General features: G+C 34.5%; 41 protein-coding genes. 1 reads left to right on the forward strand and 40 read right to left on the reverse strand.

Features of this window, described 5'->3' with window-relative positions:
* From DER71_RS12525 to DER71_RS08040, 7 genes are all read right to left on the reverse strand, one after another.
* Window positions 1–110: ferredoxin family protein (locus tag DER71_RS12525; RefSeq protein ID WP_199505651.1), on the reverse strand; the 110-nt coding region annotated here is incomplete at its 3' end.
* 27 nt (window positions 111–137) lie between these two features.
* Complete coding sequence (locus tag DER71_RS08015; protein ID WP_114474521.1) at window positions 138–1643, reverse strand: tripartite tricarboxylate transporter permease; 1506 nt, start codon at window positions 1641–1643, stop codon at window positions 138–140.
* Window positions 1644–1667: 24 nt separating this feature from the next.
* Entirely contained in the window at window positions 1668–2102 is a 435-nt protein-coding gene (locus tag DER71_RS08020) for a tripartite tricarboxylate transporter TctB family protein (protein WP_114457326.1), read from the reverse strand.
* 89 nt (window positions 2103–2191) lie between these two features.
* Window positions 2192–3148: a tripartite tricarboxylate transporter substrate binding protein gene (locus DER71_RS08025; protein ID WP_158531804.1), complete on the reverse strand. Its 957-nt coding sequence runs from the start codon at window positions 3146–3148 to the stop codon at window positions 2192–2194.
* A 73-nt stretch (window positions 3149–3221) separates the two neighbouring features.
* Complete coding sequence (locus DER71_RS08030; RefSeq protein ID WP_114457323.1) at window positions 3222–3593, reverse strand: DUF1667 domain-containing protein; 372 nt, start codon at window positions 3591–3593, stop codon at window positions 3222–3224.
* Entirely contained in the window at window positions 3593–4837 is a 1245-nt protein-coding gene (locus DER71_RS08035; protein ID WP_114474523.1) for an NAD(P)/FAD-dependent oxidoreductase, read from the reverse strand. Before DER71_RS08035 ends, DER71_RS08030 begins: the two co-directional genes overlap by 1 nt.
* Before the next feature lies 1 nt (window position 4838).
* Window positions 4839–6302, reverse strand: a complete 1464-nt coding sequence (locus DER71_RS08040; protein ID WP_114474524.1) for an NAD(P)/FAD-dependent oxidoreductase — start codon at window positions 6300–6302, stop codon at window positions 4839–4841.
* A 282-nt stretch (window positions 6303–6584) separates the two neighbouring features.
* Here DER71_RS08040 and DER71_RS08045 point away from each other — a divergent pair, with 282 nt between their 5' ends.
* Window positions 6585–7454, forward strand: a complete 870-nt coding sequence (locus DER71_RS08045; protein WP_114474525.1) for an AraC family transcriptional regulator — start codon at window positions 6585–6587, stop codon at window positions 7452–7454.
* Window positions 7455–7476: 22 nt separating this feature from the next.
* Here DER71_RS08045 and ftsY read toward each other — a convergent pair whose 3' ends face one another.
* The 33 genes from ftsY to DER71_RS08210 all read right to left on the reverse strand — a co-directional run bounded on the left by ftsY (window position 7477) and on the right by DER71_RS08210 (window position 43666).
* Window positions 7477–8397, reverse strand: a complete 921-nt coding sequence (gene ftsY / locus DER71_RS08050) for a signal recognition particle-docking protein FtsY (protein ID WP_114457319.1) — start codon at window positions 8395–8397, stop codon at window positions 7477–7479.
* Window positions 8394–12008, reverse strand: a complete 3615-nt coding sequence (gene smc, locus DER71_RS08055) for a chromosome segregation protein SMC (protein WP_114474526.1) — start codon at window positions 12006–12008, stop codon at window positions 8394–8396. Before smc ends, ftsY begins: the two co-directional genes overlap by 4 nt.
* Before the next feature lie 64 nt (window positions 12009–12072).
* Window positions 12073–12333 (reverse strand): stage V sporulation protein S, encoded by a 261-nt coding sequence (locus DER71_RS08060; protein WP_114457317.1) that lies wholly within the window; start codon window positions 12331–12333, stop codon window positions 12073–12075.
* Window positions 12334–12454: 121 nt separating this feature from the next.
* Window positions 12455–13171 (reverse strand): pseudouridine synthase, encoded by a 717-nt coding sequence (locus DER71_RS08065; RefSeq protein WP_147267745.1) that lies wholly within the window; start codon window positions 13169–13171, stop codon window positions 12455–12457.
* A gap of 2 nt (window positions 13172–13173) precedes the next feature.
* Entirely contained in the window at window positions 13174–13818 is a 645-nt protein-coding gene (gene scpB / locus DER71_RS08070) for an SMC-Scp complex subunit ScpB (protein WP_114457315.1), read from the reverse strand.
* Between the two features lie 24 nt (window positions 13819–13842).
* Window positions 13843–14568, reverse strand: coding sequence for a ScpA family protein (locus tag DER71_RS08075; RefSeq protein WP_114457314.1), 726 nt, complete (start codon window positions 14566–14568; stop codon window positions 13843–13845).
* A 69-nt stretch (window positions 14569–14637) separates the two neighbouring features.
* Window positions 14638–15288 (reverse strand): site-2 protease family protein, encoded by a 651-nt coding sequence (locus tag DER71_RS08080; protein ID WP_369834888.1) that lies wholly within the window; start codon window positions 15286–15288, stop codon window positions 14638–14640.
* A gap of 4 nt (window positions 15289–15292) precedes the next feature.
* Window positions 15293–16870, reverse strand: a complete 1578-nt coding sequence (locus DER71_RS08085; RefSeq protein ID WP_114457312.1) for a CCA tRNA nucleotidyltransferase — start codon at window positions 16868–16870, stop codon at window positions 15293–15295.
* Between the two features lie 197 nt (window positions 16871–17067).
* Window positions 17068–18393 carry a nicotinate phosphoribosyltransferase gene (locus DER71_RS08090; protein ID WP_114474527.1) on the reverse strand — a complete coding sequence of 442 codons (1326 nt, stop codon included), beginning with the start codon at window positions 18391–18393 and terminating at the stop codon, window positions 17068–17070.
* Between the two features lie 29 nt (window positions 18394–18422).
* Window positions 18423–19727, reverse strand: coding sequence for a pyrimidine-nucleoside phosphorylase (locus DER71_RS08095; RefSeq protein WP_114457310.1), 1305 nt, complete (start codon window positions 19725–19727; stop codon window positions 18423–18425).
* A gap of 14 nt (window positions 19728–19741) precedes the next feature.
* Entirely contained in the window at window positions 19742–20554 is an 813-nt protein-coding gene (locus DER71_RS08100) for a purine-nucleoside phosphorylase (RefSeq protein ID WP_114457309.1), read from the reverse strand.
* A gap of 16 nt (window positions 20555–20570) precedes the next feature.
* Complete coding sequence (locus DER71_RS08105; protein WP_114457308.1) at window positions 20571–21674, reverse strand: aminopeptidase; 1104 nt, start codon at window positions 21672–21674, stop codon at window positions 20571–20573.
* Window positions 21675–21722: 48 nt separating this feature from the next.
* Entirely contained in the window at window positions 21723–22907 is a 1185-nt protein-coding gene (locus tag DER71_RS08110; protein ID WP_114457307.1) for an endonuclease Q family protein, read from the reverse strand.
* Complete coding sequence (locus DER71_RS08115) at window positions 22900–23439, reverse strand: NUDIX hydrolase (protein ID WP_114457306.1); 540 nt, start codon at window positions 23437–23439, stop codon at window positions 22900–22902. Before DER71_RS08115 ends, DER71_RS08110 begins: the two co-directional genes overlap by 8 nt.
* Window positions 23440–23630: 191 nt before the next feature.
* The gene (locus DER71_RS08120) at window positions 23631–24164 is read right to left on the reverse strand and encodes a 2-oxoacid:acceptor oxidoreductase family protein (RefSeq protein ID WP_114457305.1); all 534 of its coding nucleotides are present in this window, start codon (window positions 24162–24164) and stop codon (window positions 23631–23633) included.
* Between the two features lies 1 nt (window position 24165).
* Entirely contained in the window at window positions 24166–24912 is a 747-nt protein-coding gene (locus tag DER71_RS08125) for a thiamine pyrophosphate-dependent enzyme (RefSeq protein WP_114457304.1), read from the reverse strand.
* Entirely contained in the window at window positions 24912–25976 is a 1065-nt protein-coding gene (locus DER71_RS08130; protein ID WP_114457303.1) for a 3-methyl-2-oxobutanoate dehydrogenase subunit VorB, read from the reverse strand. Before DER71_RS08130 ends, DER71_RS08125 begins: the two co-directional genes overlap by 1 nt.
* A gap of 29 nt (window positions 25977–26005) precedes the next feature.
* The gene (locus DER71_RS08135; protein ID WP_233486950.1) at window positions 26006–26224 is read right to left on the reverse strand and encodes a 4Fe-4S binding protein; all 219 of its coding nucleotides are present in this window, start codon (window positions 26222–26224) and stop codon (window positions 26006–26008) included.
* 21 nt (window positions 26225–26245) lie between these two features.
* Window positions 26246–27316: a butyrate kinase gene (gene buk / locus DER71_RS08140; protein ID WP_114457302.1), complete on the reverse strand. Its 1071-nt coding sequence runs from the start codon at window positions 27314–27316 to the stop codon at window positions 26246–26248.
* A gap of 4 nt (window positions 27317–27320) precedes the next feature.
* Window positions 27321–28385, reverse strand: a complete 1065-nt coding sequence (locus DER71_RS08145) for a Glu/Leu/Phe/Val dehydrogenase (protein WP_114457301.1) — start codon at window positions 28383–28385, stop codon at window positions 27321–27323.
* A 67-nt stretch (window positions 28386–28452) separates the two neighbouring features.
* Window positions 28453–29364, reverse strand: coding sequence for a bifunctional enoyl-CoA hydratase/phosphate acetyltransferase (locus DER71_RS08150; protein ID WP_114457300.1), 912 nt, complete (start codon window positions 29362–29364; stop codon window positions 28453–28455).
* 281 nt (window positions 29365–29645) lie between these two features.
* The gene (locus DER71_RS08155; protein ID WP_114457299.1) at window positions 29646–31397 is read right to left on the reverse strand and encodes a sigma-54-dependent Fis family transcriptional regulator; all 1752 of its coding nucleotides are present in this window, start codon (window positions 31395–31397) and stop codon (window positions 29646–29648) included.
* A 137-nt stretch (window positions 31398–31534) separates the two neighbouring features.
* Window positions 31535–32344 carry a sporulation transcription factor Spo0A gene (gene spo0A, locus DER71_RS08160; protein ID WP_114457298.1) on the reverse strand — a complete coding sequence of 270 codons (810 nt, stop codon included), beginning with the start codon at window positions 32342–32344 and terminating at the stop codon, window positions 31535–31537.
* Between the two features lie 54 nt (window positions 32345–32398).
* Window positions 32399–34111: a DNA repair protein RecN gene (gene recN / locus DER71_RS08165; protein ID WP_114457297.1), complete on the reverse strand. Its 1713-nt coding sequence runs from the start codon at window positions 34109–34111 to the stop codon at window positions 32399–32401.
* A gap of 20 nt (window positions 34112–34131) precedes the next feature.
* Window positions 34132–34986: an NAD(+)/NADH kinase gene (locus tag DER71_RS08170; protein WP_114457296.1), complete on the reverse strand. Its 855-nt coding sequence runs from the start codon at window positions 34984–34986 to the stop codon at window positions 34132–34134.
* A 4-nt stretch (window positions 34987–34990) separates the two neighbouring features.
* A complete protein-coding gene (locus tag DER71_RS08175; RefSeq protein ID WP_114457295.1) occupies window positions 34991–35893 on the reverse strand; it encodes a TlyA family RNA methyltransferase in 903 nt (300 codons plus the stop codon).
* Window positions 35872–37785, reverse strand: a complete 1914-nt coding sequence (dxs, locus tag DER71_RS08180; protein WP_114457294.1) for a 1-deoxy-D-xylulose-5-phosphate synthase — start codon at window positions 37783–37785, stop codon at window positions 35872–35874. The genes DER71_RS08175 and dxs overlap by 22 nt, the downstream gene beginning before the upstream one ends.
* Window positions 37786–37804: 19 nt before the next feature.
* Window positions 37805–38350 (reverse strand): hypothetical protein, encoded by a 546-nt coding sequence (locus DER71_RS08185; RefSeq protein ID WP_114457293.1) that lies wholly within the window; start codon window positions 38348–38350, stop codon window positions 37805–37807.
* Between the two features lie 697 nt (window positions 38351–39047).
* Complete coding sequence (locus tag DER71_RS08190) at window positions 39048–39932, reverse strand: polyprenyl synthetase family protein (protein ID WP_114457292.1); 885 nt, start codon at window positions 39930–39932, stop codon at window positions 39048–39050.
* Entirely contained in the window at window positions 39929–40183 is a 255-nt protein-coding gene (xseB, locus tag DER71_RS08195) for an exodeoxyribonuclease VII small subunit (RefSeq protein ID WP_114457291.1), read from the reverse strand. Before xseB ends, DER71_RS08190 begins: the two co-directional genes overlap by 4 nt.
* Window positions 40176–41408: an exodeoxyribonuclease VII large subunit gene (gene xseA, locus DER71_RS08200; RefSeq protein WP_114457290.1), complete on the reverse strand. Its 1233-nt coding sequence runs from the start codon at window positions 41406–41408 to the stop codon at window positions 40176–40178. Before xseA ends, xseB begins: the two co-directional genes overlap by 8 nt.
* Window positions 41409–41423: 15 nt before the next feature.
* Window positions 41424–42836 (reverse strand): NADPH-dependent glutamate synthase, encoded by a 1413-nt coding sequence (gene gltA, locus DER71_RS08205; RefSeq protein WP_199505532.1) that lies wholly within the window; start codon window positions 42834–42836, stop codon window positions 41424–41426.
* Window positions 42836–43666 carry a sulfide/dihydroorotate dehydrogenase-like FAD/NAD-binding protein gene (locus DER71_RS08210; protein WP_114457288.1) on the reverse strand — a complete coding sequence of 277 codons (831 nt, stop codon included), beginning with the start codon at window positions 43664–43666 and terminating at the stop codon, window positions 42836–42838. Before DER71_RS08210 ends, gltA begins: the two co-directional genes overlap by 1 nt.
* Between the last annotated feature and the right edge of the window lie 237 nt (window positions 43667–43903).

Below are 43903 nucleotides of genomic sequence, written 5' to 3' on the forward strand. Positions count from 1 at the left end.
TCCAGTTCTAATACATCTGTCGGGCAAAAGTCCACACATATGCCGCAGCTTTTGCACCATGCCTGATTGATCTCAATCTTTGCTTTGTTTTTGCTAATAGTTTCTTCCATAAATCTGATCCTCCTAATTTATAATATCTATTTTTCTGCAGAAGCAGCTTTTCTGTCTCGGTAAAATGTATAAAATGCAAAACCCATAGAACCTGCTATCATAATAATTAATACCCAATTAATCAATCCTTTAAATAGAACAATAGGATTTCCTGCACCCATCAGGAGTGCGCGTCTAACATTTGACTCTGCCATAGGTCCAAGTATTAAGGCAAGTACTGCCGGAGCTGAATCTATATTAAGTTTTCTCATTAAATATCCAATCAGACCAAAAGCCAGCATTAAACCAGAATCAAATAAACTGTTTTGAATTGCATAAGAACCTACAATACTCAGTACTATAATAATCGGTCCTAAAATCGCTGTAGGTATTTTAACAACATTTACAAATAAATTTGCTCCATAATATCCAAGTACAAGCATAATAAAATTACCGATTAAAATTGCTCCCATAAAAGAATAAACAATATCTGCATTCTGGGCAAATAACCTTGGCCCTGGATTTAATCCCTGAATTAAAAGCCCACCAATCAAAACTGCAGTTACTCCATTACCAGGAACACCTAAAGTTAAAAGTGGTATTAGGGATCCCCCAGTTACACCATTATTGGCTGCTTCAGAAGCAGCAATCCCTTCACTGTAACCTGTACCATATTTTTCAGGATGTTTGGACCATCTTTTGCCTTCATTATATCCAACATAAGAAGCTATATTTGCTCCGGCGCCTGGAATAATACCTATTAATGTTCCAAGAATACCTGATCTTAAATATGTAGGCCAGATTTCTTTTATTTCTGCAAAAATTTCTTTTGGCGAAATAAGTTTATCTCTTTTCATAACACTTATACCTTTATTTAATTCTCCACTTTCTAAAGTCTCTAGAACCTGTGGAATAGAATATAATCCTATTAATAATACTATAACCTGAACACCACTCTGTAAGTTAACATTTCCAAATGTAAATCTAGAAGTACCTACCAGTGGATCCATTCCAATTACACCTACAAAAAGGCCGAGCGCTGCTGAAATAAAACCTTTAATGGGATTATCTGCAGAAAGAGTTACGATTATGGATAAACCAAATAAAGCGACCCAAAAATATTCGGATGGACCAAATTCTAAAGCAATTTTTGCAAGTGGCGGTGAAATAAACAATAAGGCAAGAGCACTAATCACACCACCAGTAACAGAAGAAGTTATAGAAATTTTTAAAGCCTTATCTGCTTCACCGTTTATAGTCATTGGATAGCCATCAAGTGTTGTAGCAACAGAAGCAGGTGTTCCAGGTACTCGTATTAATATTGCAGATATTGAGCCTCCATAAATTGCTCCAATATATATACTTCCAAGTAAAATAAGTCCATAGGCAGGCTCCATAGCAAAAGTTATAGGAATCAGTAAAGCAACTCCCATAGTAGCTGATAAACCAGGCATAGCACCAATTGTTATACCTCCAGCAACACCAAAAATCATTAAAAAGATACCATAAAAATTAAAAATTGTTGAAAAAGCCGCAAGTAATGAACCCCACATAAATTTTTACCTCCTCAATTTATTTTAAGATAAAATTCCCATCGGTAATGGTACATTTAAAAAAGATCTAAATACTAGATATAAAAATGCACTAAAAAGGAGGGGATAGAGAAATAAAATCTTTTTATTTTTATAACCAAGAATAAGTGATAATGAAAATAAAAATAATGGTGTTACAATAAAATATCCAGCTATATCAATCAATACAAAATACATTATGGTAATTCCAATAATAATTCCTATTCTCTTTATATTAATATTTTCTTTTTTTTCTTCTTTATAAAAATCAAATTGAGCTGCTAAAAATAGTGCAACTGAAAGGACCATGCTCCCCATAAAAATCGCTTTAGGAAATGTACTTGCCCCTCCCATTTCATATTCCCCAGCTTTTATATACCCGGCAATACTTAAAATAAAAATTACAGTGGCAGTAATTTTATCTTTTACAGACATTTTCATTGTTTTTTCCTCCCTCTTTAAATTAATTTTTTATTAAGAGGGAGAAGCATATGCTTCTCCCTCTGCTTCAAATATTATTTATTTCTTTATTACCACTGGAATTTTTTGTGTAATTCTTTAATACTACTATTATATTGATCAACAAGTTTTTGTGCATCGTCTAATATCTGAATATCAAGAGGCTGTTTAGCTTTTGTAGCCTTTTCTACAAATTCCGGATTCTCAGCTGCTTTTTCAGCTGCATCTGCAAGAATATGAACTATTTCATCTGGAGTACCTGGTACACATGAGATACCACGGCTGGAACCAGAAACTACATTATAACCCAATTCTTTAAATGTAGGAGCATCTGGAAGATCAGGATATCTTTTTTCAGACATAACTGCTAAAATGCGCATTTGTCCTGATTCAACAAACTGTACTGCTTCACTTGCATTGATAGCTGAAGCCATAATATGACCACCAAGTAGAGCTGTTCTGTTGGGAGCAGCACCTGTAAATGGTACTGGAGTAAATTTTACGCCAGTTCTGTCCTGCAGCATCAATGTTGCTATATGATCATCTGAACCAATACCGGCATTACCAATTGTTACTGAACCAGGATTTTCTTCAGCAAATTTAAGAAATGATTCCAGATCTGGAAATCTATCATCATCTGCTTTAACAACGATTACACCAGGATCTGTTACTAAGTTAATGAGAGGTATAAAATCATCTACTTTATAATTAGTTTCTCTCATAAGTGGATTAGACACAAGATGAGGTAAATTAGTAAATCCAATTGAATATCCATCTGGTTTCTGGTTATAGAGCCATGTAATACCAACTTCAGCATTGGAACCAGGTTTATTTAAAATTGCTATACTTGTGCCAAGTTCTTCTTCTAGATAAGGGGCAAAAAGTCTTGCTATTACATCTGTTCCACCACCTGCGGAAAATGGGACCATTAAAGTAATTGGTTTACTAGGATAATCGGCCGCCATTATACTGCTGCTCATACTCATAACTAAAATCACCATTAAAATTACTACTGCTGTTCTTCTCATAAAAATTTTCCTCCTTTTAATTTTAAATAAATTGAATTTTAAAAACTGAAAAAGCATTTCACCTCCTCATAAGTTAGTTTTTTATTTTAACTTCTCTTGTAGCAACAATACTGCAGTCTAATCCAGCAGGAGAATCTAAAATAATATCTCCTACTGAAACAGGGGCATTTACTCTCAAGTCATCAATTACATTCATTATATCCATTACTTTTTCTAACGGAACTGGTTTATCAGTCTTTACACTTACAAGAGAAGTATCCCCACCTTCAACCATCACTGAAGAAGTCAGTGTCCGCATTGGATTTTTAATTTCCTGTTTTGCATAATCATTACCCTTTGGACATAATGCACCTTCAATTTCTATTATTTCATCATCCAGATATTTTACTTTTATATTACATCCATTTGGACATAATATACAGGAAATATCTTTTTCTTCTGTCATTATTCAGCCACCACCTTTATCGTTGATTTTTCCAGTGGTTTAAATTTTTCACTGCTGACTTTTATCTTTATCATTTCCGATGGATTTACTTTTTCAAAATTCTCTTCATGAAGAATCTTTCCATCGGCTGCAATTTTTATAGTTTTATCATTATCCGGTTTTCGAACCCGCATAGAAAATATCTGATCTTTTTCTTTAGAAATAACCTGTGGTATTACATATCCTATTCCACTTCCGGCTTCCACAAAAATATTATCTTTGTTCAATTTGTGGCCTTTTTTAATATATTCAGATGCTGCTTTACCAGCTTTTTCTGCTTCATCAGAAACAAAGTCCACCAGATCATGTATGTGAAGAACATTTCCACAGGCAAAGATACCGTCAACATTTGTCTCCAGATTATCTTTAACCACTGCCCCACCTGTTGTATCATCCAGCTGAACTTTTGCTTTTTTGGAAAGTTCATTTTCTGGAATAAGACCAACAGAAAGAATTAATGTATCACATTTTATCTCATATTCTGTACCTGCAATTGGATTAAATGCCTCATCAACTTCTGCAGCAGTAACTGACTTAAGCCTGCCATTACCTTTAACATCTATTACAGTCTGACTGAGTTTAAGGGGAATATTATAATCAATAAGACACTGATTAATATTTCTCCTTAATCCGTTTGAATAAGGCATAATCTCGAGTACTGCTTTAACATCAGCACCTTCCAGTGTCAGCCTTCTTGCCATAATTAAACCAATATCACCTGAACCCAGAATAACAATTTCCTTTCCAACCTGTATATTCTGGAGGTTCATCAAATTCTGTGCCAGTCCTGCTGTATATATACCTGAAGGTCTGTCACCTGGCAGGCTGATCCCGCCAGCTGTTCTTTCTCTGCTTCCCATTGCTAAAATTACAGCTTCTGCTTTTATGTGAAGAATACCTTCACTCTCGTTAAATGCTTTTAATTCTTTTTCATCTGTTAATTCTGTTACAATAGTATTTGTCATAATTTCTAATTCTTTTTCTCTAACTTTATCTATATAGCGGTGTGCATATTCAGGCCCTGTCAGCACTTCCTTAAATTTGTGCAGACCAAAACCATCGTGAATACACTGATTTAAGATTCCACCCGGTCTCTCTTCTCTTTCAATAATTAATATATCTTCAATTCCATCCTCATATGCAGCAAGTGCGGCTGCTAATCCTGCCGGTCCTGCTCCGATAATTACAAGTTCTTTCTTCATCATTTTATTCCCACCCCTTTGCCTGTCCAGCAAACAGATTGGAGTTATTGCCTTCCAGCTTAATATCTTCCAAATCCATATCAAATTCATCCTGCATGATCTTTATTATTCTGGCCATACAGTAGCCTCCCTGACATCTTCCCATAGTAGCTCTGGCTCTGTATTTAACTCCTTTGAGTGTCTGTACTCCAAGCGGATTATTTAAAGCATCTATTATTTCCTGTTTGGTTATATTTTCACACCTGCATACTATTTCTCTGTAATTTGGATTGTCTTCAGCAAGCTCTTTCTGTTTTTCTTCGGGAAGTTCATAAAATTTGGTTATTCCTTTTCTTGTTTTCTTAAAATCTTTATCTTCTCTTAATTTTTCCATTTCATCTATCATCTCTACAACATATTTTGCAATACCCGGTGCAGAAGTAAGTCCCGGTGATTCAATTCCAATCAGGTTAATAAAGTTATCATATTTAGGACTTTTTTCTATCACAAAATCTGTAAACCCACCAACTTCTGGTGGAACAATTTTGCTTCTGATACCGGAATAGCTTCTTATTACCATATCTCTGGTTATTTTAGGAAGAAAATCTCTTGCTTCTTTTAATAATTTATCCATTACTTCTTTTGTAGTTGCTTCATTATCTACACTATCAATATACTCATTGCTTGGTCCTATTAAAATATTTCCCTCTACAGTTGGTGTAAGGTGTATCCCATATCCTCCAGCATTTTCCGGTGGTACAGGATAGACAAGTCTTGACATAAGTGCTGATGCATTTTTGTCCAGCACATAGTATTCACCCCGACAGGGATATATTTTATACCTATCTTCACCGGAAAAAGCCGCTATTTTATCTGAATAAAGTCCAGCAGAATTAATAACATAATCTGCTAAAATCTCACCTCTGTCTGTTTTGACAGAAAATTTGGAATTCTTTTTGCTTATTTTTACAACCTTTGTATTCAGGCTGATCTCCACACCGTTTTGGTGTGCGTTCTCTGCAAAAGCTATTGTAAGTTCATATGGGCTTGTAATCGCACTGTTGGGAGAATACATAGCTGCTTTACCGGATATATTCGGTTCTTTTTCTTCTATAAAATCTTCACCAACTATATACAGTTCTGCTCCATTTTTTCTACCTATGTACTGCAGATTGTACAGTTCAGCAATCTGTTTTTCTTCAACAGCTACTACCAGCTTACCTGTTTTTTCATAAGGAACATCCAGTTCACTGCAGATTTCTTCAAAATGGCTGTTGCCGTACATACATACATCTGCTTTAAGAGAACCAACAGGTGCTGTAAAACCAGAATGTACCACTCCACTGTTGCTGTTGCTTGCCCCCTGACCAACATCATTTTCTTTTTCAATCAGTAATACATCAGCTTTATATCTGCTGAGTTCTCTTGCAATGGCAGTGCCGACCACACCACCTCCTATTATTGCAATATCGTAGTTTTGTTTTTTCAAAACTGGCCCTCCTATTCGTCATTAAATTTTTCAATTAAACTCTTCTAAAAAAATTGTTAGAAATTTTCGGCTTGCAGTACTATAATAAAATAAAATATAAAGATTTGCTTATCTAATATTGTTACATGGCTTTTATTCAACATATATTGTTGTAAACTTTTAACATATGATGTATACTCATATTAGTAGTATATCTAATCAGATTTAATATTAAGTACTAATTAAAATTATTATAGGCTGAAAGATAATTGAAATTATGACAATTTATAGGGAAGGAAAAAATTGAGCAAAAATTTTCAGAAAGAATTTAATGAAAGTCCACTGATGAAAGATTTCAGTATTTCACACAGAAAAACTTCTTCAACAGTAAAATACTACAAACATTACCACAATGCTTACGAAATTTTGATGCAGAACAGTGGTTCAGGCGAGTTTTTTATAAAAGATAATAATTATAATATGACAGCCAAAACCCTCTTCTTAATAGATGAATTTGATATACATAGAACTCTTGTCAAAAAAAATTCATCAAATTATGACCGCTTTGTTATACAGATTAAAGCACCATTTTTGAAAAATAACTGTATATTTGAAAAATATAATTTCCGCTTAACAGACATTTTTAAAAAAGGTATTAAATGTATCAATCTAGATGATATAGAATACAAAAAGATTAAATACCTTACAGAAAAAATAATTATGGAATCAACTAAAAAAAATTACGGATTTGAACCGATTATTCATGCCTATTTACTGCAGATGTTTATCATCATAGACAGAATTCTTGAAAACCAGCCAGAATACAGCAGCAGTAATGACAAAAAGACAGATTCCAACCTGCAGCTGGAGGAAATAATTGATTATATCGATAATAATTACCAAAATAATATAACCCTTCAGCAGATCGCCGAAGAGTTATATATCAGCAAATACTATTTAAGTCATTTTTTTAAAAAAAATACAGGTTTTACAGTTATAGAATTTGTCAACAGCAAAAGAATTATAGAAGCACAGAAAATGCTTATAAAAAGCAGTGACAATATTACAGATATTGCTGTTAATGTCGGTTTTAATTCTTTAACACATTTTGAAAGAATTTTTAAAAAGATAAATGGAATTACTCCCAGTCAGTACCGGGAAATAGAGGGATAATATTCAGCTTATGCAGCTTGACCTATTCAGCAGAAAATAGTGCTTTAATAAATTCTTCAGGATTAAAATCCTGGAGGTCTTCTGCTGCTTCTCCAACTCCGATCAGCTTAATTGGAATATTTAGCTCGTTTTTTACCGCTACAACTATACCACCTTTAGCTGTTCCATCCAGCTTTGTCAGTACAATACCATCAACCTTAACGGCATCATTAAATATTTTTGCCTGTGAAATTGCATTTTGACCAGTGGTAGCATCTAAAACTAATAGTACTTCCACAGATGCATTGTTTTCTGCTGCCTGAGCATCAATAATTCGCTTTACTTTTTTTAATTCTTCCATCAAATTTTTTTGAGTATGCAGCCTGCCGGCAGTATCAATAATCAATAAATCCATTTCTCTGGCTTTTGCTGCCTGAACTGCATCATATGCAACTGCTGCTGCATCTGAACCTTCCTGCTGTGATATTACATTTATACCCAGGCGGTCTCCCCAGATTTGAAGCTGTTCAATTGCTCCTGCTCTAAATGTATCACCGGCAGCAAGCATTACCCTTTTTCCCTGTTCTTTAAACCTGCCTGCTATTTTAGCAATAGTAGTTGTTTTACCTGCCCCATTTACACCCACTACCATAATTATATTCAGCTTGTCATCAAGTCCAATACCACCTTCTTCATCCTGCAGAAGTTTTTTTAATTCTTTATGGAAGTAATCCATCAATACTTCCGGTTCTTTAATATCTTCATTTTCAACATCTTCTTTTAAATTTTCTATTAATGCAAAAGTGGTTTTAACTCCAACATCAGCCTGAATTAAAACCTCTTCCAATTCTTCAAATAAATCATCATCAATACCACTTCTACCGCTAAAAATACTGCTTACCCTATCCACTAAACCCTTTTGAGTTTTCTTTAAACCGTTTTTTAATCTCTGAAAAAAATTCAATTTTCAATAGCCTCCTTAACAAAATTGTTGCTTATCTGATCTTTGTGATCAAGCTTTAAAGATATTAAGCGGGAAACACCCGATTTTTCCATAGTTACACCATAAAGTGTATCAACCTCTGTCATCATATACCGCCTATGTGTAATAATTATAAATTGAGCTACTTTAGAAAATTTCCTTATAAAACTTGCAAATCTAACTATATTAACATCATCCAGTGGTGCATCAATTTCGTCCAGTACATAAAAAGGACTCGGTTTTACCTGTACAAATGCAAATATCAATGCAATTGCAGTTAAAGCACGTTCCCCTCCGGAGAGAAGTGATAGACTCTTAAGTGATTTACCGGGCGGTTGAGCATGAATCTCAACACCTGAATTCAAAAGATCATCAGGATCGGTCAGTTTAAGCTCAGCCTCTCCTCCCTGGAAAAGAGCTTTAAATACTTTTTCGAATTGAACTTTAACAGCACTAAAAGTTTTAGAGAACATATTATACATTGACTGTTCTATATCAGAAATTACTATTTCGATTGTTTTTCTTGCTGAAATTAGATCTTCCTGCTGTTCATGTAAAAAGTCAAGTCTTTCTTTTAGTTCAGCAAACTCTTCAACAGCTGCTTCATTAACTGGATGCAGCTTTTTTATTTCTTTTTTGTAGTTTTCAATTTCTTTTTCTATCTTATCCTCTTCTGAATCAGGAATATTTGTTAAAAGGGAAGAATCTATTTTCCCTGGGTTAAGCTGGTAATCCTCTCTCAAAATCTGCTCAATATTTTCTAGCTTATTGAGTAATTTATTATAAATGATATCATAATCATGAAATTCATCTCTAATTTCAGTTAGCTGTTTCTGTATATATTCCAGCTTTTTCTCCTTTTTTTCAACTACAGTCTCCAGGTTTTTTATTCGGTCTTCAAGTTCACTTTTTTTGACTGCCAGTTTATCCCTTTTTTCCATGAGCTTATTTTGTGTACTGTGAAGTGATTTTTCTCTCTTTTCAATTTTATTTAAATTTTCGTCTAAATCACAGATTCTCTGCAGATTTTCATCTATAATATTATTGATTTTCTGCAAATTTTCTTTTTTTTCATTAAGGCGTTTTTTAGCATTCTGTTTTTTTTCGGTAATTCTGGCTCCATCAACCTGCAGTTTTCCTATTATATCTTCAAGTTCTGAAATATTTTCTTTTTTACTGCTTTTTTTCTCAGTTAAATTAACAAGTTCTGATTCAAGATCAGCTATTTTTTCTTTAAATTCTATTATCTTTTCTTTGTTTTTTTTAAATAAAACTTTATTTTCAGAAGAGCTGGAAAACAAATCTGCATAATCATTATTTATTTTACTTATTCTATTTTTGAGATTATCAATATTAACAGAAAAGCTTTCTTTAGTGCTTATTAAAGAATTTTTTTCTAATTTTTTTTTCTGAAATTCTTCTTTCTGGTTTTCAAGTATTTGTTCTGATTTTTTGAGTTTTTCGTTTAAATTTTTAGCTTTGTCTACCTGTTTTTTTCCTTTTTTCCTAAGTTTTTCCTTTTCTTCACTCAATTCTTCAATAACTCTGTTTCTTCCCAATAGATTGCGTTTGCTGTTCTTACTGCTTCCACCAGATATAGCTCCACCAGGAAATACAACATCTCCATCCAGAGTTACTATTTTAAAGTTCTTATCAACAATCCTGGCTGCTTTTACAGCACTGTCAATATTATCAGTTACTATAATTCTGCCCAGCAAAAAATTGAAAATATCTATAAATTTCTCCGAAAACTGAACAAGATCAACTGCAGCAGCTATAAATCCTTCAGTATTATTTAACTTATCTAAATAATAATCAGAAATTCTGCTTCCATCAATCATATTCAAAGGCAGAAAAGTTGCTCTTCCACTACCTGTTTTTTTTAAAAATGAAACAGCTTTTTTAGCAGTACCATCATCTTCAACCACTATATTCTGAAGTTTTGCTCCCAGAGCCGTTTCAACAGCAGTTTCATATTTTTTTTCAACATCAAGTATCTCAGCAACAACATCTATTATCCCTGGGAAATCTTCTTTTTTTTCTAAAACATTTTTTACACCATAGTAATACCCTTCGTAACTTTCCTGCATTTCTTCCATCAGCTGCAGGCGGGAGCCCAAGCGCTGGAATTCTTCTTTTGCTGCTTCCAGCTTTTCTTTCTGTTCTTCCAGCTGTTCTCGATAATTATTGATTTCTTTTTTTGATGATTCAATTTTATTTTCAGCTAATTCAATTTCTTGATTAATCTTTTTAATTTGATCTTCCAAACTATTAAATTTATGCATCTGTGTTTCCAGTTCAGAAATAAGTTCTTTCCGGCTGTTATTAATTTCATCCAGCCTTTCACCATTTATATCAAGTCTTTCATTTAGCCTATCATTCCTTGATTTTAGCTGATTTTTTTCTTCTTTTAATCTGGTTATTAAATTTTTGTTTTTTGCTATCTTTTTATCTAAGTTATTTATTTTTTCTTTTTCTAAACTTAATTCTTCTTTAAATTTTTCTAACTTATCCTGCAGAGATTTTTCGTCTAAAGATATGATTTTAAAATTTTTGCTGCTGTCTTCATATATTTTTTCTGCAGCTGATGCATCTTTATTAAGATCATCGATTTTATTCTGTAGTATTTTTTTTTCTTGCAGATAATTTTTTCTTCTCTCTACCAGTATATTAAGTGTATTTTTTATTTCATTAAGTTTATTTTCAGTCTGAAAATATTCATCTGTTGTACTGTCTTTTCTGTTCTTTAATAATTTCAATTTTTCTTTTTTCTCTTTAAGAAAGTTCGATATCTTTTCATAAATATTTTTCTGCTTATTTAGTACTGCCTCTGCTTTATCTCTATTATTTTTAATCTCCAGATAATCTTCGGAAATATTAATCCATCTTTTATTAAGAAGACTTATTTCCAGTTCTGATAAATCTTCCTTTAAAGAAAAATATCTTTTTGCTTTTTGGGAAGCTTTTTTGAGTGGTTCTCTTCTTTTTTCTAATTCATCGATTAAATCTTTAACTCTATTTAAATCATGACTTGTATTTTTAAGTCTTTTTTCCGCTTCTTCTTTTCTCTTTTTATGTTTCATAATACCAGCTGCTTCTTCAAAAAAAAGCCGCATTTTATCAGGCTTGCTGTGTATTATAGAATCGATTTTCCCCTGGCCAATTATAGAATAACCATCACTGCCCAATCCTGTATCCATCAGCAGCATTTCAATATCTTTTAAACGGCAAGCAGCACCGTTAATTAAATAATCACTTCTGCCTTCAGCATCAACTTTTCTGCTGATTGTTACTTCATCACCATCTAAAGACAATATCCCTTCTGAATTATCAAAAAACAGGGTAACACTAGCCTGATGTGAAGCTTTTTTTTCGTCACTGCCAGAAAAAATTATATCTGACATTCTACTGCCGCGGAGAGCTTTGGCACTCTGCTCACCCAAAACCCATCTTATAGCATCAACAATATTACTTTTCCCACTTCCATTTGGGCCAACAATGGCAGTAATATTTTCTTCTATCTCTATATCTGTTTTTTTAGCAAATGATTTAAAGCCGTTCAGGCGTATTTTCCTCAGAAAAATTTTAAACACCTACCTATCTATCAGCATACAATTTAAAAACCTACCCTTACGGATAGGTTTAAAAAAATTAGTTTTAACGAGGTTCTACAATGAATTTGATGGCCGTTCTTTCTTCACCATCAATTTCAATTTCAGTAAAAGCAGGAATCATAATTAAATCCAATCCGTTTGGAGCAACATAACCCCTGGATATTGCTATTGCTTTGATTGTTTGATTAACTGCACCAGCACCTATTGCCTGAACTTCCGCTCTGCTGTTTTCTCTTAAAACTGCTGCCAGAGCTCCAGCTACTGCTTTTGGATCTGATTTTGATGATACTTTTAATTCATCCATAAATAATAGCTCCCCCTTAAGTTAAATAAACTGATTTTTTCGAATACTGCTTTTACTAATTATATAATACCTAATAAAATATATTCTTTATAAAAAGAATAAATCCTTTATTTTGAAATTATTAACCAAGCTTTTTAAGCTTTTTTACTTCATGTTTGGTTAAATATCTATATGTACCTTTATTTAAATTATCAATTTTTAAAAAAGAAAAGCCGATTCTTTTAAGTTTTCTAACTGGATAACCAATTATTTCGCACATTCTGCGTACCTGTCTGTTTCTTCCCTCATGAATTGTTATTTCAAATTTTGTTTTGTTTTCAGCTTTATAAAATCTAATATTATCAATTTCAGCAGGAGCAGTTTTTCTTCCATCAATAATGATTCCTTCTTTAAATTTATTAAACTCTTCTCTATCTATTAAACCTTTAATTTCAACTTCATAAGTTTTATCAACTTCTTTTTTTGGATGTGTCAGCTTATATGTAAGATCTCCATCATTGGTCAAAATAAGCAGTCCGGAAGTATTAAAATCCAATCTGCCGACCGGATAAAGTCGCTGTTTTATATCAGGCAGCAGGTCCATAACAGTAGTCCTTCCTTCAGGATCGGAAACTGTGGTGATATAGCCTTCCGGTTTATTTAAAAGTATATATACTTTTTTTTCTTTAGAAATAATTTTACCGTCAACAATAATTTCATCACTTTCTGGATCAATTTTAACTCCCTTTTCCGTCACAACCTCTCCATTGACAGAAACTCTTCCTTCAGCAATTATTTTTTCACATTTTCTACGGGAAGCAATACCTGCATGTGCCATAACTTTCTGAAGTCTATCCAATATTAATTCACCTCACTGTAGCGATTATTAGGCATTTTTCTATTATTTATATCATCTTCACTTTTTTCTGTTTTATTTTTGTTATCAACAAATTTATCATCTTTTTTGTCCTTAATATTTTCTATAAAAAGCTGTTCAATTTTTTCTATCTCTGGAAGCTGAGAAAGATCTTCAATATCTAGATGCTGAAGAAACTCATCTGTTGTTCCATAAAGAATAGGATTCCCAATAGTTTCTTTTCTGCCCAGCTCCATAATCAAATTATATTTTCCAAGGGTAGATAGAGTCCTTTCAACTTTAACTCCTCTTATTTCTTCAATTTCAGAACGTGTTACAGGCTGACGATAGGCAATTATAGCCAGTGTTTCCATTGCAGCAGTAGAAAGAGTAGTAACTTTATTTATGTCAAAAAGTTTTTCCACATAATCAGCATACTGTTTTTTTGTCTTAAAAATATAAGCATCATTATATTTTTTTAGTAAAATACCAAATTCCTCCTGTCGATATTTTTTTATCAGCAAATCTAAAATTTCCTGCAGATTATCACTTTCCAGCCCAGTAATGGAAAGAAGATCAGAAAAGCGAACTGGTTTTTTACTGCTGAAAATCACCGCTTCAAGCACAGGAAAATAGTCTTTTTTTTGCATTATATCTGACACCTTTCTAAAAATTTATTTTTCCAGAGAAATTTTTATTTCATCAAAATGATTTTTTTGAATCACTATAATTCTTTTTCTCTTCATCAGTTCCAGCAGTGCAAGTAAAGTCACAACAATTTCAAGCTGATTTTTTTGATCATTAATAAATTTATAAAATGAAATTTCTTCATTAAATTCTCTAATGGTTTTAAGCATACTGCGAATTTTATTTCTAATGCTAAATTTCTCTTCTTTTATATATTCAAGCTTGGGATTGCGCATAATTTTTGTCTTTTCGTCTTTTTCTGCAGTAAGTGCTTTATGGATAAGATCGTAAAGTTCAGCTGCAGAAATGGATAAATCTATCTGCAGCATTTCCGGCATAATTTCATCAATATCCACACAGCAGCTGTATTGTGAACCTGCCTCTTCTTCCCATTCTTTTAGAACAGATGCAATATTTTTAAACAGCTCATATTCTCTTAATCTGCTGATTAAATCATGTTCATCATCTTCATTTTCTTCCACTTCGACAGGAAGAAGAGCTTTAACTTTTATCTCTATTAATTCTGCAGCAATAACAAGAAATTCACTTGCCATATCTATATCAAATTCCTGCATATTGTTTAAATATTCCAGATATTGATCTGTTATTTTCGCCAGTGAGACCTCATTTATGCCTATTTTATTCTTTTTTATGAGCTGATAAAGCAGCTCTAAAGGACCTTCAAAACTGTCGAGAACGATCTGATATTCCATGTTAAAATCCTTTCATTTATGTCGAAATCTCTTTTTTGCAACTCAAAAATAATTTTGGGGAAACTCTTTTTATAATAACATATTATAAAAGAGATTTACAGCCGGTCCTAAAATAGCCCAGAGTACACCTGTATATGCCAGTCCAAGCAGAAGTATCATTCCAGCAGGACCTTCCAGTTTTCTTAGGTATTTATCAAATTTTGAAGGTAGAAAACCAAAGAGAATTTTTGATCCATCAAGTGGAGGTACTGGTAAAAGGTTAAATAATCCAAGACTTATATTGATTATAACTGCCAGCCTAAAAAAAACAAAAGCGGTAAAAAAGATACTCCCATATCCTGACTGCTGCAGCTGATATATTGATGAACTGCTTAAAAATATAACTCCTCTGGCAAATAGAGAAAATATTACAGCCAGTACAAAATTAGAAGCAGGACCTGCAATTCCAACATACATCATTCCTTTTTTGGGAGAATTATAGTAGTTTGGATTAATTGGAACCGGTTTGGCCCAGCCAAATCTTCTTGTCAGAATTAAAACAAGGCTTCCCATCGGATCAAGATGTGCAAGTGGGTTAAGAGTAAGCCTCCCCATTGCTTTTGGTGTTGGGTCACCCAGCAGATAAGAAACATATCCATGTGAAAATTCGTGTATAGAAAGCGATATTAGTAGTATCGGTATAATTAACATTAATTCATATATAATATCCAATTTTTTCACCTCATTATTTTTTCAATTTTTTTATATACTCTAAAGCATCTTTTCTGTCATTTATATTACCACGCAATATTTCATCTCTTACCTTAAGCATGATTTCATTAATTATTGGCCCTTCTTTAAAACCCATTTTTAAAATATCATATCCACTGACAGGTATTTTAAGTCCATTTTTAATCTTAAAATGTTTGATAATTATATCAGTATAATTTTCTACATTTTTAAAAGCACAGTATAAAATTAACTCTTCTATTTTATATTCTTCTAGAAGCCTAAATCTCTGTGCAGGGTCATTCACTTTAAAAATTTCATCAGAAATACTGATCCATCTTTTTTTCTTAAAAATATTAAATTCTCTATTTTTTATAGGCCAATTCGATACTTCATTACTTTCTATATTATAAAATAGAATAATCAGTCTGACAAGAAAATAATTAACATCCAGATTATATTTGCGGCATTTTGAGAGAATAATTTCTGCATTTTTAAAGGCTATTTTCTGCTTTATATTAAATTTAAAATTATCTGTCACCAGCTTTAAAACAGGAATATCATTTAAAATATCATCGGCCAGAATAGAAATATCATCTTCTAATGACAGCAGATAATTAAGTTCAGTAAATATTCGTTCCAGTGATAATCGGCTGTAGTCGTATTTTTTTAGAGAATATCTGGCCAGATCCTTTGTTTCTGGGCTGAGAACAAATCCCTTCTGCAGTCTAAATCTTATCCCTCGCAGAATCCGCAGGGGATCATCACGAAAACTGTATTTGTGCAGAACGTGCAGTATTCCAGCTTCTAAATCATCTAGTCCAGCAAAAAAATCATATAATATTCCCTCCCGGGATGGTGTTAAATCAACTGCCATAGAATTAAGTGTAAAATCTCTTCTGTACAAATCAGAAAATATACCTGATGGTTTCACTGAAGGAGGTGAACCCGGCATCTTATATTTTTCCTGTCTGCAGGTAGCAAAATCAAGTGACAATCTATATTCAGTGCGCAAATAACCAGTTTTAAATTCATCATTAAGAATATAATCCCAACCTTTTTTCTGCTTTAGATAGGAAAAAAACACCTCTATATCTCCTTCAAGCAGAAGGTCCACATCATCATTAAGTTCCAATCCCAGCAGTAAATCTCTCAACTGGCCGCCAACTAAGTACAGATTATAATTCAATTCTGCAGCCAGACTGCCCAGCTCTCTAAAAATTAGCTGTTTTTTTTGCGGGAAATATTCAAGAAAATTTATATTATACTGATAGAATCCGGCTTTTAAATGACCACTTTTTTGGTATTCCAGCAGAAGGTTTAGAGCTTTATCAGCAGAAAGAGTCAGCCGGTTTATATCTTTATCTTTTTTTCTATATATAGGTGCAAAACTGCTGTTTATAAGCTTCTGCAGAATATCAATTCTTATGTTTATAGAATCATCTTTCTCTTTATCAATAATGATATCAAAATCAGAAACTGATAAAAGATCAAAATCTTTATAAATATTTAAAATTTTGAGCAGTGAACTGTCAAATTTATAATATTCTTCTGCCGGCATTTTTTTTATTTTTTTTAATATTTTTTTTTTCATAATAATCACCACTTAATAATAAACTTTCTTAAGTAAGGAGCATCGATTTGAATCATTACTGATAAATTTTTTTAAACATTTATAAAAACAGCTATATCAAAACAAAAATTCGCTTTATTTATTAATTCTAAAATTATTTTATGCATTTATAAAAATAGGCCATCTCAAGATGAGACAGCCCTGACATAAACAATTTCTCAAATTTTACTTAAATCAATCTTTTTTAAGGATGGATTATCAGATGCTGATCGTCCAACTTTTGCGAGGTGTTTCCACTCATCATCTATTTTAACACGAACTACATCTCCAGTAAAATCATTTTTTGTTCCATCTGCAGAACTATTGGACAAAAGCCAACTCCCAACACCATAAATATTAACTGGCACCTGTGAACGTTCAAATTTATTAATTTTTTCTGGAGAAAAACCTCCTGTTGCAATAATTTTAACATTTTTACAATAATTTTGAGCAGTTCTAACATCTGTTGGATCTAAATCCCAGTCTTTATATGCATCATCCAGTGCCCGCCGCAGTTTATAAATAAGCCTTGCATTTACACCAGTATCCAGTTCTTTATTACCCAGGGGTTCTACACTTTCATCTCGAAGATTGGAAGAAGTATCAGGTCTAACCCCAAAAAGTTTATATCTTTCTGCAGCTTTATGGTTTCCTTTTTTCTTTAAAGAAATATATTTATTAAACATGACTTTCAGCACATTTAAGCTTGTACCTATACAGTCATTATCAAAATCAACCAGTGCAATTCTATTGACATCAAGCGGCATATGTCTGCAGAACTGAATCATTGATTCTGCAGTATCTCCCAAAAAAGAAGCTATATATGAATGACTGATTGTTCCACCACCTTTTCCTCCCCACCAGGCCCCCTGTTCATCTGTGGAAACAAAGCGCTGAGTGTTAGCTCCAAAATCATTGTTATATGCATTAACACCGAGAGAATAGGCATAACCATGCAGTGCCTGCAGTTTATAGTGCGCAAATCTGGCAGGAAAAAATAAAATATCCTTCCCTCGGGCAGCTTTCATAACTAAATATACATTAGTAGCAATCCTTGATGCTTCTGTAAGAGAACCCAAAATTGGGGTTTCCAGTATGGAAAAATCTCTATATCTTCCTCTAATTTTTAATACAGGTTCTACTCTATGTGGATCACCACTATATCTGGCTTTTTCTCCATCATGACATGCTTCCACTTCCAGTTCACTGGAAGTGTTTACAAAATTCTCATCTTTATCTATATATCCTGCTGATGTTTTTAAAATAGACAGAGCTTCATCTACTCCACCAACTATACAAAATGGTTTTCGCCTGGGGAAAATCTGCATTTCAACTTCAATACTGCCTATATCATGTCCCTTATAGCTGTAACCTTCTTCTGATAGTTTTTTCAATATTCGGCTGATATTACGAAAATAAACATCAGAATACCATCCACGTGACATTCTTTCTTTATCAAGCTGAAATACTTTTCTGTCAAGACGCTCACCATTAAAAATTGTCATAAACTCACCTCACAAAAATTTTAATAATCTTACTCTATAATTTCATAAATTAACGGATTTTTTTCTATTTTTTCTTCTGTAATACTGTAAGATGATTTTACTTTTTCTAAAGCAGCTTCCAAATTAGACTCATCATTTACATGTAAAACAGCAAGAACATCTCCTTTTTTGACCTCATCAGCAATCTTTTTGACTATTTCTATTCCAACAGCCATATCAATATCTCCATCTTTAGTTTCTCTTCCTGCTCCAAGCAGCATGGCAGCAATACCAATTTTATGAGCATTTATTGCACTTATATAACCATTTTGTTCAGACTTGACTTTCATTTTTTTCTCTGCCTGGGGGAGAAGTTCAGGATTATCTATAATATCTGCATCTCCACCCTGGGCAGTTACCATATCCGCAAACTTCTGCAGAGCTTCTCCACTTCTGATTTTCTCTTTGAGAAGTTTTTTAGCTCTTTCAAGATCATCTTCCTGACCGGAAAGTTTAACCATAGCTGCACCAAGTTCGATACACAGCTCAGTTATATCATCCGGTCCTTTTCCTTTTAGTACTTTAATAGCTTCCTTAACTTCAAGTGCATTTCCAACTGCAAGTCCAAGTGGTTCATTCATGTCGGTAATATAGGCAACTGTATTTTGTCCTACTTCTTTTCCTATATTTACCATAGCTTCAGCAAGTTTACGTGATTCGCTCAGCTCCTGCATAAATGCTCCACTGCCAGTTTTTACATCAAGAACTATGGCATCTGCTCCCCCAGCTATTTTTTTGCTCATGATACTGCTAGCAATAAGCGGAATAGATTCCACAGTGGCCGTTACATCCCTTAAAGCATATAATTTTTTATCAGCAGGTGTAAGGTTTCCTGTCTGACCGACAATTGAAAGACCATATTTATTAACATTTTCAAAAAATTCTTCTCTGCTTAAAGATGTATTAAATCCTGGTATTGCTTCAAGTTTATCTATAGTACCACCAGTATGACCTAGCCCTCTACCGGACATTTTGGCAACAGGAACTCCAGCTGCTGCAGCAAGTGGAGCAAGTATCAGAGTGGTGGTATCTCCTACTCCTCCTGTGCTGTGTTTATCGACTTTAGTCCCTTTTACCGGGCTTAAATCTATCATATCACCTGATTCAGCCATAATCATTGTCAGATCAGCTGTCTCTTCTGCATCCATCCCCTGAAAGAAAACTGCCATCGCCCAGGCAGAAACCTGATAATCGGGTATTTTATCTGCAACATAACCATTTATAAGGAACTCAAGTTCTTTTTTATTTAATTTTTCACCTTCACGTTTTTTGTATATTATATCATATGCACGCATTTATGTACCTCCACTTAAATATTTTCTATTATCTCTTTCATTAATTTTAAAAACTGAGGTCTTACCTTTTCAGTAATTTCTATAACTTCTTTATGATCCAGAGGCTCTGAAAGTATTCCAGCCGCCATATTTGTAATACAGGATATTCCCAACACCCGCATATTCATATGTCTGGCAACAATAACTTCCGGCACTGTAGACATACCCACAGCATCTGCACCAATATTCTGCAGATACCTAATTTCGGCCGGAGTTTCGTAAGAAGGTCCACTCAAAGCTGCATAAACTCCTTTTCTAATAAGTATACCATTTTTTTGAGCAGCTTTTTCAGCAGTTTTAATTAAATTTTTATCATAAGCTTCTGTCATATCAGGGAAACGAGGGCCATATTCATCCAAATTTTCTCCAATTAGCGGATTATCTCCTATTAAATTTATGTGATCAGAAATAACCATAAATTCTCCAGCAGAAAAGTTTCTATTTATTCCTCCGGCAGCATTAGTAAGCAGGATTGTATCTGCACCCAGTTCTCTCATTACTCTAACTGCCATAGTTATCTGTTTAAGTGAATATCCCTCATAGTAGTGAAATCTACCCTGCATTGCTATTACATTTTTTCCGGAAAGCTGACCAATTACAAATCTCCCGGCATGACCTTCAACAGTAGAAACAGGAAAATGAGGAATATCTTTATAATCAATAATCACTTTATTTTCAATCTCTTCTGCCAGTACACCTAAACCTGATCCAAGAACAAGTGCAGTTTCTATTTTAAAATCAATTTTTTTATTTATTAAAGCTGCAGCATTTTTAATTTTTTTAGACAAAAGAATCACTCCCTTTTTAAATTATAAATTTACCATCTCTATAAATAAGTTCACTATCAGCATAAATCTCGCCACCGTTTTTCATATCACAAAGCATATCCCAGTGTATAGTCGAAATGTTTTCTCCACCCGTTTCCGGATAACTTCTGCCGATAGCAAAATGGATAGTGCCTCCTATTTTTTCATCAAACAGCATATTTCTGGTAAACTTATCGATTCCATTATTACACCCTACAGCAATTTCTCCTATATAACGGGAACCATCGTCGGTATCAAGCAGTGAAAGAAGAAGTTCTTCCCCTTTTTCAGCAGAAGCATTTACTATTCTACCGTTTTTAAATTCAAGTCTTATATCTTCAATTTCTTTACCACTGTAAATACCTGGAAATGAAAATCTAATTTTTCCATTTACACTGTTTTCCACTGGCCCTGTAAAAATTTCTCCACCTGGATAGTTTTCCTTTCCTTTATCTGCTACCCAGGTTCTCCCTTTAACACTGCATTTTATATCTGTATCTTCAGCTAAAAAATGTATTTCTTCTTTTATATTTAAAATGTCGGCAATTCTGTCCAGCTCTTTCCCAAATTCAGTCCAGTAGGCCACAGGATCTTTTCTATCAAGGTGGCAGGCGGAATAAACAAATTTTCTGTAATCAAATAATGACATATTTGCTTCCTGTGCATCAGCATGTGTTGGAAACTGACATATATTCCACTTAAGATCTCCATCAGCAGCTCGATTTATAATTATTTCACTGATTTCGCGAGATGCAAGTGACCTCAATTTTATTTTTTCTGGATCAACTCTAGCTAAATTTTTTGTGTTATTTGTTCCCAAAATTCTTACCATCACATCTACATTTTCTATCATGTACTTTAAATAAGGTGATTTATAGTTAAGCTGTTGTTCTCCTGCATACTGATAAAACAGCTCTTCCTGTTCTGCAAAAGCAATTAAAACAACGGGATGAGCTCCTTTTTTTAATATATGTTTATAAATTTCTTTTACCAGTTCTTCACTTACAGCTTCTGCCCTAATAAGTACTTCTTCTCCTTCTTTTACATTAAGCGAATAATTGACAATAACATCCGCATATTTTCTTAATTTTGCGTCAGCCACAGTATTCCTCCCCTTTAAGGTTAAGTCTTTTTACTCTAATATAAATTTCTATACAATTACTTGTCCATAAATACCACCACCACCAGCTTCAATTTTAAATTCTCCACTTCTGGCGGTTAAAATTTTACTCAGAAGTTTGCTGTTCAAACATTGTTTGAGTTCTTCTCTGCTTTTCCTGTGCAGAATATCCATTTCACTGCCGCAGTTTTTGAGCATCCTGTTTAGAGTCTTCCTGCCTATTCCAGGTATATCCAGTAGTGGAATCTGATATCTGTATTCCGGTCTGTGAGCAGGAGATTCCGTTTTTTTTACTAGTGAAATATCAAGTATTCTATCTTTAACACCAACAGTTATATTTTCACTTTCACATAAAGGACATTTTAAAACGGCACTCCTGACTGAAAAAACCTGATCGCATTTTTCACAGTATGAACGATGATATTTACCCAGAGCCGGATCAAGACCAAAATTCTTAATTATTTTTCTACTCATTTCACGTTTAAATGCTTTTTTTACTTCTTCAAAATTGAGTTCTTTTAGCTGTATTAAGTTATATTCTCTTGCTATTTTGGGCAGAGAATGAGCATCAGAATTTGTCAAAAAGCTTTTTCCTTTAAGTTCAGGTAATAAGTCTGCCATCTCTGTATCTGCACTTAATCCAAGTTCAACAGCAGGAATTTTATTCCATTCTGCATCTGTAAATCCTTCTCTATATGAAGAAAAGGCTCTACCATAAAAACTTTTATGTGGTGTAAAAATATGAGCCGGTATTAAAACACCTCCGTGATATTCAACAATTTTAAGAAACTCTGGACCTGTTATATAGGCTGTCTGAGAACTTAAATTTATATTGGAAATATACTGTTCCATTGTCAGGCTGAATTCCTTAATATCAGCCAAATAAGGGAAAAAAGAGAGATAATGAACCTGGCCACCATTTTTTTCTCTGCTTTCTATTTCAGCTCCGAGCAGAACCAGCAGTTCACCTCTGTATAATATACCACCTGAATCAAGTTCAGACATTTTTCCCTCTGTAATCATCCTTTCTATATCTTCAATCACTACCGGTGAAGCACAATCTATTATACCGACAATATCCAGTCCTTTTCTATAATAAGCTTCTTTTAAAATATTGGGAAAATTGAGTTTCCGCGAGGCAGTTATTTTTACAGGACTACCGTCACTTCCGCCTCCAATATGAATATGAAGATCAGCATAAAAATTTTTATACATCAAAATCACCAAGATAATATAATACAGCAATCAGTGTTTTGCTGTCATTGATTTTTCCTTTTTTGAATAATTTTTTTACCTCTGATCTATTTTTAGGAACAACTTCTATATATTCTCCTGGATCAAGATCTCTTCCAACAAATTTGAGATTTTCTGCTTTATAAATATAGATTAATTCTGTGCTATAGCCAGGAGTGGTATAAAAGTTAAATACTTCTTTTAAATTTTCAGCTTTATATCCAGTTTCTTCTATTAATTCTCGCTGAGCACATTCTGCCGGTTTTTCACCAATTTCCAGTTTTCCGGCTGGTATTTCATAAATAATTTCATCTACAGGGTATCTATATTGTTTTATCAGCAGCAGTTTTCCCTCATCATTCTCTGCTAAAACAGCAACACCCCCACTATGTTCTACTACTTCTCTAATAGAGCTGTGCTTATCCGGAAATTCTACCCTATCCCGATGCAGTTTTAAAATATTGCCATTATAAATTATTTCTCCATCTATTTTTTTTTCTTTTTGTATGTACATTATTGAACCTCCAATTAGTTCTTCTCTTCTATAAATTATTCACGAAAAACTACAAAAATCCTTTTAAATAGCAAAAAACTGCTTATAAATATAATAATCCCCATCAAAATGTTCAAAAAAGCGTTTTGATGAGGATCATTATAATTAATTATTATAATCTACCATATATTTGAGCAATTTAACATTAGCGTTTAGGCAAGTGCACAACCTCTATCCAGTGCTTCATTATTTATTTCCAGCAGATTTTGCCTGTGTGGAGGCAGAACCTCTTTTAGCGAAGTTTTAACAATATCAAGAGGCAAAAATTCCTCTCTGCAGATTATGTTTCCTAACATAACCATATTGGCAATTCTACTTTCTCCAAGTTCATTAGCAATTTTATTTGCCGGAACTTTAATAACTTCAATATCATCTCGCTCTACTTCTTGATTAATTAGAGATTTGTTAACATAAATTTTTCCGCCAGGTTTAATCGTATCAACAAATTTTAACATAGAAGGAAGGTTCATAGCTACAACAATATCTGGTTTAGAAGAAAGTGGAGAAGGTATCATTTTATCAGATACAATAACAGTACAGTTAGCTGTACCCCCACGCATTTCCGGGCCATAAGAAGGCATCCAGGAAACATGATATTCTTCTGTCATACCTGAATATGCAACCAGTCTTCCCATAAGCATAACTCCCTGGCCGCCAAATCCAGCAAAGATCATTTCTTTTTTCATTCTATTCTCCCTCCCCAGCTTCTTTTAATACCTGTGGTTTATAAATAGGTATCATATTTTCTTCAAGCCATTTTAAAGCTTCTACAGGTTCTATACCCCAATTTGTGGGACAGGTAGAAAGAACCTCTATCATCGTAAATCCTTTTCCTTCCAGCTGCATTTTAAACGCTTTTTTAATAGCTTTTTTGGCTTTTATAATATGTTTTACATCATGTACAGAAACTCTTTCTATATATGCCGCTCCATCAAGCACTGCAAGCATTTCGGAAATCTTAATAGGTGATCCAGCAATATCCTTTTTCCGACCAGCAGGAGAAGTTGTTGTTTTTTGTCCTAAAAGAGTTGTTGGTGCCATCTGTCCACCTGTCATACCATAAATAGCATTGTTGACAAAAATAGTGGTTATATTTTCACCTCTATTTGCTGCATGAACTATCTCAGCAGTACCAATAGAAGCAAGATCTCCATCTCCCTGATAGGTAAATACTACTTTATCGGGATGAACTCTTTTAACTCCAGTTGCAACCGCCGGAGCCCTACCGTGTGAAGCTTCCTGCATATCACAGTCAAAATATTCGTAAGCAAGAACTGAACATCCAACAGGTGCTATACCTATTGTTTTTTCTCTAATATCCAGCTCATCCATTACCTCTGCTACAAGACGGTGTATTATACCGTGGGTGCAGCCGGGACAATAATGAAAATCTTTATCAGTTAAAGAATCTGGTTTTTTAGCAACTACCTGCATTATTTCCCACCTCCAATTTTTTTGATCTCAGCTAAAATTTCTTCAGGAGTAGGAATCATACCACCTGTACGACCATAAAAGTGAACACTGCTGTTGTTTGCACATACAGCAAGTTCAACATCTTCTACCATCTGCCCTGTACTCATTTCTACAGTTAAGAAATCATCAATTTTTTCAGAAGTTTTTGCAATGATTTCTTTTGGAAATGGGAAAAGGGTTATAGGCCTAATAAGTCCAACCTTATATCCTTCTTCACGGGCCAGCTCCATGGCACTGAGAGAAATTCTAGCTGAAGTTCCATATGCCACTATTACTATATCAGCATCATCAAGATAATATGTTTCATATCTGACTTCTTCTTTTTCCATCTGATCATATTTTTCTTTTAACTTCTGGTTGTGCTTTTCTAACTCGGCTGGATCTAAAGAAAGAGAATTAATAATATTTTTTTCTCTACCTTCAGCTCCATCAGTTGCCCATGGCTTATCAGGTAGATCATCGGGATCAATACTTCTTTCGAATGATACTGGTTCCATCATCTGACCTATCATGCCATCGGCAAGCAGTAAAACAGGATTTCTGTATTTATCTGCCAGTTCAAAAGCATCTATTGTCAGATCAACTGCTTCCTGTACAGAAGAAGGAGCAAGAACAAACAGTCTAAAATCACCATGTGCCATTCCTTTTGTGGCCTGAAAATAATCTGACTGAGCAGGCTGGATTCCACCAAGACCCGGGCCACCCCTCATCATGTTAACAATAACTGCCGGCAGTTCTGCCCCAGCTATATAGGAAATACCTTCAGCTTTAAGGCTGATACCTGGACTTGAAGATGAAGTCATTACTCTTGCACCGGCACCAGCAGCTCCATAGACCATATTACTGGCAGCTACTTCACTTTCAGCCTGAAGAAAAACCCCTCCTACTTCAGGAAGACGCCAGGAAAGATATGCCGGAAGCTCATTTTGTGGTGTTATCGGATATCCAAAAAAATAGCGGCAGCCTGCCTTAACAGCAGCTTCAGCTATCGCTTCATTTCCTTTCATTAAAATTTTTTTAGCCATTAATTTAAACCTCCTAATAAAATTTTATATTAATCTTCTTTATAGATTGTAATTGCAACATCAGGACAAATTCTATAGCACTGTCCACAGGAAATACAGTCAGACTGATCTGTGACCTCTGACGGATGATATCCATGGCTGTTAATTTCTTCCGAAATAGTCAATATGGAAACAGGACAGACTGTTGTACATAATTTACAACCTTTACATTTTTCGCGATCAATAACAACTTTTTTTATATCAGCCAACATTATGCCTCCCTTCAAAAATCAATGATAGTCTTTTGCTTTTTCTTCCCCAGATAAAACTCTAAAAGCCCCAGCAGCAAGTGCTTCCATCTCTTTTTCTCCGGGATAAAGATAAACTGGAGCAATAAATTTAATTTTCTTAATTATTTTTTCTGTAAGATATTTTGAGTGTGACATACCTCCTGTTAATATTATAGCATCAATCTCACCTGCATTAACAACAGCAAGAGAAGCTATTTCTTTAATTATCTGGTAGGACATTGCAGATAATACCAGCTCAGCCTGTTTATTCCCATTTCTTATCATTTCCTCAACTTTTATAAGGTCTGCAGTGCCTAAATGTGCCTTAAGTCCCCCATCACCAACAATCTTTTTTTCCATCTCTTCAAAACTGTAATTTTCTTTTTTCATAAGATTCAGCAGATCAACTGCCGGTAAGCTGCCGGCTCTATTAGGAGACATAGGTCCCAGACCGCCTAAAGCATTATTAACATCTACTATTTTACCGTCAATATGAATCCCTACTGATATTCCTCCCCCAAGATGGGCAACAATAAGGTGCATGTCCTTATAATCATTTCCTGTCATTTCAGCGTGGTTTCTGGCAACTTCTCTCTGATTAAGGGCATGGAATATGCTCCTGTTTTTAAGTTCCGGTATGCCTGTTATTTTAGCTATTTCACTCATTTCATCAACAACTACTGGATCTACAATAAAAGAAGGTATAGCTGCAGTATCTGCAATTCTTTTAGCCAGCAGTGCTCCTAAATTACTTGCATGTTTACCGTATTTTTGACTTTTAACAGTATCAATCATTTTTTGATTTATATTATATGTTCCACCCGGAAGGGGCTTTAAAAGCCCCCCACGTCCAACTACAGCAGACAGAGATTGAATATTGATATTATGTTTACGCAGAAAATCCATAATATGACTGTACCTCATCTTAGTCTGATCTACAATGGTCGGAAATTTCTCCATTTCTTCTTCAGTATGAGATATATTTTCTTCAATTATCCTGTCTTTATTTTCAAAAACTGCCAGTTTGGTTGAAGTGGAACCTGGATTAATTACCAGTATCTTATATTTCATAACATCAGTCCCTTGGTATTAAATTACTTCTTACTTTTGCTATTTTTTCTATTCTCTCTTCTGCCATTATATCAGCTGCTTTATAGGTTGGTATATTATCTCTTTTACTGATTGCAAAAACTTTTTTGACATTATCATAAATTTTGCTTGCCTTTGCCATTGCTCTTTCTTCATTATATCCGAGCAGTTCATCATATACATTGATAACTCCACCAGCATTGATAACGTAATCAGGTACATATAATATACCTTTATCTTCAAGCATATCTCCATGTCTTGTTTCAGCCAGCACATTATTGGCAGACCCAGCTACTATATCTGCTTTTAATTTCGGTATTGTATCATCATTTATCACTGCACCAAGAGCACAGGGAGCAAAGATATCACATTCAACTCCATAGATATCTTCCGGACTAACAACTTCAGCATCTACTTCATTCAGAACCATATCAAGATTTTCCTGTTTAATGTCTGTAATAATTAATTTTCCACCTTCATCAGCTATATGTTTAGCAAGGTAATAACCAACATGTCCAACTCCCTGTATAGCAACTACCTTTCCTTTTAAATCAGGTGAACCGTAAAATTCATCTGCAGCTGCTTTCATACCTCTCCAGCATCCATAGGCAGTTACAGGAGAAGGATCTCCGCTTGTACCTGGAAGTCCGGTAACAAAATCGGTTTCTTCAGCCACAAATTTCATGTCATCAACACATGTATTTACATCTTCAGCAGTAATATAGCGTCCATTTAGACTCTGAACAAATCTGCCATAAGCACGCAGCAGCTCTTCACTTTTTATTTTATCTGGATCACCAATTATGACAGCCTTTCCACCACCGAGATTTAGTCCAGCAGCAGCAGACTTATATGTCATTCCTCTTGCCAGCCTAATTACATCATTTAAAGCTTCTTCTTCATTTTTGTAATTCCAGATTCTTGTTCCACCAAGTGCAGGTCCAAGTGTTGTATCATGAATACATATAATCGCCTTTAATCCAGAAACCTCATCATAATTAAAAACTACCTGCTCATAATCATGTTTTTCCATTCTTTCAAAAATATTCATCTAATTTCCTCCTTTTAAATTTTGGTATTTTAATTAAAAAATATAAATTATCTGACAAGACTGATATTTATTTTCCTAAAACAAGATTTCTTACAAATAATTTACCTAAAGCGATAGAATTAAATTTAGTATCCAGAGAATCTGCTCTGGAGCTAATAATTAGAGGTATATTAGCCCCCATAATAAGGCTTGCGGTTGGCTGCTCAAACAGCACTACCAGTGTTTTATATAGAATATTTCCAGATTCTATATCTGGAACAACCAATATATCTGCTTCACCTGCTACTTCTCCCCTGATACCCTTTTTTTCTGCTGCCTGTTTTAATACAGCATTATCAAATGCAAGTGGGCCGTCAACTACCACATCAATCTGTCCGCGGTCACTCATTTTAGAAATCACCGCAGCTTCTACTGTAGACTGCATAGATTGATTGACAGTTTCTACTGCTGCAAGTAAAGCTACTTTTGGACTGGAAATCCCTAATTTTCTGGCAAAAAAAGCTGCATTCTCAATAATCTCTACTTTTTCTTCCAGACCCGGAGATATATTCATTCCACCATCTGTAATTATAACAAAGCGATTTTGATTCTCCAGATAAATAAGAGAAACAAGGCTTAAAAGGTGATCTCTTCTAAAAGAAAATTTTCTGTCAAGCATTGCACGCAGAATAGTTCCCGTATTAATCATACCTTTCATCGGCATTTCTGCTTTACCTTCTTCGACTATCTGCATAGCTTTGTAGGCAGATTCTTCATGTGACATGCTGTTGATAATTTCTAAATCTGCAGTAAAATTTATTTCTTGTAAAATATTTTCAATTTTTTCTTTACTGCCTATCAGAATCGGTTCAGCAATTTTTTCTTCATAGGCTTTTTTTAAGCTTTTGAGAACTGTTTTATCCTCTGCCTGAGCCACAGAAATCTTAAGCATCTCTCCGGTTTTTGCCATTTCAATTAGCTGATCCATATCTGAAAACATTTTTATCACCTCCACACTATATAAATATGCAATATTTATTCCATTCACATAATATTTAAAAAATAATAAAAAATCCCCTTACAGCGGGGATTTTCAGCATCATATATATCATTTTTTTATTTTCTGAAAATTTTAACTGCAAAAATATTCATTAATGAAAAAATTTGCAGGCAGTTATTTGCAGTTATATATATTATTTAATAAACTGTAATATAAAAATTTTAATAAATAGAAGTATAATGACAAATAAATTTCTGCTTTTATCGTATTATTTATCCTAACTACTGATTGATACCATATTTGCTCAGTTTGTAATATAGACTTCTAACAGCTATACCAAGAATATCGGCTGCTTTTGTTCTGTTTCCATCTGCCTTTTTAAGAGCACTGATTATGGCTCTTCTTTCTGTTCTGGCAATAATTTCTGCCAGGTCTACTTTCTCAAGAGTAAATCTATCATTAAAAGTAAATTTGTCACTGTCAGATTCACATTTATCATCAAGTACAGGTAGGTCATCTATATCTACAATACCCTCTTCAAAAGAAACATAGATCATAGCTCTACCTAAAATATTTTCCAGCTCTCTCACATTTCCCGGCCATTCATATGAGCTTAACTTCAGCATTGCTGCATCAGAAATACCCCTAACAGTTTTTCCATATTCCTGATTGAGCTTTTTAATAATGTGTTTGACAAGCAGAGGCAGATCTTCTTTCCGCTTTCTGAGTGGTGGAATTTCCAGTGGAAAAACATTTAATCTGTAATAAAGATCTCTGCGAAATTTTCCATTTTCAATTGCTGATTCCAGGTCAGTATTGGTAGCAGCAATAATCCTCACATCTACATTAATTGGTTTTGAACCACCAACACGTACAATTTCCTTTTCCTGCAGAACTCGCAGCAGTTTCGCCTGCAGATTAAAATTTATCTTTCCTATTTCATCCAGAAATATTGTTCCTCCATCAGCTTCTTCAAAAAGCCCTTTTTTACCACCCTTTTTTGCACCTGTAAAAGCTCCTTCTTCATAGCCAAAAAGCTCACTTTCCAGTATACTATCTGTAAGTGAAGCACAGTTGACCCGAACAAATTTATATTTACTGCGCGGGCTTTCATTGTGAATTGCATGGGCAAACAGCTCCTTACCGGTTCCACTTTCACCTCTGAGGAGAACTGTCACAGGTGTATGAGCAGCTTTTCTGGCAAGGTTTATAATCCGCTGCATTTTATCACTTTTCCCCACTATATCACTGAAAGTATATTTAGCCCTCAATTGCCTTATAAGTTTTTTAGCCTGATTAAGTTCCTCTGTCAATTTTTTGATTTCTGAGACATCTTTTATAACTCCAACACTGCCCTTTAATTTTTCACCGACAATTATTGGTGCTACATCAACAATTACATCCTTTTTATTTGGCCCCACCTTCATACGCACATTATAGACTGGCTCTCTTGTTTTTAAAACTTTATAATGCATGCTCTTTCCTTCAGCAATATCAACACTGGCTGGTTTTCCAATTACATCTTCTTCGGTTAAACCTGTCAGTCTGGTGTAGGCAGGGTTAATCATAATTCCCTTTCCTTCTTCATCTACAACTGAAATAGCATCCTGAGTGGAATTAATAACTGCTTCTAAAAGAGCTCTGGATTCTTTTAAATCTGTAATTTCTTCTGCAAATCTCTTTACTTCTTCTATATCTCTAAAAACAGCAACCGCCCCAATGATTTCTCCTGCTTCATTTCTAACAGGCATTCTATTAGTCATTATGGTAAGCCCACCAACATACTGGGTCTGATTTAATTCCATTTTTCCGGATTTAAGAACATAATGCATCCTGGTATTTTCTATAACTTCTTCTACATCTTTTCCGATAATATTTTCTTTTTTAAGACCTAATATTCTCTCAGCAGCTCTGTTAAAGAGCTCTATTTTGCCATCTTTATCTATTGAAATTATTCCATCATGAGTAGCATCTATAATAGCATTATGTTTGATCTGTTTTTTCAATATAAAGCTGCACCTTCCTTCCAGCATAATTTAAATTAAAATATTTTTCTCTTAATAAAGGCATACTAATACATCTGGGGCTTCTCTACCCTGATCTGTGCAGAAGAATCTTTTTCATTCTGTCAATTGCTGATTTAACATGAAGAATATGAGAGCCCATAATTTTAACCCCTTTTTACTTTTTCACTCTCAATTTCCAGCCTCAGCTTATCTGCAATTCTAGCTATGAATTGAGAATTGGTTGGTTTATTTTTATTTCCTCCCACTGTACTAGCAAAATATTCATCCAGCACTTCAGCATTACCTCGAGTCCAAACAACTTCTATTGCATGTCTTATTGCTCTTTCGACACGACTTGGTTTGGAATCAAATTTTTCTGCTACTGCTGGATACAGTTTTTTTGTGATAGCTCCTAGAAACTCAATATCCTTAATTACAAGCTCTACAGCCTCTCTAATATAAAGGTAGCCTTTTATGTGAGCTGGTATGCCAAGATTATGCATAACTTCTGTTATTTTGACATTTAAATCTACATTATTTTTAAAAATTAATAAATCATCACTGTCGGCCAACCCCCTGTTTCCTTCTACTGATGGTGGAGCAACCATCTGCTTAATTCTTTTAATCAGCTTATCAAGATCAAAAGGTTTCATTATATAATAGCTTGCACCTAGTTCTACCAGTCGCTGAGTAATTTCTTCCTGTCCAAAAGCAGTCAGTATTATGGTTTTTATGGCTTCATTTAAACCCTTTTTATTCATTTCCTCCATTACACCCATCCCATCTAAATATGGCATTATTAAATCAAGAATTAATACATCTGCCTCAGTATTCTTGACCAATTCCAATCCCTGATAACCATCATGGGCAACCCCTAAAACATTAATATCATCCTGAAGAGAAAAATATTCGCTCAATAACTGACAGAACTCTTTATTATCATCTACTATAATTATATCTATATTTTTTTTCATATTAGACACTCCTGACATAATACAGTTTATTTTAGATTTTAAAGTTAAAACTAATTAATTTTTGAAAGCTGCCAATAAACTTTCTTTTTTTCTAAAAGCAAGATTCAACATTTCCCCTGCATTTGCTGCTGCTTTTTCGGTTAATTCACCTGTACCGAGCATTCTTGCTAATTCTCTAGTTCTAGCTTCTCTATCTAAAATATCGATATTGGTAAATGTCCTGTTTTTTTCAGTTTTTTTGCTGATCAAAAAGTGGTGATTTCCCATACTGGCAATCTGTGGCAGATGAGTAATACATATAATCTGACGTTTTAAAGAAATATTAAATAATTTTTCAGCCATTTTTACAGCTATTTTACCACCAACTCCACTGTCAACTTCATCGAAAACAAGTGTATCAACCTGATCCAAATTGGCAGTAATAGTTTTTAAAGCCAGCATTATTCTGGATAATTCTCCACCAGATACTATTTTTGTCAGTGCTTTTAAGTCTTCACCAGGATTGGGTGAAATCAGAAATTCTACCCTATCGATTCCATCTATGCCAGGATTTTTTTTTGTAAAAATTACTTTAAATTTTGCATTTTCCATTGCGAGATCACTGAGTTCTTCTTTCAGCCTTTTTTCAAAAACAGCTGCGCGATCTTTTCTAATAACAGAAAGTTTTTCTGCTTTATTTATTAAATTTTTCTTCAGGCTATTTTTTTCTTTTTTTAATTTTGCAATTTTTTCTTCAATATTTTCCAGATGATCTTTTTTTTCATATAATTCATCCAGATATTCTTTTATCTCTGCAGTACTGCTTCCATATTTGCGCAGCAGTCTGTTAATAAGATCCATTCTTTTTGTAATTGCTGTAAGCTCTTCTTTATCATAATCAAATGTGTCGTGATAATCCTGAATTTTAAAACTAAAATCTTCGAGATTGAAAAATATATCAGCAAATCTTTCTTCGAGATTTTTAAGTCTTTTATCAAAATCAGCTGCATCTTCCAGCTCATTTTTTAAAATACCCAGTTTTTCTACAATACCACCGTCAGAATAGTCATCACCTGTCAGCACAGAAATCAAATTACCGGTTATTTTAAATATCTCCTCAGCATGAGAAAGTGTGTTATATTTCTCCTTTAGTACTTCATACTCACCTTCTTTTAACTGAGCTGATTCTATTTCTTCTATCTGAAAATTTATCAGATCGAGTTCTCTTACACGCTGTGAATCATCAAGTTCCATATTACTCAGTTTTTCTACAGTCAGCTGATATTCCTGATAGATCTCCTTAATTTCATTTTTTAGTACTTTTATTTTTTCACCTATAAATTCATCCAGTATCATTAAATGGAATTTTTGATCCAAAAGAAGTTGATGCTCATGCTGACCATGTATATCCAGCAGATATCTGCTTATATTTTTAACCAGCCTGAGAGTTGCAAGCTGACCGTTGATTAAGGTTCTATTTCGACCATTTGCTTTTATTTCACGTGCAATTAAAACTCCATTTTTTTCTGTTTCAATACCGGCTTCATCAATTGTATTATTTATAATATCAAGCTGATCTGGCTGAAAAAAAGCCGAAATATATGCAGAATTTTTACCTGTTCTTATTACATCTGTTGAAGCACGTGCACCTAAAAGCATATCTAAAGCTCCAATAATTATTGATTTACCCGCCCCAGTTTCACCGGTTAAAACATTTAAACCACTTTTAAAATTAATGGTGCTTTGATCTATTAATGCAAAATTTTTAACCTGTAAATCACTGAGCATCTTTTATCCCCCAATCAAAATTATGCAAGATTCATCTTTTCTTTCAAAATAGTATAAAAGGTCCTATCCGGAAGTTTAATAATAGAAATTTCTCTATCTGCAGCTTCTATGTAGATTTTATCTCCACTCATCAATTCAGAGTTATCGTGGCCATCTACAGTACCAAAAATACTGCCGCTGTCCCCTTCTATTTCAATACAAATTTTTTCGTTCCCGGATATTACCATTGGACGCATATGCAGGTTGTGTGGGCAAATAGGTGTTATTAATATTGCCCTCACCTGTCTTGGATTTATAATTGGACCACCTGCTGAAAGAGAATATGCAGTTGAACCTGTTGGTGTGGAGATAATTAATCCATCTGATCTAAATCGGTTCACCAGCTCGTCATTTATATGAAGTTTAATTTTAACCATCCGGGAATCAGGACTTCTGTTTACAACATAATCATTTAAAGCATAATTTTTTTCTATTTTTTCTCCATTTCTAAAATGTTCTGCTTTTATCATCATTCTGTGCTCTATTTTATATTTTTTCTGATTTACCATATGCAGAGCTTTTTCCAGTTCTTCGGTTTCTATATCTGTTAAAAAGCCAAGCTGACCAATGTTTATTCCCAGTAGTGGTACACCACTACCAATAAAATGGTGGGATGTGTGAAGAAATGTTCCATCTCCACCAAAGACAATTATATAATCCGCTTTTTCTCTGAGCTGCTGGTAGGTAGCTCCTCTTTTTTGCTGGCCCAGATAAGAAGCAGCTTCCTTTTCTATGTAAAATTCAATACCTTTTTTTATAAACCAGTCTGCAGCATTTTGGGCAGTAGAAAAAGCTTCCTTTTTTGCAAGATTTAGAACCATTCCCGGTGTGGACATATTTTTACCTCCCAAGTTCTTTATGTGCTTTAGAAACTATTTTCTCCACATGATATTTCCATTCTTTATTGTTAAATTTATTTGCAAAAGTACTATCTTTATCACTGACTATATTATCATAAGTATTGTTTGTGCTGGCTGTTTCTTCAATATTATCTGCATTATTTGTAGTATATTTCAGGTGAATTAAATACTCTATATTGCTGCTTTCAGCTCCTGTTATAGGAGAATAATTTAGTCCTTTAAGTTTAAATCCTTCTGACATAAAAAAACCGCTTAAAGAAAGTATAACATCTCTGTGAACTGCCGGATCTTTGACTACTCCTTTTTTGCCAACCCTTTCTCTACCTGCCTCAAATTGAGGTTTTATAAGGGCAATAAAATCTCCGGGCTTTTTCAAAAATTTTTTTACCCCGGGTACAATAAGCCGCAGAGAAATAAAAGATACATCTGTCACAATTAAAGGTGCCTTTACCGGCAGCTGATCAAACTCTAAATACCTAAAATTACAGCGCTCATAAACTTCAACTCGCTCATCATTTCTCAGTTTCCAGGCAAGCTGACCATAACCCACATCTACTGCATAAACTTTTTTTGCTCCATTCTGGAGCAGGCAGTCAGTAAATCCTCCTGTAGAAGCACCAATATCAATTGCTTCAATTCCAGCAGGGTCAACAGCAAAAACCTGCAGAGCTTTTTCCAGCTTATATCCTCCCCTGCTCACATAGGGATTTTTGTCACCCTTTATTTCAATATCTGCATCTTTTTTTATACGGGTTCCAGCTTTATCTACTAATACCCCGTCAATATAAACAATACCTGCCATAACTGCACGTTTTGCCCGGCTGCGGCTGGAAAATAAACCTCTTTCCGATAAAAGTATATCTAATCTTTCTTTTCCGGCCATAGTTCAGAAACCTCCTGATCATAATCTAAAGCTTTTAAACAGTGTTTAATTATTCCTTCTGCATCTAAATCATAAAAACTGCGTATTTCTTCCATAGAACCATGTGGTACAAATTCATCCGGAATACCAATTCTATATATTTTTGCTGGATTAAACCCATTTTGTTCTGCAAATTCCAGTACAGCTGAACCAAAACCGCCATTTAAAACATGTTCTTCTGCAGTAATAATCTTTTTATATTTTCTAAAAAGATCTGAAAACATCTCTTCATCAAGTGGCTTTACAAATCTGGCATCTACCAGTGCAGGAGAATATCCGTGTTTTTTCATTACTTCAGCAGCTTTTTTAGCTGGATATACACAAGACCCTGCTGCCAGAATAACAAATTCTTCTCCTTCTATAAGTTGTTCTGCCTTCCCAATTTCTATTTTTTCAAAATCTTTTTCTTCATCAGAACCGCTGACCTCTCCTCGAGGATATCTAACTACAGCTGGTCCGGAATGATTTACTGCAGTATAAAGCATATCCTGAAGCTGTGCTCCATCTCTTGGTGCCATTATAATGATATTTGGAATAGGTCTTAAAAATGAAAAATCGAATAATCCCTGATGCGTTTCTCCATCATGACCGACTATCCCAGCCCTGTCTACCGCAATTGTCAGCGGCAGGTTCTGAAGACAGATATCATGAATAACCTGATCATATGCCCTCTGCAGAAAAGTAGAATATATAGCACAAACTGGATTCATACCACCTCTGGCCAGGCCGGCGGATAATGTTACTGCATGCTGTTCGGCTATTCCGACATCAAAATATCTGGCTGGATATTTTTCGGCAAAACCAACTAAACCTGTACCGGAAGGCATTGCAGCTGTAATTGCTGTAATTTTCTCATCATTATCGGCCAGTTTCTGCAGGGTTCTACCAAATATTTTACTGTATGTGAGTTTTGTTTTTTTAGATTTATTTTTTTCTTTTTTTCCTTTAGCTGGACTAACCCCATGATATTGACTTGGATTGTTTTCTGCAGGCTGAAATCCCTTTCCTTTTTTAGTGATTACATGCAGCAGTACAGGTTTTTTTATCTGATCTGCTTTTTTAAAATGATCGATCAGTTCTTTTATATTGTGACCATCAATTGGACCAATATATTTAAATCCCATTTCTTCGAACAGCACTCCGGAAATCATTAAATATTTGAGACCTTTTTTTATTCTCTCTGCCGTCTGAGTAAGTCTGCTGCCAAATTTAGGAATATGTTTGAGTATAAATTCAACATCTTCTTTAAGGTGATTTAATGCTGGATCGGCAGTTATAGTAGAAAGATACTGAGAAAGTGCCCCTACATTATCTGCAATCGACATTTTATTATCATTTAATATAACATTAAAATTTGTTCCCAATTCACCGGCATGGTTCATTGCCTCAAAAGCCATACCAGCTGTCATAGCACCATCACCAATAACAGCATAAATATCACCCTTTTCTCCTTTTATATCACGAGCAAGCGCCAGTCCAAGAGCAGAAGATATAGAAGTGCTGCTGTGACCTACATTTATTATATCATGTTTGTTTTCTTCGTACTTAGGATAACCACTTAATCCATTCAGCTGTCTTAATGTATCAAAATTATCTCTGCGGCCTGTCAGTATTTTATGAGTATATGACTGGTGGCCTACATCCCAGATTATTTTATCTGCTGGGCTGTTAAGATAGTAATGGAGTGCAATTGTAAGCTCCACTGTACCGAGATTTGAAGCTAAATGGCCTCCGGTTTTAGAAACTGATTCAATAAGAAAGGCTCTGATTTCATCTGCAAGATGTTCAAGCTCAGCATAATTCATTTTTTTGAGGTCTTCAGGTCCATCTATCTGAGATAAAAATTTATACATAAATTCACTCCTAACAAATCTATTTAAAAAAACTGTGCAGATAATCTGCAGCTAGTCCAAAAAAGGCGACTACTTTACCTGTAAAAAATATAATTTCACTGGATTTTTTTATACCATAGCTTTTAAAGAAGGCCTTCCCACCAACTGTAAGAGAAGATGTAAGGCCTATAATAATTAGACTGGTAATAACATTGGAAAAATTATAAGTATTTACAATTCTAATAACTATTACTGCTCCTATTGCTCCACTGATTGTACCACATATATCTCCAACTATATCACACATCAGGCTGGCAACTTTATCACCATGTTTAACCAGAAAAAGTCCGGATTTTGCTCCAAATATTTTTTTGGCAGCTTTTGCATTAAATGGTTCAGGTCTAGCAACTGTAGCTGCCACCCCCACCATATCTGCAATTATACCCGTTATTATAATAAGCAGAAGTATAATTACTGCCGCTGGTAAAGAAACAAACTGTATCTGAGTTTGGGAACTGAAGGTAACAAATACTGCAATAAAAAAAGTAATGATAGCAATAATAATACTGCTGCGCAAATTATCCAAACTTTATACACCTCATTAAGTTTATTATATCATTTCTTTAATTAAATTTATATTTTAAATTGTAATGTATTTTTCAAAAAATTTGTGAGTGGTGATACAGCAAATAAATGCTGTGGCTTAGGTCCAGTAGGTTTTCCCCCGAAATACCCCCTTCTGTCACCAGAACAGGCGATTTCTCATTAAATTTCGACTATATGGTTACCCTTATATAGAACTGGATTACCACTCAGACCACACTTTAATCTCCACTGTATCCTGACTAGCAGACAGCCTAGAAGTTTTCCTTAACAGTGTTTAAACTACTCCCTAGCTTCTTTTGCAGTAAAGGTTTCCAGCAGGTTCAACATATAATTTGGATCCAAAATTATATGTTTTGCTACTGTCTCCAGTACCACTCAAAGCAGGCTACACTACCCAAACCTTACGGCTGGGCAGGTTAACCTAGATTTATTCCAAGCTGGAATAAATACCAGGCCTCCACGGGAAAGGGGTCAACGCCCACATGCCATTGTGGATCGCCCCAAACCCTTAACTCCCTACATCAGCTCCCGACTGGGCGTCAGCAGCCGATGTAAAGAACTTCATCGATATGCCCGCTGACGGATTTTTAGGCCCGTCTTCAAGAATAATACACTGACTAGGATACTGCACCACTCACATTTTGTTTAATTATAACATAATAACTTATACTGTTCAATTAGCTCTGCCTGTAGAGTACAAATTGTACCAGTTCTTTAAGATGACGGGCTTCATCTCCAAAAACATCCAGTGCATCTGCTGCAGCTAAAGCATATTTTTCGGCTGCTTTTTTGGCTCCATCAATACCAAGTAGTTTTGGATAGGTCGATTTATTTAATTTATCATCACTGCCGACAGCCTTACCTAATTTTTCTTCATCACCAACTACATCAAGTAAATCATCTACAATCTGAAAAGTAACTCCAAGATTTTCTGAATAATCGGTCAGAGCATCAATCTCATCTTTATCTGTATCACTGCAGTATGCACCTGTAAGGACAGATGCTTTTATAAGTGCACCTGTTTTACCTCGGTGAACTTTCTGCATCTCTTCTAAATCAAGATTTTTATTTTCTCCTTCTAAATCCAGAACCTGACCACCAACCATACCCTGATAGCCTGATGCAGTAGAAATTAAACTGATAATTTTAATCCTTTTTTCTGCACTTATTTTTAAGGCAGATAATATTTCAAAAGCATATGTTAAAAGTGCATCACCTGCCAGAACAGCTATTCCTTCTCCAAAAACTCTGTGATTTGCTGCTTTTCCGCGTCTAAAATCATCATCATCCATACTAGGCAGATCATCGTGAATTAAAGAATAGCTGTGTATAAGCTCCAGAGCAGATCCAGCTTTTAAGGCAGCATCAGTATTACCATTTAACATCTCTGCAGTAAGAAGTGTTAAAACAGGTCTTATCCTTTTACCACCAGAGAAAACAGTATATTCCATTGCTCTACTTAATGTAGGTGATAATTCTGTTTCCTTCAGATCAAATAATTTATTTAATTCTCTATCAATTTTTTCTGCCTTTACAGTCAGAATTTTTTTTATGTTTTTCATTTATCTTCATCCTCATTATCGTCTTCAAAATTAACAGTTTTACTGAATTCTCCATTTTCTTTCAGCACCAATTCAATTTCTTTCTCTGCTTTATCCAGCCTGGTGTGGCACATTTTTATGAGCTTCATACCTCTGCTAAATTTATCCAGTGAATCTTCCAGTGATAGGCCTCCTTTTTCCAGTTCATTAACTATTTTCTCTAATTCTTCCAGCGCTTTTTCAAACTTTATATCATTTGTTTCTTCAGTCATCATATTCACCTGCTTTTTCTTTACTTTCCAGCCTGAGTCCTAATTTCCCATCCACAAGTTTTGCAGAAAGATAATCGCCTTTTTCTACATCATCAACAGTTTTAATCAGCTTATTGTTTTTATCGTTCAGCACAGCATAACCTCTGGAAAGAGTATTTAATGGGCTTAAATTATTAAGTTTTTCATATAGAAGCTGATATTTATTATTGTAGTGATTATATGTATTTTCTATCTCATGCTTTAATCTGCTTTCAAATTGATCTAAAAGCTGTTCATACTGAAAAAAAAGTTCTTCCGGTTTTGCAAATATTCTCCGTTTAGAAAGACTGTCAATTTTTTCTCTTCTGTTTTTTAAATTATTTTTTATAGATGTTTTTAACCTTTCTTTAAGACTATCAAGTCTATTTAGTATTTCCTCCCTATTTGCAGTTGCAATTTCTGCAGCTGCTGAAGGTGTGGGAGCTCTGAGATCTGCCACAAAATCGGATATAGTAAAATCTGTTTCATGACCAACACCACTAATAACCGGCAGCCTGGAATTGTAGATTGCTCTGGCAACCAACTCTTCATTGAAAGGCCAGAGATCTTCTATAGAACCACCACCACGGGTAACAATAATAAGATCTATATCATCACGGCTGTTTAAATATTCCAGTGCCTCTATAATCTCAGCTGCTGCCTTTTTTCCCTGAACATGTGTGGGTACTATTAAAGCAGAAAAATTACCTCTTCTCCTCTTCATAACGGAAAGAACATCTCTTACTGCTGCCCCTGTTGGAGAAGTAATAATCCCAATTCTTTTAGCAAGAATTGGGATTGCTTTTTTTTCTTCAGGAGCAAATAGACCTTCTTCCTTTAACTTTTTCTTCAATTTTTCGAAAGCTATAAATAGTGCTCCTCTGCCTTCAACCTGCATTTCTCTGGCATAAAACTGATATTCGCCTCTGCGTTTATATATATCAAGATTACCTCTTGCGGTGACTTTCTGTCCATCTTCAGGCTCAAAATCCAGTGAATTATTATATCCCTTAAACATAACACATTTTAACTGGGATAAATTATCTTTTAATGTAAAATACATATGCCCGGAACTGTGGTGATAAAAATTGGAAATTTCACCTGTTATCCAGAAATCCTGCAGCAGGTGGTCATTATTTATCATACCTTTTAAATAATTTGTTATTTCTTCAACTGTAAACAGTTTTATTTCTCTATTTAATTCCATTTTTATCAAAACTTTCTATTTATTTTTATTTAGAACATATTCCTTAATATTTTCTGCCGCTTTTTTGCCTGCACCCATTGCTTTAATTACAGTTGCAGCTCCGGTTACAACATCTCCGCCGGCATATACACCTGCACGGCTGGTTTTCAAGTTTTCATCGGTAATAATTCCACCCCATGATTCTGTTTCTAAATCTTTAGTGTTTTTAGTAAGCATTGGATTGGGGCTCTGACCAATAGCTATAATTACTGTGTCTAAATCAAGCATCCAGTTTGAACCCTCAATAGGGATTGGGCGTCTCCTGCCTGATGAATCCTTTTCTCCAAGCTCCATCTGAATACATTCCATTTTATCAACTCTACCATTTTTCCCATGTATGGCAACTGGATTATTCAGCAGTTTAAAGATAATTCCTTCTTCTTTTGCATGTTCAATTTCTTCATCTCTTCCCGGCATCTGTTCTTCTGCCCGACGGTAAACTATATATACCTTTTCTGCTCCCAGTCTTCTAGCTGTTCTTGCTGCATCCATGGCAACATTTCCCCCACCAACTACAGCAACTTTATCCTGTACTTTAATGGGTGTTTTATATTCTGGATACTTATATGCCTTCATAAGGTTTACTCTTGTTAAAAACTCATTGGCAGAATAAACTCCATTCAAATTCTCTCCAGGAATATTCATAAACTTGGGCAGGCCTGCACCTGTACCAATAAATACTGCTTCATATCCATCTGCAAAAAGTTCATCGATGGTAATAGTTTTTCCAACTACAACATTAAGCTGAATATCAACACCAAGATTTTTTATGCCTTCAACTTCTTCATCAACAATAGCTTTAGGCAGTCTGAACTCTGGAATACCATATCTGAGCACTCCACCTGTAGCATGCAGGGCTTCAAATATAGTCACTTTAAACCCGTATTTAGCCAGATCAGCTGCAGCGGTTAGGCCGGCAGGACCTGCACCTATTACTGCTGCTTTTTTTCCTTCCAGTTCAGGAATTCTATACTTTTCTATTTCTTCTTTAGAAGCCTTATCAGTTCCCCGATCCATATTATAATCTGCAACATATCTTTCAAGTCTTCCAATAGCTACAGGTTCATTTTTAATCCCCATTACACATACTTCTTCACACTGTTCTTCCTGTGGACATACCCGTCCACATACAGCAGGAAGATTATTTTTAGATTTAATAATCTGATTTGCTTTTATTACATCCCCATCTTTAACTGCCTGAATAAACTGAGGAATCGGTACACTTACAGGGCAGCCGTCAACACATGGCTGATGTTTACACTGTAAACACCTTTCTGCTTCTAAAGCTGCATCTTCATCAGAATATCCTCTGGGAACTTCATCAAAATTATTTATTCTTTCTTCTGGTGGCTGTTCTTTCATCGGAGTTTTCTTTGGTTTCAACGCCATTATCCGTTCACCTCTTCTTCCATTTCTCCTGCAAGTGCTTCTTCATCCTGATAAAAGCTTAATCTGTTCATAAGTTCTTCAAAATCAACTTTGTGTCCATCAAAAGCTGGTCCATCAACACAGGTGAATTTGGTTTCTCCACCAACTGTAACACGGCAGGCTCCACACATGCCTGTGCCATCAACCATTATTGAATTTAAGCTGACTATTGTTTTTATACCATAATCTTCGGTCATATCAGCAACAGCTCTCATCATCGGAACAGGTCCAATTGCAATGACCAGATCTATATTATCTTCTTGATCAAGGAGATCTTTCAGTACATCTGTGACAAATCCGTGATGCCCATAGCTTCCATCATCTGTTGTAATAAAAAGCCTGTCACTATAATTGTCCAGTTCTTCTTCCAGTATGACAAGATTTTTAGTTCTGGCTCCTGTTATTGTAATAACTTCTGCTCCCATTTCGTAAAAACCTTTTACCTTGGGGTACAGCAGTGCTGTTCCAGAACCTCCACCAAGAAGTACTACTTTTTTGTAACCCTCCATTTTAATATGATGGCCCAGTGGGCCAACTATATCCTGGATATAATCTCCTTTTTCCAGACTGCCCAGCAGTTTGGTAGAATAACCTACTTCCTGAAAGATAATAGTTATTTCACCAGTTTTATCATCATGGTCAGCTACAGTAAGCGGAATTCTTTCTCCCTTCTCATCAACTCTAAGAATGATAAAATTTCCCGGCTCAGTCTTTCTGGCAATAAGTGGTGCTTTTACTTTGACTTTCTTAATTGTTGGTGCTAAAACTTCTTTTTCTAATATTTCGTACATAATTTACCCCCCATACACTTTTAGCGCATTTCTTATAAACAGTTCTCTGTCTAAAGTATTTATCCTCCCTGAACTTTGTATTTCTTATTTTTTCTTAATTCAACCATTTTTCTATATCTCTGATTTTACTGGACTTTCCCCATTTTTTATATACTGCTGCAAAAAGGGGAGATGCAGGAATATTGAAATTTTTAGTCAATGAATCTTAACGAAATGAAGGAAGAAATAGGGTTGAAC

Origin of the sequence: Halanaerobium sp. DL-01 (genome assembly GCF_003338615.1) — a bacterium.
Taxonomy (GTDB): Bacteria; Bacillota; Halanaerobiia; order Halanaerobiales; family Halanaerobiaceae; genus QPJE01.

Excerpts from the sequence above, each read along its gene's own strand:
- dxs (WP_114457294.1), bottom strand. The coding sequence starts at position 37,785 with ATGTATAAATTTTTATCTCAGATAGATGGACCTGAAGACCTCAAAAAA.
- DER71_RS08110 (WP_114457307.1), bottom strand. The coding sequence starts at position 22,907 with ATGTATAAAAATTTTTATGCTGATCTTCATATTCATATTGGAGGCGGA.
- DER71_RS08155 (WP_114457299.1), bottom strand. The coding sequence starts at position 31,397 with ATGCTGGAAGGAAGGTGCAGCTTTATATTGAAAAAACAGATCAAACAT.
- xseA (WP_114457290.1), bottom strand. The coding sequence starts at position 41,408 with ATGGAATTAAATAGAGAAATAAAACTGTTTACAGTTGAAGAAATAACA.
- DER71_RS08090 (WP_114474527.1), bottom strand. The coding sequence starts at position 18,393 with ATGACAATTTTTAATGGTGAGCGTCTTGACAGAAAAGTATTTCAGCTT.
- buk (WP_114457302.1), bottom strand. The coding sequence starts at position 27,316 with ATGAAATATAAGATACTGGTAATTAATCCAGGTTCCACTTCAACCAAA.
- DER71_RS08120 (WP_114457305.1), bottom strand. The coding sequence starts at position 24,164 with ATGAAAAAAGAAATGATCTTTGCTGGATTTGGCGGCCAGGGAGTTATG.
- DER71_RS08020 (WP_114457326.1), bottom strand. The coding sequence starts at position 2,102 with ATGAAAATGTCTGTAAAAGATAAAATTACTGCCACTGTAATTTTTATT.
- xseB (WP_114457291.1), bottom strand. The coding sequence starts at position 40,183 with ATGACTGAAGAAACAAATGATATAAAGTTTGAAAAAGCGCTGGAAGAA.
- DER71_RS08075 (WP_114457314.1), bottom strand. The coding sequence starts at position 14,568 with ATGGAATATCAGATCGTTCTCGACAGTTTTGAAGGTCCTTTAGAGCTG.
- DER71_RS08025 (WP_158531804.1), bottom strand. The coding sequence starts at position 3,148 with ATGAGAAGAACAGCAGTAGTAATTTTAATGGTGATTTTAGTTATGAGT.
- DER71_RS08085 (WP_114457312.1), bottom strand. The coding sequence starts at position 16,870 with ATGAAAAAAAAAATATTAAAAAAAATAAAAAAAATGCCGGCAGAAGAA.
- DER71_RS08130 (WP_114457303.1), bottom strand. The coding sequence starts at position 25,976 with ATGGCTAAAAAAATTTTAATGAAAGGAAATGAAGCGATAGCTGAAGCT.
- DER71_RS08210 (WP_114457288.1), bottom strand. The coding sequence starts at position 43,666 with ATGTACGAAATATTAGAAAAAGAAGTTTTAGCACCAACAATTAAGAAA.
- recN (WP_114457297.1), bottom strand. The coding sequence starts at position 34,111 with ATGCTCAGTGATTTACAGGTTAAAAATTTTGCATTAATAGATCAAAGC.
- DER71_RS08145 (WP_114457301.1), bottom strand. The coding sequence starts at position 28,385 with ATGAATATTTTTGAAAGAATGGAAAAACATGATTATGAGCAGGTAGTT.
- DER71_RS08035 (WP_114474523.1), bottom strand. The coding sequence starts at position 4,837 with ATGATGAAGAAAGAACTTGTAATTATCGGAGCAGGACCGGCAGGATTA.
- gltA (WP_199505532.1), bottom strand. The coding sequence starts at position 42,836 with ATGGCGTTGAAACCAAAGAAAACTCCGATGAAAGAACAGCCACCAGAA.
- DER71_RS08095 (WP_114457310.1), bottom strand. The coding sequence starts at position 19,727 with ATGCGTGCATATGATATAATATACAAAAAACGTGAAGGTGAAAAATTA.
- spo0A (WP_114457298.1), bottom strand. The coding sequence starts at position 32,344 with ATGAAAAAAAATATAGATATAATTATAGTAGATGATAATAAAGAGTTC.
- DER71_RS08125 (WP_114457304.1), bottom strand. The coding sequence starts at position 24,912 with ATGCAGGTAGTTGCTAAAAAACCAGATTCTTTAACTGATAAAGATTTT.
- DER71_RS08015 (WP_114474521.1), bottom strand. The coding sequence starts at position 1,643 with ATGTGGGGTTCATTACTTGCGGCTTTTTCAACAATTTTTAATTTTTAT.
- DER71_RS08150 (WP_114457300.1), bottom strand. The coding sequence starts at position 29,364 with ATGTTTTCAGATATGGATCAGCTAATTGAAATGGCAAAAACCGGAGAG.
- DER71_RS08060 (WP_114457317.1), bottom strand. The coding sequence starts at position 12,333 with ATGGATGAATTAAAAGTATCATCAAAATCAGATCCAAAAGCAGTAGCT.
- DER71_RS08030 (WP_114457323.1), bottom strand. The coding sequence starts at position 3,593 with ATGACAGAAGAAAAAGATATTTCCTGTATATTATGTCCAAATGGATGT.
- DER71_RS08115 (WP_114457306.1), bottom strand. The coding sequence starts at position 23,439 with ATGTACATACAAAAAGAAAAAAAAATAGATGGAGAAATAATTTATAAT.
- DER71_RS08170 (WP_114457296.1), bottom strand. The coding sequence starts at position 34,986 with ATGTCCACACCGGGAATGGTTCTAAATCTTGCAAAAAAGGAAGCTTTT.
- DER71_RS08190 (WP_114457292.1), bottom strand. The coding sequence starts at position 39,932 with ATGAAAAACATAAAAAAAATTCTGACTGTAAAGGCAGAAAAAATTGAT.
- DER71_RS08175 (WP_114457295.1), bottom strand. The coding sequence starts at position 35,893 with ATGGCCGGAAAAGAAAGATTAGATATACTTTTATCGGAAAGAGGTTTA.
- scpB (WP_114457315.1), bottom strand. The coding sequence starts at position 13,818 with ATGCAAAAAAAAGACTATTTTCCTGTGCTTGAAGCGGTGATTTTCAGC.